General features: G+C 43.2%; 53 protein-coding genes and 1 pseudogene (2 of these 54 running past the window's edge). 28 read left to right on the plus strand and 26 right to left on the minus strand.

Annotated features, from left to right (window positions below; translation table 11 throughout):
- Positions 1 to 730, minus strand: partial view of a sialic acid TRAP transporter substrate-binding protein SiaP gene (locus AC30SF_RS01870; protein ID WP_489607383.1) — the 5' portion only. Its footprint begins 257 nt before the window's first position; only the first 730 of its 987 coding nucleotides appear in the window; its start codon is at positions 728 to 730; its stop codon lies beyond the left edge, outside the window.
- A gap of 246 nt (positions 731 to 976) precedes the next feature.
- Between AC30SF_RS01870 and AC30SF_RS01875 the strand changes: the two genes are divergently transcribed.
- From AC30SF_RS01875 to nagA, 6 genes are all read left to right on the plus strand, one after another.
- On the plus strand, positions 977 to 1,678 hold the full coding sequence (locus AC30SF_RS01875; protein WP_489607384.1) for an N-acetylmannosamine-6-phosphate 2-epimerase: 702 nt from the start codon (positions 977 to 979) through the stop codon (positions 1,676 to 1,678).
- 16 nt (positions 1,679 to 1,694) lie between these two features.
- Positions 1,695 to 2,573, plus strand: coding sequence for an N-acetylmannosamine kinase (locus AC30SF_RS01880; RefSeq protein WP_489608298.1), 879 nt, complete (start codon positions 1,695 to 1,697; stop codon positions 2,571 to 2,573).
- Between the two features lie 8 nt (positions 2,574 to 2,581).
- Positions 2,582 to 3,454, plus strand: coding sequence for a MurR/RpiR family transcriptional regulator (locus AC30SF_RS01885; RefSeq protein WP_209363269.1), 873 nt, complete (start codon positions 2,582 to 2,584; stop codon positions 3,452 to 3,454).
- A 13-nt stretch (positions 3,455 to 3,467) separates the two neighbouring features.
- Positions 3,468 to 4,346 carry an N-acetylneuraminate lyase gene (gene nanA, locus AC30SF_RS01890; protein WP_021615789.1) on the plus strand — a complete coding sequence of 293 codons (879 nt, stop codon included), beginning with the start codon at positions 3,468 to 3,470 and terminating at the stop codon, positions 4,344 to 4,346.
- Positions 4,347 to 4,461: 115 nt separating this feature from the next.
- Positions 4,462 to 5,265, plus strand: a complete 804-nt coding sequence (nagB, locus tag AC30SF_RS01895; RefSeq protein ID WP_021615788.1) for a glucosamine-6-phosphate deaminase — start codon at positions 4,462 to 4,464, stop codon at positions 5,263 to 5,265.
- A gap of 53 nt (positions 5,266 to 5,318) precedes the next feature.
- Complete coding sequence (nagA, locus tag AC30SF_RS01900; protein WP_489607385.1) at positions 5,319 to 6,464, plus strand: N-acetylglucosamine-6-phosphate deacetylase; 1,146 nt, start codon at positions 5,319 to 5,321, stop codon at positions 6,462 to 6,464.
- Between the two features lie 115 nt (positions 6,465 to 6,579).
- On the opposite strand, the gene hemH is transcribed toward nagA, so the two are convergent.
- The 3 genes from hemH to ydiJ are packed head-to-tail and all read right to left on the minus strand — an operon-like array spanning position 6,580 to position 11,153.
- Entirely contained in the window at positions 6,580 to 7,641 is a 1,062-nt protein-coding gene (gene hemH, locus AC30SF_RS01905; protein ID WP_109127985.1) for a ferrochelatase, read from the minus strand.
- On the minus strand, positions 7,634 to 8,056 hold the full coding sequence (locus AC30SF_RS01910) for a hotdog fold thioesterase (protein WP_489607386.1): 423 nt from the start codon (positions 8,054 to 8,056) through the stop codon (positions 7,634 to 7,636). The genes hemH and AC30SF_RS01910 overlap by 8 nt, the downstream gene beginning before the upstream one ends.
- Before the next feature lie 7 nt (positions 8,057 to 8,063).
- Positions 8,064 to 11,153, minus strand: a complete 3,090-nt coding sequence (gene ydiJ / locus AC30SF_RS01915; protein WP_489607387.1) for a D-2-hydroxyglutarate dehydrogenase YdiJ — start codon at positions 11,151 to 11,153, stop codon at positions 8,064 to 8,066.
- Positions 11,154 to 11,575: 422 nt separating this feature from the next.
- On the opposite strand from ydiJ, the gene ompA reads away from it, so the two are divergent.
- The 7 genes from ompA (at position 11,576) to tsf (ending at position 16,985) form a co-directional block, all read left to right on the plus strand.
- Entirely contained in the window at positions 11,576 to 12,628 is a 1,053-nt protein-coding gene (gene ompA / locus AC30SF_RS01920; protein WP_290521199.1) for a porin OmpA, read from the plus strand.
- Positions 12,629 to 12,728: 100 nt separating this feature from the next.
- A complete protein-coding gene (locus tag AC30SF_RS01925; protein ID WP_489607388.1) occupies positions 12,729 to 13,310 on the plus strand; it encodes a LemA family protein in 582 nt (193 codons plus the stop codon).
- Positions 13,311 to 13,331: 21 nt separating this feature from the next.
- Positions 13,332 to 13,781 carry a TPM domain-containing protein gene (locus AC30SF_RS01930; RefSeq protein WP_489607389.1) on the plus strand — a complete coding sequence of 150 codons (450 nt, stop codon included), beginning with the start codon at positions 13,332 to 13,334 and terminating at the stop codon, positions 13,779 to 13,781.
- Positions 13,774 to 14,577 (plus strand): TPM domain-containing protein, encoded by an 804-nt coding sequence (locus tag AC30SF_RS01935; RefSeq protein ID WP_489607390.1) that lies wholly within the window; start codon positions 13,774 to 13,776, stop codon positions 14,575 to 14,577. Before AC30SF_RS01930 ends, AC30SF_RS01935 begins: the two co-directional genes overlap by 8 nt.
- An 81-nt stretch (positions 14,578 to 14,658) precedes the next feature.
- A complete protein-coding gene (gene grxD, locus AC30SF_RS01940) occupies positions 14,659 to 14,988 on the plus strand; it encodes a Grx4 family monothiol glutaredoxin (RefSeq protein ID WP_033002458.1) in 330 nt (109 codons plus the stop codon).
- 284 nt (positions 14,989 to 15,272) lie between these two features.
- Positions 15,273 to 15,995 (plus strand): 30S ribosomal protein S2, encoded by a 723-nt coding sequence (rpsB, locus tag AC30SF_RS01945; RefSeq protein ID WP_048750720.1) that lies wholly within the window; start codon positions 15,273 to 15,275, stop codon positions 15,993 to 15,995.
- 141 nt (positions 15,996 to 16,136) lie between these two features.
- Entirely contained in the window at positions 16,137 to 16,985 is an 849-nt protein-coding gene (tsf, locus tag AC30SF_RS01950; protein ID WP_109128854.1) for a translation elongation factor Ts, read from the plus strand.
- A 173-nt stretch (positions 16,986 to 17,158) separates the two neighbouring features.
- On the opposite strand, the gene AC30SF_RS01955 is transcribed toward tsf, so the two are convergent.
- On the minus strand, positions 17,159 to 17,491 hold the full coding sequence (locus AC30SF_RS01955) for a YegP family protein (protein ID WP_021615773.1): 333 nt from the start codon (positions 17,489 to 17,491) through the stop codon (positions 17,159 to 17,161).
- A gap of 196 nt (positions 17,492 to 17,687) precedes the next feature.
- Here AC30SF_RS01955 and manA point away from each other — a divergent pair, with 196 nt between their 5' ends.
- Together manA and ycaO are read left to right on the plus strand one after the other, a co-directional pair.
- Entirely contained in the window at positions 17,688 to 18,890 is a 1,203-nt protein-coding gene (gene manA, locus AC30SF_RS01960) for a mannose-6-phosphate isomerase, class I (protein WP_489608299.1), read from the plus strand.
- Positions 18,891 to 18,964: 74 nt separating this feature from the next.
- Positions 18,965 to 20,728, plus strand: a complete 1,764-nt coding sequence (gene ycaO, locus AC30SF_RS01965) for a 30S ribosomal protein S12 methylthiotransferase accessory factor YcaO (protein WP_489607391.1) — start codon at positions 18,965 to 18,967, stop codon at positions 20,726 to 20,728.
- A 105-nt stretch (positions 20,729 to 20,833) separates the two neighbouring features.
- Here ycaO and AC30SF_RS01970 read toward each other — a convergent pair whose 3' ends face one another.
- From AC30SF_RS01970 to dnaK, 8 genes are all read right to left on the minus strand, one after another.
- Entirely contained in the window at positions 20,834 to 22,219 is a 1,386-nt protein-coding gene (locus AC30SF_RS01970; protein WP_314401400.1) for a Do family serine endopeptidase, read from the minus strand.
- Positions 22,220 to 22,401: 182 nt separating this feature from the next.
- Positions 22,402 to 23,532, minus strand: a complete 1,131-nt coding sequence (gene nrdB, locus AC30SF_RS01975; protein WP_005700384.1) for a class Ia ribonucleoside-diphosphate reductase subunit beta — start codon at positions 23,530 to 23,532, stop codon at positions 22,402 to 22,404.
- Between the two features lie 155 nt (positions 23,533 to 23,687).
- Positions 23,688 to 24,542, minus strand: a complete 855-nt coding sequence (locus AC30SF_RS01980) for a toll/interleukin-1 receptor domain-containing protein (protein ID WP_489607392.1) — start codon at positions 24,540 to 24,542, stop codon at positions 23,688 to 23,690.
- An 18-nt stretch (positions 24,543 to 24,560) separates the two neighbouring features.
- A complete protein-coding gene (nrdA, locus tag AC30SF_RS01985; RefSeq protein WP_489607393.1) occupies positions 24,561 to 26,831 on the minus strand; it encodes a class 1a ribonucleoside-diphosphate reductase subunit alpha in 2,271 nt (756 codons plus the stop codon).
- Positions 26,832 to 27,126: 295 nt separating this feature from the next.
- On the minus strand, positions 27,127 to 28,251 hold the full coding sequence (dnaJ, locus tag AC30SF_RS01990) for a molecular chaperone DnaJ (RefSeq protein WP_489607394.1): 1,125 nt from the start codon (positions 28,249 to 28,251) through the stop codon (positions 27,127 to 27,129).
- A 270-nt stretch (positions 28,252 to 28,521) separates the two neighbouring features.
- On the minus strand, positions 28,522 to 29,790 hold the full coding sequence (locus AC30SF_RS01995; protein WP_489607395.1) for an O-acetylhomoserine aminocarboxypropyltransferase/cysteine synthase family protein: 1,269 nt from the start codon (positions 29,788 to 29,790) through the stop codon (positions 28,522 to 28,524).
- Between the two features lie 77 nt (positions 29,791 to 29,867).
- Positions 29,868 to 30,266, minus strand: coding sequence for a GyrI-like domain-containing protein (locus AC30SF_RS02000; protein WP_489607396.1), 399 nt, complete (start codon positions 30,264 to 30,266; stop codon positions 29,868 to 29,870).
- Positions 30,267 to 30,386: 120 nt separating this feature from the next.
- A complete protein-coding gene (gene dnaK, locus AC30SF_RS02005) occupies positions 30,387 to 32,288 on the minus strand; it encodes a molecular chaperone DnaK (RefSeq protein WP_489607397.1) in 1,902 nt (633 codons plus the stop codon).
- A 334-nt stretch (positions 32,289 to 32,622) separates the two neighbouring features.
- Between dnaK and AC30SF_RS02010 the strand changes: the two genes are divergently transcribed.
- Positions 32,623 to 34,050 (plus strand): YdgA family protein, encoded by a 1,428-nt coding sequence (locus tag AC30SF_RS02010; RefSeq protein WP_489607398.1) that lies wholly within the window; start codon positions 32,623 to 32,625, stop codon positions 34,048 to 34,050.
- Between the two features lie 94 nt (positions 34,051 to 34,144).
- Here the strand turns inward: AC30SF_RS02010 and AC30SF_RS02015 are convergent, their stop codons facing one another.
- Positions 34,145 to 34,555, minus strand: coding sequence for a copper chaperone PCu(A)C (locus AC30SF_RS02015; RefSeq protein WP_376922372.1), 411 nt, complete (start codon positions 34,553 to 34,555; stop codon positions 34,145 to 34,147).
- 127 nt (positions 34,556 to 34,682) lie between these two features.
- Between AC30SF_RS02015 and hflD the strand changes: the two genes are divergently transcribed.
- Positions 34,683 to 35,294 carry a high frequency lysogenization protein HflD gene (gene hflD, locus AC30SF_RS02020; protein WP_489607399.1) on the plus strand — a complete coding sequence of 204 codons (612 nt, stop codon included), beginning with the start codon at positions 34,683 to 34,685 and terminating at the stop codon, positions 35,292 to 35,294.
- A 27-nt stretch (positions 35,295 to 35,321) separates the two neighbouring features.
- Positions 35,322 to 36,689, plus strand: coding sequence for an adenylosuccinate lyase (gene purB, locus AC30SF_RS02025; RefSeq protein WP_489607400.1), 1,368 nt, complete (start codon positions 35,322 to 35,324; stop codon positions 36,687 to 36,689).
- A 101-nt stretch (positions 36,690 to 36,790) separates the two neighbouring features.
- Here purB and AC30SF_RS02030 read toward each other — a convergent pair.
- Positions 36,791 to 38,454, minus strand: a pseudogene (locus tag AC30SF_RS02030) (bifunctional metallophosphatase/5'-nucleotidase).
- Between the two features lie 304 nt (positions 38,455 to 38,758).
- On the opposite strand from AC30SF_RS02030, the gene yedE reads away from it, so the two are divergent.
- The 8 genes from yedE to hemB all read left to right on the plus strand — a co-directional run bounded on the left by yedE (position 38,759) and on the right by hemB (position 46,058).
- Positions 38,759 to 39,970, plus strand: a complete 1,212-nt coding sequence (gene yedE, locus AC30SF_RS02035) for a selenium metabolism membrane protein YedE/FdhT (RefSeq protein ID WP_489607401.1) — start codon at positions 38,759 to 38,761, stop codon at positions 39,968 to 39,970.
- 51 nt (positions 39,971 to 40,021) lie between these two features.
- Positions 40,022 to 40,291: a sulfurtransferase-like selenium metabolism protein YedF gene (gene yedF, locus AC30SF_RS02040; protein WP_489607402.1), complete on the plus strand. Its 270-nt coding sequence runs from the start codon at positions 40,022 to 40,024 to the stop codon at positions 40,289 to 40,291.
- Positions 40,292 to 40,946: 655 nt separating this feature from the next.
- Positions 40,947 to 42,197 carry a NupC/NupG family nucleoside CNT transporter gene (locus tag AC30SF_RS02045; protein ID WP_209363219.1) on the plus strand — a complete coding sequence of 417 codons (1,251 nt, stop codon included), beginning with the start codon at positions 40,947 to 40,949 and terminating at the stop codon, positions 42,195 to 42,197.
- A 127-nt stretch (positions 42,198 to 42,324) separates the two neighbouring features.
- A complete protein-coding gene (gene deoD, locus AC30SF_RS02050; protein ID WP_290521669.1) occupies positions 42,325 to 43,044 on the plus strand; it encodes a purine-nucleoside phosphorylase in 720 nt (239 codons plus the stop codon).
- Positions 43,045 to 43,335: 291 nt separating this feature from the next.
- Positions 43,336 to 43,566, plus strand: a complete 231-nt coding sequence (gene tatA / locus AC30SF_RS02055) for a Sec-independent protein translocase subunit TatA (protein ID WP_021615751.1) — start codon at positions 43,336 to 43,338, stop codon at positions 43,564 to 43,566.
- A 3-nt stretch (positions 43,567 to 43,569) separates the two neighbouring features.
- A complete protein-coding gene (gene tatB, locus AC30SF_RS02060; RefSeq protein WP_314170176.1) occupies positions 43,570 to 44,223 on the plus strand; it encodes a Sec-independent protein translocase protein TatB in 654 nt (217 codons plus the stop codon).
- A gap of 26 nt (positions 44,224 to 44,249) precedes the next feature.
- Entirely contained in the window at positions 44,250 to 45,017 is a 768-nt protein-coding gene (gene tatC, locus AC30SF_RS02065) for a twin-arginine translocase subunit TatC (RefSeq protein ID WP_489607403.1), read from the plus strand.
- Between the two features lie 18 nt (positions 45,018 to 45,035).
- The gene (gene hemB, locus AC30SF_RS02070; protein ID WP_033002454.1) at positions 45,036 to 46,058 is read left to right on the plus strand and encodes a porphobilinogen synthase; all 1,023 of its coding nucleotides are present in this window, start codon (positions 45,036 to 45,038) and stop codon (positions 46,056 to 46,058) included.
- A gap of 176 nt (positions 46,059 to 46,234) precedes the next feature.
- Here the strand turns inward: hemB and mog are convergent, their stop codons facing one another.
- The 6 genes from mog to ppa form a co-directional block, all read right to left on the minus strand.
- On the minus strand, positions 46,235 to 46,816 hold the full coding sequence (gene mog / locus AC30SF_RS02075; RefSeq protein ID WP_489607404.1) for a molybdopterin adenylyltransferase: 582 nt from the start codon (positions 46,814 to 46,816) through the stop codon (positions 46,235 to 46,237).
- Between the two features lie 94 nt (positions 46,817 to 46,910).
- Positions 46,911 to 47,576 (minus strand): hypothetical protein, encoded by a 666-nt coding sequence (locus tag AC30SF_RS02080; RefSeq protein ID WP_489607405.1) that lies wholly within the window; start codon positions 47,574 to 47,576, stop codon positions 46,911 to 46,913.
- A 297-nt stretch (positions 47,577 to 47,873) separates the two neighbouring features.
- Entirely contained in the window at positions 47,874 to 48,383 is a 510-nt protein-coding gene (gene tadA / locus AC30SF_RS02085; RefSeq protein ID WP_489607406.1) for a tRNA adenosine(34) deaminase TadA, read from the minus strand.
- Between the two features lie 63 nt (positions 48,384 to 48,446).
- Entirely contained in the window at positions 48,447 to 49,298 is an 852-nt protein-coding gene (locus AC30SF_RS02090) for a thymidylate synthase (RefSeq protein WP_489607407.1), read from the minus strand.
- A gap of 16 nt (positions 49,299 to 49,314) precedes the next feature.
- Positions 49,315 to 50,085 (minus strand): M48 family metallopeptidase, encoded by a 771-nt coding sequence (locus tag AC30SF_RS02095; protein WP_295975324.1) that lies wholly within the window; start codon positions 50,083 to 50,085, stop codon positions 49,315 to 49,317.
- A gap of 69 nt (positions 50,086 to 50,154) precedes the next feature.
- Complete coding sequence (ppa, locus tag AC30SF_RS02100) at positions 50,155 to 50,682, minus strand: inorganic diphosphatase (protein WP_006716839.1); 528 nt, start codon at positions 50,680 to 50,682, stop codon at positions 50,155 to 50,157.
- Positions 50,683 to 50,836: 154 nt separating this feature from the next.
- Here ppa and mtr point away from each other — a divergent pair, with 154 nt between their 5' ends.
- Positions 50,837 to 52,081 (plus strand): tryptophan permease, encoded by a 1,245-nt coding sequence (gene mtr, locus AC30SF_RS02105; protein WP_489607408.1) that lies wholly within the window; start codon positions 50,837 to 50,839, stop codon positions 52,079 to 52,081.
- Position 52,082: 1 nt separating this feature from the next.
- Entirely contained in the window at positions 52,083 to 52,835 is a 753-nt protein-coding gene (locus AC30SF_RS02110; RefSeq protein ID WP_489607409.1) for a class I SAM-dependent methyltransferase, read from the plus strand.
- A 96-nt stretch (positions 52,836 to 52,931) separates the two neighbouring features.
- On the opposite strand, the gene leuD is transcribed toward AC30SF_RS02110, so the two are convergent.
- The 5 genes from leuD to leuA all read right to left on the minus strand — a co-directional run.
- On the minus strand, positions 52,932 to 53,534 hold the full coding sequence (leuD, locus tag AC30SF_RS02115) for a 3-isopropylmalate dehydratase small subunit (RefSeq protein WP_021615740.1): 603 nt from the start codon (positions 53,532 to 53,534) through the stop codon (positions 52,932 to 52,934).
- A gap of 10 nt (positions 53,535 to 53,544) precedes the next feature.
- Positions 53,545 to 54,954, minus strand: a complete 1,410-nt coding sequence (leuC, locus tag AC30SF_RS02120) for a 3-isopropylmalate dehydratase large subunit (RefSeq protein ID WP_489607410.1) — start codon at positions 54,952 to 54,954, stop codon at positions 53,545 to 53,547.
- Positions 54,955 to 54,997: 43 nt separating this feature from the next.
- On the minus strand, positions 54,998 to 55,291 hold the full coding sequence (locus AC30SF_RS02125) for a YciI family protein (protein ID WP_049373133.1): 294 nt from the start codon (positions 55,289 to 55,291) through the stop codon (positions 54,998 to 55,000).
- A gap of 78 nt (positions 55,292 to 55,369) precedes the next feature.
- Complete coding sequence (gene leuB / locus AC30SF_RS02130; protein WP_489607411.1) at positions 55,370 to 56,446, minus strand: 3-isopropylmalate dehydrogenase; 1,077 nt, start codon at positions 56,444 to 56,446, stop codon at positions 55,370 to 55,372.
- A 104-nt stretch (positions 56,447 to 56,550) separates the two neighbouring features.
- Positions 56,551 to 57,671: the 3' portion of a 2-isopropylmalate synthase gene (gene leuA, locus AC30SF_RS02135; protein ID WP_489607412.1), read on the minus strand. The gene runs 427 nt beyond the window's last position; 1,121 of the gene's 1,548 nt are visible here — the last part of the coding sequence; the start codon falls outside the window, past its right edge; its stop codon occupies positions 56,551 to 56,553.

The raw sequence follows: 57,671 nt of genomic DNA on the forward strand, positions 1-57,671 counted from the left end.
TTTCGTTACTTACAAGATAAAGTTGGTCATTCAAAATGTGGTTGGTCATTGCCAAGTATTTTTGCACTTCATAGAATTTTTGTGCTTGAACGGTTGCCAATGGGTTTTCTTGACCGTCAACGGAGTTCGTTTGTAATGCTAAATACACTTCGGAGAATGCCATTGGTGTTGGGGATGCACCCACATATTTTGCGTACGCCAAGTTAGTTGCCGCGTTTGGTACGCGTAATTTTAAGCCCTTCATGTCAGCAATGCTGTTGATGGCACGGTTAGAGGTGGTTTGACGAGTACCGTTATAGGCTTGGGACAATAACGTTAAGCCTAATTCTTTATTCATTTTTTGGATTAAGTCTTTACCAAATGCGGTGTCAAATAAGGCTTTTTGTGCCACGCTGTAGTCACTGATGACGTAAGGTAACGCAAATACCGCGGCTTCAGGATAGAACAATTGGAAACGGGCGGATTCCGCAAACGTGAAGTCTAACGCACCGTCTTTGAGTTGTTTTAACATGGCGCGGTCATCACCTAATTGAGAGCTTGGATAAAGCGAAATGTCAATTTTGCCGTTAGACTTTTCTTTCACTTCTTTGGCAAACATTTCAGCGGCTTTGTATTCATTAGATGATGTGCCGGCGTTCATACCGAATTTTAAATCGTACTCTGCGGCGTGAGCAGCGGAAGTGACACCTAGTGCAATGGCGGTGGCGAGAAAAAGTTTAGCGAGTTTCATAAGTTACACTCCTGTCATGGTCAGTTAATTGATGTTAAACACCTGGTTAGATTACAACTTGATTCCATTCTAAAGTAAAAAAATCATTTTCAAATAGATTCTGAAGTTTTATTTCAGAAATGAGAGGTAGATCACATCATTGGAAAAACACTTCAAAAATATATTTCAAAATGAAGTGTTGTTATCATATAATGCGCGATGACAAGAATGACTGCCAAATGCAGCCGCAAATTAAGAGGAGTTTTTATGTCATTCACTCAACACAAATTATCCCACCAAGCGGTTTTTGCCAAAATTCAAAATGGCTTGATTGCGTCCTGCCAACCGGTTGATGATGGCCCGATGGATAAGCCGGAAATCGTTGCCGCGATGGCGCAGGCCTCTGTTATCGGTGGGGCGGCTGGACTGCGTATTGAAGGCGTGGACAACTTGAAAGCAACGCGTCCAACAGTCAATGTGCCGATTATCGGTATTGTAAAACGCGATTTGCCGGATAGCCCGGTGCGTATCACGCCGTTTTTACAAGACATTGAGGATTTAGCCCATGCCGGAGCGGATATCATTGCCGTAGATGGTACCCATCGTCCGCGTCCTGTTGATATTGAAAGTACGGTTAAAAAAATTCATGAAATGGGCTGTCTTGCCATGGCGGATTGCTCCAACTTAGAAGAAGGGCTGTATTGCCAAAAACTCGGCTTTGATATTGTGGGCAGCACCATGTCAGGCTACACAGGTGGGGCTGTACCGGAGGAACCGGACTATCAATTAGTGAAAGATTTAAAAGCCGCCGGCTGCAAAGTGATGGCAGAAGGCCGTTACAACACGCCGGAATTGGCGAGAAAAGCCATTGAAATCGGCGCGGATTTTGTGACTGTCGGTTCAGCCTTAACGCGTTTAGAACATATTGTGAGCTGGTTCTCAAGTGCGGTCAAATCTGCGAATAAATAATCAAGAGGAAAAAATGATGCGTTGCTTAGCCTTAGATATTGGTGGAACGAAAATCGCCTCAGCCATTGTGTCAGGGAACCAAGTGACACAACGTCAACAAATCCATACACCACAAGAAAATGTGGTGGAGGCAATGCATCAAACGCTCGCACAATTACTTTCGGATTATGCGGGGCAATTTGATTATGTTGCGGTTGCCTCCACAGGCATCATCAATAAAGGAATATTGACCGCACTTAATCCGAAAAACTTAGGCGGACTGGCGTATTTCCCTCTAAAACAAAGCCTTTCTCAGCATACGTCCAAGCCGGTGTATTTATTGAATGATGCACAGGCAGCGACTTATGCGGAATATCAACGGCAAGATAAAAAGTCTCTGCAAAACTTTGCATTTATCACTGTCTCGACCGGCGTAGGTGGCGGGTTAATTTTAAACCACCAATTACTCACCGAACCGAACGGCATTGCCGGTCATATTGGGCATACTGTCGCCGACCCCAATGGCCCGGTGTGCGGTTGTGGTCGCATCGGTTGCGTCGAAGCCATTGCCTCAGGACGCGCCATAGAAGCGGTTTCCAAACAATGGGACGATCCTTGCGATCCAAAAGAAGTCTTTGCCCGTTTTAGAAAAACGGATGAAAAAGCCACCGCACTTGTGTCTCGTTCAGCAAAAGCGATTGCCAATTTAGTGGCGGATTTAGTGATTGGTATGGATGTTCAACAGGTGGTGATTGGCGGTAGTGTTGGGTTGGCGGAAGGCTATTTGCCTTTGGTGAAACAGCATTTGGCGCAAATGCCGGAAATTTATCGTTGTCCGCTGGAGGCTGCACAATTAGGGCAAGATGCCGGACTGATCGGCGCAGCGGCATGGGCATTGACGCAATGTCATGATTAGGCATCGTTATGGTTAGAAATGGAAATGTACTCAATTCGATTAGCTCGCTTTATCAAAGCCTGACTAAAACAGAGAAAAAAATTGCCGATGTCATCACGCAATCGCCGAATGTTGTTACGCAATATTCGTTAGCCCAACTTGCTGAACGTTTAGATGTCGGTGAAGCGACGCTGGTGCGTTTTTGTCGCACGTTAGGATTTAAAGGATTTAGCGATTTTAAACTGGCATTTTCTATTGATCTTGCAAAAACGCAAGAAGGTCGGGATGACACCGTGCTGGAAACCCAAATCTTGCCAAGCGATGATTCACAGACAATCGCACATAAGTTGCAATCTGCAATTAATGCCGTGATGGATGAAACCATTAATTTGTTAGATTTTCACCAATTAGAAGTGGTGGTTGAAGCGATCCGCAGTGCGAATAAAGTCTTTCTCTTTGGGGTAGGATCTTCCGGTGTAACGGCAGAAGAAGCCAAGAACAAATTGATGCGTATCGGTATGCAAGTGGATGCCAGCGGCAACAACCACTTTATGTATATGCAGGTGGCATTGCTAAGAAAAAATGATGTTGCCATTGGTATCAGTCATTCCGGCTACTCGCAAGAAACCGCGCATGCGTTAAAAATTGCCAAAGAGAATGGTGCAACCACCGTAGCGTTGACCCACAGTATGCGCTCGCCTTTGACCGAACATGCCGATTTCGTGTTGGTCAACGGCAATAAACAAGGCAAGTTACAAGGAGATTCTATCGGAACTAAAACCGCCCAATTATTCGTTCTTGATTTAATTTATGCGTTGTTGGTGCAAGCGGAGCAAGATAAAGCGATCAAGACAAAAGAGAAAACCCTTAATGTTATTTTAGAACAACGTATTAAATACTAAACAGGAGAAAACAATGCGTGATTTAAAAGGTATTTTCAGTGCATTATTAGTGTCATTTAATGAAGATGGCTCTATTAATGAAAAAGGCTTACGCCAAATTATTCGCCACAATATCGACAAAATGAAAGTCAATGGTTTGTATGTGGGCGGTTCTACCGGTGAAAACTTCATGCTTTCTACCGAAGAGAAAAAACAAATCTTCCGTATTGCAAAAGATGAAGCGAAAGACCAAGTGGCGTTAATCGCACAAGTGGGTAGCGTGAATTTACACGAAGCGGTGGAATTAGGTAAATATGCCACTGAATTAGGCTATGACTGCCTTTCTGCGGTAACACCGTTCTACTACAAATTCAGCTTCCCTGAAATCAAACACTACTACGACACCATCATTGCCGAAACCGGTAACAACATGATCGTTTACTCCATTCCGTTCTTAACCGGCGTAAACATGGGCGTAGAACAATTCGGCGAACTTTACAAAAACCCGAAAGTGCTTGGCGTGAAATTTACCGCAGGTGACTTCTACTTATTAGAACGTTTACAAAAAGCGTATCCAAACCACTTAATTTGGGCGGGCTTCGATGAAATGATGTTGCCGGCGGTGGCTTTAGGTGTGGATGGTGCTATCGGTAGTACATTCAACGTGAACGGTGTTCGTGCAAGACAAATTTTTGACTTGACCAAACAAGGCAAACTGGCTGAAGCACGTGAAATTCAACATGTGACCAATGATTTAATCGAAGGTATCTTAGCGAATGGTTTGTATTTAACCATCAAAGAATTGTTGAAATTGGAAGGTGTGGATGCCGGTTATTGTCGTGAACCAATGACGGCAAAAGCGACCGAAGCACAATTAGCCAAAGCAAAAGAATTAAAAGCGAAATATCTCTAATTTAATGGAAAAAGAGACCGCACTTTTGCTTGTCTAAAATTGCAAACTTCGTAGGGATGGGCTTGATGCCTGTCCCTACATATAGAGAGCGCGGTCACAATAAAGGAAGTTTATTATGCGCCTCATCCCTCTACATAACGAACAACAAGTTAGCCGTTGGGCAGCACGTCATATCGTTGACAGAATCAATCGTTTTAATCCCACCGAAGAACGCCCGTTTGTATTGGGTTTACCTACCGGCGGAACACCACTTAAAACTTACCAAGAGCTGATCCGCTTAAACCAAGCCGGTGAAGTGAGTTTTAAACATGTGGTCACATTCAACATGGATGAATATGTGGGCCTTCCGAAAGAACATCCGGAAAGCTATCACAGCTTCATGCACAACAATTTTTTCAACCACATTGATATTCAGCCGCAAAACATCAATATTTTGGATGGCAATACGGACGATCATGATGAAGAATGTCGTCGTTATGAAGAAAAAATCAAATCTTACGGCAAAATTCATTTATTTATGGGCGGCGTTGGCGTAGATGGGCATATTGCCTTTAACGAACCGGCTTCTTCGTTGAGCTCCCGCACCCGTATTAAAACCTTAACACCGGATACGATTATCGCCAATTCCCGCTTTTTTGATAATGATGTCAATAAAGTGCCGAAATATGCCTTAACCATTGGTGTCGGCACCTTGTTAGATGCAGAAGAAGTGATGATTTTAGCCACCGGTCATGGGAAAGCGTTAGCCGTACAAGCCGCGGTTGAAGGTGCAGTAAACCACATGTGGACAGTGAGTGCATTGCAATTACACCGCCATTTTGTGTTGGTGTGTGATGAGCCGGCGTTGCAAGAGTTGAAAGTAAAAACCGTGAAATATTTCACCGACTTGGAAAGTCACGCTATTCACAGCGTGTTGTAATGTTTAGCGCAAAAGTGCGGTGAATTTTAAGATTATTTTTTTAAGGTGCGATAATGAAATATGCATTAATTAATTGTGTTATTTACACAAAATACGAAATCCTACGGGATTATGCCGTGGTGATTAACGGTGAAACCATTGAAGCCGTGATTCCACAAAGCGAATTGGAAAGTGGCATTAAAACCCTTGATTTACAAGGACATAACCTCACCGCCGGTTTTATTGACTTGCAATTAAACGGTTGTGGTGGCGTGATGTTCAACGACCAAACTAGCGTGGAAACCTTAGAAATCATGCAAGCGACCAACCTGAAATCCGGCTGTACCAGCTTCTTGCCAACCTTTATTACCGCACCGGATGAAGGCATTAAAAGTGCGGTGAAAATTATGCGTGAATATTTGAATAAGCATAAAAACCAAGCACTGGGTTTGCATATTGAAGGACCGTATTTGAGCGTAGAGAAAAAAGGCGTACACCGTCCGGAATATATCCGTGAAATTTCACCAGAAATGAAAGATTTCTTGTGTGAAAACGCTGATGTGATCACCAAACTCACCATCGCCGCAGAAAACCCGACCATCAACTACACGCCTGATTTTGTGAAAAGTGGCATCGTGGTTTCAGTTGGTCACTCTAATGCTACCTATGACGTGGCAAAAGCGGCTTTCCGTAAAGGCGCAACTTTCGCAACGCACTTACACAATGCCATGTCGCCGGTCAGTTCCGGTCGCGCCATGGGCGTGGTGGGAGCTGTGTTGGATTCTGATGTTTATACCGGCATTATCGTGGACGGCGTACACGTGGATTTTGGCAATGTGCGTTTGGATAAAAAAGTGAAAGGCGACAAACTTTGTATCGTCACCGACTCCTTAGCAGCTGCCGGTGCAGGCCCTGAACTAGAAACCTTCACCTTCGTGGGTAAAACCATTTATGTGAAAGAAGGACGTTGCTATGACGGTAACGGCACGATCGCAGGGGCTTCCATCACCATGATGGAATCCATTAAAAATGCGGTGGAATATGTCGAAATTCCACTTGCCGAAGCGATTCGTATGAGTAACCTTTATCCGGCACGCGCTATCGGTGTCGATGATCGTTTGGGTTCCGTTGAAGCCGGCAAAGTCGCTAACCTTGCTGTCTTCTCGAATGATTACCACGTCGTTGGTACTGTCGTGAATGGTGAGTGGAAAGCGAATTAATCATAGCAAGAATCATAGTAAGGTGCGTTTATTTGCACCTTATAAAACAAAAGTGCGGTGGATTTTCCAAGTGTTTTAACACCTCAAAAATCCACCGCACTTTTTTATTTTTCTTTTAATGACAACGGCTACTAAGGTTGTTTGACGTTGGCACCGTAATGGTTGGAATAATGGCAATGTTTGGTGAAGCGCAGTTGTTGCATTTCATTTTCGCCATTTGATTGATCACTAATCTGCCTAAAGTTTCGATATGTGCAGGGGATGCGTTCAGTGCCGGAATGTATTGATAACTTTCACCGCCGTTAGAGATGAAATAGTCTTTATTTTCCTCAGCAATTTCTTCCAGGGTTTCTAAACAATCCACGGCAAATCCCGGGCAAATCACCGCCACTTTCTTAATGCCCTGTGCTGCAGCATTAGACAAAAACTCATCGGTATAAGGTTGTAACCATTCTTCTTTACCAAAACGGGATTGGAAGGTTAAACCCCATTGTTTTTCATTTAACCCCAAACCTTGTGCCACCGCGGCTGCGGTTTGTTGGCAGTGAGTACGGTAGTAATCGCCGGTGTTTTCATAGCGCAACGGAATGCCGTGAAAGGAAAACAGTAAAAACTCATCTGCCTTTAACCGTGCTTTGCAAGAATCAATGAGGGCGGAAATATAATGTTGGTTGAGCGGATAGGAATGAATAAAATCAAAGGGCACAATGCCTCGTTGCTGTTTTAATGCTTCAGCAAAAGAGTCGAACACGGCGCCTGTTGTACTACTGCTGTATTGTGGATAGAGTGGGAGTACGATGATGTGTTCCACTTTTTTATCCATTAATTTTTGCACCGCACTTGGCATGGACGGATTGCCATAAGTCATACCGATTTCGATTTCCACATCTAGTTGCTGTTGTCGGAAGAAGTCGATTAAGCCTTGTTTTTGTTGTTCGGTGAACACCATTAACGGAGAACCTTGTTCGGTCCAAATAGAACGATAGTCTTTTGCGACTCGTTTAGAACGCAACGGCAAAATAATGGCTTTAAGTAACGGATACCATTTACAACGCGGCAAATCGACCACGCGGGGATCCGTTAAAAATTGCCATAAATAACGGGAAATATCCTTAGGACTTGGTGAGTCTGGCGTACCTAAATTGGCAAGAATGACGCCGATTTTTAAATTAGTCATGTGTGATAATAGAAAGAGTTAAACGTGAAACGCAGCACAGTTTATCTTGTGCATCTCGAATGTCAATTTGCCAAACCTGTACATTTTTACCTAAACGAATCGGGCTTGATTTAGCGCAAACATAGCCTTGTTTCACCGGGCGTAAATGGCTCGCATTGATCTCTAAACCAACGACAGCTTGATTGGCTTCTACACAGCAAAAACCGGCAGTGGAAGCAACGGTTTCCGCAAGTGCCGCAGAAATGCCGCCGTGTAAAAATCCCATGGGTTGAGTAGTGCGGTGATCCACCGGCATACGGGCTTCCAGCCAATCATCGCCCTGTGCGGTAAATTCAATGCCTAAATGTGCCAAGGCACAGTGCTGGCAGAAGTCATTTAGTTGTTGTAGCGTGAGGTGTTTTTTCCAAATGCTCATGGTGTTGCTATTTCAATAAAGTTAATAAGGCTTGTACAGGGTGTTTCGGCTGATAATGGGCGAAACGCTTCACTTGGCTACGACAGGAATACCCGGTGGCTAAGCAGAAGTTCAGATCTTTATTTTGCAGCTTTTTCTCCCATGAGGCTTCATAAATGGCTTTCGACATTTCAATATGCTGGGTTTCGTGCCCGAAAGTGCCTGCCATGCCGCAACAGCCGACACTTTCAACCTGCAACTGCTGGTCGAAGGCGGCAAAAATGTGTTGCCATTCTTTGCTACTGTTTGGCATCGCTGTCATTTCCGTACAATGCGGGAATAAATACCATTGATGCGGCTCAAAAGTGCGGTCGGTTTTTTCGGTGTTTTGCGCGAATAGCAAGGTGCCGTTATCCAGCTGTTGTTTCAGCCATTCGTGTGCTGTGAGTACATGGAAATCACCGCGTTCGGCACCGAGAATTTCTTGATATTCATCTCGATAAGACAACACAATGGCGGGATCCACACCGACCAAAGGCATTCCCAGTTTTGCTATACGATTAAGGAAGTCCGCCTGATTTTTTGCGGTTTTTGCAAAACGGGTTAAAAAGCCCTTAATGTGTTGTGCTTTGCCGTTCGGTTTAAATGGCAATACCACCGGCTTAAAGCCAAGTTTTTGGGTTAACGCCACAAAATCGGCAACGACTTTGGCATCATAATAAGAAGTGAAAGGATCTTGTACGATAAGCAAAACACCTTGTTTTTCTACCGCACTTAAGCGTTCTAATTGCTCTAATGACGCGTTTTGATGACCAAGTTGAATGAGTTGTTGTTGCAGATTGGGTGTCGAGAGCAAGGGTAAATCCGTCATGCCTAAACATTTTTCTGCCACTTTTTGACTAAGTTTAGTTGCTGTAAAATAATTGAAGAGTTTCGCTTGTTTTGCCATTAGCGGCGCAACGTATTCCACATTGGACACTACATAATCTTTGATAGGGCGCAGATAACGCTGGTGGTAAAAATGGAAGAATTTGGCGCGGAAGCTCGGCACGTCGATTTTAATCGGGCATTGGCTAGCGCAGGCTTTACACGCCAGACAAGTGTCCATTGCCGCTTTCACTTCATGAGAAAAATCGTATTCGCCACGGCGTTTTTGGTAGCTGTTTTGGATTTTATGCACAATATCCGTGAGTTTTACCGTGGACTGTTTGAAATCCAATTGCGCCGGGGTAACTTGCTCGTTCGCTAATAAACGCAACCATTCACGCACCATGGCGGCACGGCCTTTCGGTGAAAAAACGCGATTTTTACTCACTTTCATAGACGGGCACATGGTGCTGTGGACATCAAAGTTAAAGCATAGCCCGTTACCGTTACAATTCATGGCTCCGATAAATTCTTCTTTCATTTGAACGGGAATTTGGCGATCGAGGTCGGCTCGCATTGGCGATAAAATCGAATAAAGCTCTTGTTCGCTGTTTAACGGCGTGCAGATTTTTCCTGGATTGAGGCGATTTTGTGGGTCAAATAAGAATTTGATGTACCGTAATTCACGCCATAATTCGGGTGTAAAGAATTTTTCGCCGTATTGCGAGCGCATTCCTTTACCATGTTCGCCCCAAATTAAACCGCCGTATTTGCGAGTGAGTTCCGCCACCTCATCGGAAATCTGTTTGAATAATTTAACTTGCTCTAAATCGCATAAATCTAATGCAGGACGAACGTGTAACACGCCTGCATCCACATGGCCGAACATGCCGTATTGCAGATGATGGCTATCTAATAAAGCGCGAAACTCGGTAATGTAATCCGCTAAATTTTCCGGCGGTACACAAGTGTCTTCCACAAAAGGAATGGGTTTTGCCGCGCCTTTTGCATTGCCAAGTAGTCCTACGGCTTTTTTCCTCATGGCATAAATACGTTCAATGGACGGCAAATGATCGCAAACTTGATAGCCGATAATATGATCTTTTCCCTCGGCAATTTTTTGATCCAATTGTGCACATAACTGCGCCACTTGTTTTTCAATTAATGCCTGATTATTGCCGGCATATTCCACTATATTTAAGCCAAGAATCGGATGTTGTGCGTCTTCTGTTAACAGTTCTTTGACGGAGTGCCAAATAATGTCTTGTTTTGCCAAATTCAGCACTTTGGAATCCACGGTTTCTACGGAAAGTGCATTGGCTTTGACCATAAAAGGCGCGTTGCGCAATGCCGCATCAAAAGAATTGTATTTAATGTTAATTAATGTGCGATGTTGTGGCAGCGGCATTAAATCCAACGTGGCTTCGCAAATAAAAGCAAGTGAGCCTTCAGAACCTGTCAAAATGCGGGTTAAATTGAATTCGCTTAAATCATCGTTAAACACATTTTTTAAATCGTAACCGGTCAGAAAACGGTTCAATTGGGGTAAATCATTCAGAATTTGTGCGCGGTTGTCTTTGCAACGTTGAAAAATCTCTTGATGGATTTTTTTCACGTTGGCAGAGAGAGAGCTTTCTTCTGTATAGCGAAAAACGTCGTCAGATTTGACCGCACTTGTCTCTAAAATTTCGCCATTGATGAGTACGGCGCGTAAACCGAGCACGTGGTCGGAGGTTTTTCCGTATTGTAAAGATCCTTGCCCTGACGCATCTGTATTGATCATTCCGCCTAAAGTGGCGCGGTTACTGGTGGAGAGTTCCGGCGAGAAAAATAAACCGTGCGGCTTTAGAAATTGATTAAGCTGATCTTTCACCACGCCGGCTTGCACGCGTACCCAACGTTCTTTTACGTTGAGTTCTAAAATCTTTGTCATGTGGCGGGAGAGATCAACAATAATATTGTTATTGATGGATTGCCCGTTCGTACCGGTGCCGCCACCACGTGGTGTAAACGTCAGCGAAAGGTATTTTTCCTGTTGTGCGAGTTTTGTTAGGCGTACCACATCGGCAACGCTTTTCGGAAATAAAATCGCTTGCGGAAGTTGTTGGTAAACGCTGTTGTCGGTGGCGAGGCTGAGACGATCAGCATAGTTTGAGGCAATGTCTCCTTCAAAATGTTGCAATCGTAGCGCATCTAAATAATCACTGACTAATGGAGAAAGTTGAGGGATATTGGTTAAGCGGGGTAGCATGTTGCACCACTCTTCAGTTAAGGTTAAAGACGTAAAAAGTTGTGAGAGTGTAACATATAAGCGAGGAGACTCGGCACGATATTTATCAGATAAAATTAGAAAAGTGATTAAAAATTGTCAGCAAAAAACGCTTTTTTGTTCAAAAAATAAGCAAAAGAATGGTCGGTGATTTGATTTTCCATTTTTTAGGTAGGATAATACGCGCACTTTTGGACAGTCCTCCACATAGGATATGAATTTGCCAAAAGACAGGGTAGAGCAAATTTGCTCTATTGATGTAATATCTTTGCCTTGAGATGACTTTTTAGATCGAACAGGTTAAGATAGCAGGTAACACAATTCCTTTGTGTTGGTTTTCAGCTACATCAGCTGATACTTGTTTTAATTTAAAATAGATGACTACATTTAAGAGGATCATCAAAATGAAAAAAACTGCAATCGCATTAGCTATCGCTGGTTTAGCAGCAGCAACTGTAGCACAAGCTGCACCACAAGCTAACACTTTCTATACTGGCGCAAAAGCCGGTTGGACTTCTTCTCACAACGGTTTCACTCAATGGCGTAACCAAGGTAAAGATGTTAACCGTCACTCTGTAAACTACGGTGTGTTCGGTGGCTATCAAATTACTGATAATTTAGCTGCAGAGCTTGGTTATGAGTATTTTGGTGGTTCTAAAGTAAAAGACAATGAGTCCACATCTAAACATACTGCACACGGTACTACTTTAGCGCTTAAAGCAAGCTATCCTGTGTTAGCCGACTTAGACGTTTATGGTCGTGTTGGGGCTGCATTAATTCGTAGTGACTATAAAGAAACTTTCAACGATGGTCATAAAGAGAAAGCTCACAACTTCAAAGTATCTCCGGTTTTAGCAGCAGGTGTTGAATACGCAATTCTTCCAGAATTAGCAGCACGTTTAGAATATCAATGGACTGCTCGTGTAGGTAACTATGGTAAAGCTCAAGTGAAAAATGGACCGGCACCACGTGAACGTGACACAGAGTTCTCTCCAAACATGGGTACTGTTGCTTTAGGCTTATCTTACCGTTTCGGTCAAGGTCAAGCTCCTATGCCGGCACCTGAAGCGAAAGTGGTAAACAAAACTTTCAACTTGAACTCTGATGTGACTTTCGCATTCGGCAAAGCTGACTTAAAACCACAAGCTCGTGGCGTATTAGACGGCATCTATGGCGAAATCGCACAAGTTAACAATGCGAACGTTAAAGTTGCAGGTTACACAGACCGTATCGGTTCTGATGCTTACAACCAAAAATTATCTCAAAAACGTGCTGAAAGCGTTGCTAATTACTTAGTATCTAAAGGCGTTTCTCAACACGCTATTTCTGCAACCGGTTATGGTAAAGCAAACCCAGTTACCGGTAACAAATGTGACGCAGTTAAAGGCCGTAAAGCGCTTATCGCTTGCTTAGCTGATGACCGTCGTGTAGAAATCGCAGTTAGCGGTTCTAAATAATTGACTTTTTGTTAATTATTTTTAAATAGATAAAAAAGACCTAAACCTATGTTTAGGTCTTTTGTTTTTTAGCTAAGTTTAATGATTGTAAGGGAAAAACATGAAAAAATGGCTTGTTCTGATTATTGTTGCCGTTGTTGCGGCGATGACCTTAATTCCAAGTTATAACGGCTTGGTTGCCGCGGAAGAGCAAATTAATTCGGTGTGGGCAAATGTTGAATCGACTTATCAACGTCGTTCTGATTTGATTCCAAATTTAGTGAATACTGTGAAAGGTCAGGCAAACTTTGAAAAAGAAACCTTGACCAGTGTTGTTGAAGCGCGTGCGAAAGCCACGCAAACCAAAATCGATCCGTCTAATTTAACGGAAGAGCAATTAACCCAATTCCAACAAAACCAAAATGCGGTGGGTTCTGCGTTGTCCCGCTTATTGGTCAGCGTAGAGAATTATCCTGAATTGCGTGCGAACGAAGGCTTTATGAACTTACAAGCGCAATTAGAAGGCACCGAAAATCGCATTAACGTGGCGCGTAATAAATTCAATGAGGCAGCGCGTGAATACAACCAAAAAATTCGTACTTTCCCAACCAAAGTAGTGGCGATGATTTTTGGTTTCAAAGAAAAACCTTACTTCAAATCTGTTGCGGGTGCTGAAAATGCGCCGACAGTGAATTTTAATTAAACGGACAACAAGGTGGCGACTATGCCATTATTTGCAAAAATTCCGATAGATAAAAAACAGCTTGAGGCGGCAATTGCCCGCCTTGAGCAACAGACTTCCGCTGAATTTCGGATTTTTATCGAACGAAAAATACCGTCAAAACCGACCGCACTTTCTGCTTATGAGCGTGCATTGGGTGTTTTTTCACAACTAGAAATGCACCAAACAGCAGCGCGTAATGGCGTATTGATTTATATTGCCTATGATGATCGTCAATGTGCGATTATTGGGGACATTGGTATTCATCAGTATGTGGGGGATGACTTTTGGCAAACAGAATGTGTCCGTATGATTACGCATTTTAAACAAAAGCACTATACGGAAGGCATTCTGGTTTCAATGGAGCAAATCGGTGAGCAGTTGATTCGGTATTTTCCGGTTCAACCGGACGATCAAAATGAACTGGATAACGAGGTGATCATTCATGATTAAGCGCGTATTGGGTTTATTGAGCTTAAAAAGTGCGGTCATTTTTCTCGGTGTTTTTATGGCAGCGACAGTTTCTGCTGTTACCTTTCCTGATTCCCCGAAACCTTTCCGTTATGTGAACGACTACACGAAAACGTTATCAGCAAAAGAGTTGGACGCATTAGAAGCGAAGTTGGCAGCCTATGGCAAAGAAACCAGTTCGCAAATTGCGGTGGTGATTGTGCCGACGACCGGTGAATATGAGGTTTCTCAATATGCCTTTGAATTAGGCGATAAATGGGGAATCGGGCGGAAAAATCTGAATAACGGTGTGTTGTTACTCATTGCCAAAGACGATCGCAAATTATTTATTGCGGTGGGACAGGGCTTGCAAGGCGTGTTGACCGATGCCCTTGCATCACAAATTATTCGTAACCAAATTCGCCCTTATTTCCGTAACGAGCAGTATGCCCAAGGTATTGATAACGGCTTGGATTATATTATTGCTGCCACCAAAGGCGAATTTGCGGCAAAAGTGGAAGAGGAAAAGGATTTCGGGGATGTTGTGCCCTTTATCATGCTCGCGCTGTTTATTTTGATTGTGGTGATAGCGGAGGTTAACAGTCGTCGCGCTTACGTCAGTCCAACGAATAACCATGTCTTGAATGAAATATTGCGCCAATCCATGTCAGATCGTCGCCGTCATGGCAGAGGCGGTGGCGGTTTCGGTGGCTTTGGTGGGGGCGGTTTTGGCGGTGGCTCCGGTGGAGGTTTCGGCGGAGGCGGTTTTGATGGCGGTGGGGCTGGCGGTAGCTGGTAATACCCTTTTGGATTTATTGGTCGGGCACATTGTTTGTGATACAATGCGCGCGTTTTCTCTTCAATGCATATAAGGAACATTATGGAAACGTTAGATAAAATCAAAAAACAGATTAGCGAAAATCCGATTCTGATTTACATGAAAGGCTCGCCAAAATTCCCTTCTTGCGGTTTCTCTGCGCGTGCGGTGGAAGCCTTAATTAACTGTGGCGTGCCATTCGGTTATGTGGATATTTTGCAACATCCGGATATTCGTGCCGAGTTACCGGCTTACGCCAATTGGCCGACATTCCCACAATTATGGGTAGAAGGCGAACTTGTTGGCGGTTGTGATATCGTATTGGAAATGTATCAACAAGGTGAACTCAAAACCTTATTAGAAGAAGTCGCTGCAAGACATCCACAAGCGTAAAATGTTTTCTAAAAAAAACCGCACTTTGGTTTTCTCAAGTGCGGTTTTTTTGTGAGTTAATTCCTTGTAAATTGTTTTAATAAAACGATGAAAAATCGAAATCTACTGGAAACCAATCGCACTTTATGATATAAAGCACGGCGTTATTTTGCTGTTTAAAAGTAACGTTTATTTTTTAATCAATTTACTAAAACACACACATATCAGAAAGGCTAAATCGGGGTGCCAAACGGTCGATTGGCTGGATATGTGGAGGCTAAACCCCAAACAAAAGGAAAATTATTATGGCACAAGTTTCTATGCGCGATATGCTTCAAGCAGGCGTTCACTTCGGTCACCAAACTCGTTACTGGAATCCAAAAATGAAACCATTCATTTTCGGACCACGCAACGGCGTTCATATCATCAACCTTGAAAAAACCGTTCCAATGTTCAACGCAGCATTAGCTGAGTTAACCCGCATTGCGAGCAACAACGGTAAAGTATTATTCGTTGGTACTAAACGCGCAGCGACCGATGCCGTGCAAGCTGCCGCATTAGACTGTCAACAATACTATGTAAACCACCGTTGGTTAGGCGGTATGTTGACCAACTGGAAAACAGTTCGTCAATCCATCAAACGTTTAAAAGATTTAGAAACGCAATCTCAAGACGGCACTTTCGACAAATTAACCAAAAAAGAAGCGTTAATGCGTACCCGTGAGATGGAAAAACTTGAATTAAGCCTTGGCGGTATCAAAGAGATGGGTGGTCTTCCGGATGCATTATTCGTTATCGGTGCAGACCACGAACATATCGCAGTGAAAGAAGCAAACAACTTGGGTATTCCGGTATTTGCTATCGTTGATACTAACTCTAGCCCGGACGGCGTAGATTTCGTTATCCCGGGTAACGATGACGCAGCACGTGCAATTCAACTTTATCTTTCTTCTGCTGTTGCAGCGATCAAAGAAGGTCGTGGTAACGAAGCAGCGGTTGCTGAAGAATTAGCGCAAGCCGCAGAATAATTCAAGCGATTGCGATAAGGCGTAAGCCCTTATTAATCAGACGATTAATTAATGAGCAGGGGGCTAAATAGCTCCCTGTATTTTTTAGAGCTAAAAGTGCGGTCTTTTTCCACCGCACTTTAACCGACAGAGGATTTTAAAATGGCTGAAATCACAGCATCATTAGTAAAAGAACTGCGTGAACGTACCGGCGCAGGCATGATGGAATGTAAAAAAGCATTAGTTGAAGCAAACGGCGACATCGAATTAGCCATCGACAACATGCGTAAATCCGGTCAAGCAAAAGCGGCGAAAAAAGCAGGCCGTGTTGCAGCTGAAGGTGTTATCCTTGCTCGCGTACAAAATGGTTTCGGTGTATTAGTTGAAATGAACTGTGAAACTGACTTCGTCGCAAAAGATGCCGGTTTCTTAGGTTTAGCCAACGAAGTGGCAGACTACGCAGCAGCACACAAAGGTGCAACTATCGAACAACTTCAAGCCCAATTTGAAGAAAAACGTGCAGCATTAGTGGCGAAAATCGGTGAAAACATGACCATCCGTCGTGTTGCTTACATCGAAGGCGATGTTGTCGGCTCTTACTTACACGGCGCGAAAATTGGTGTATTAGTGGCAGGTAAAGGCGCAGATGATGAATTGTTAAAACACATTGCAATGCACGTTGCAGCAAGCCGTCCAGACTACGTTAACCCAAGTGATGTTCCGGCTGATGTGGTTGAACATGAGCGTAACATCCAAGTGGATATCGCAATGCAATCCGGTAAACCACGTGAAATCGCAGAAAAAATGGTTGAAGGCCGCATGAAGAAATTCACTGGCGAAGTTTCTTTAACCGGTCAACCATTCGTGATGGATCCATCTAAATCCGTTGGCGATTTGTTAAAAGAAAAAGGTGCTGAAATCTCTAACTTCATCCGCTTAGAAGTGGGCGAAGGTATCGAGAAAGTAGAAACCGACTTTGCAGCAGAAGTTGCTGCTATGTCTAAAGCGTAATAGATAATTTAAGTCAAAAATCGCAATAACTCATCTGCGCCTAAACGTGGGATAAAACACCGACAAATTTAGGCGCAGATTTTTTATGAAAACGCTCTAACTCCTTCCACCTTTTACAAAGCCTAAAGATCGGCATCGAAAATGCCGATAAGCGGAGAGTAAGAAAAAGCAGGTTAAATTTCTTTGATCACTTCAGTAGATGCATTATTCATCACCGATTCCATGCCTTTTTGCGCGGCAGCCTGTGATGAATAATATTGACTACGACCGATTTCTTGGTGATTCGCCGCTTTCAACACAAAATACGGTTGATCACTTTTTGTCATGCGAAACTCAAAATTTTTCTCATCTACGCCATTTTTTTGGACGGAAGCAATACCGTTTTGTGCAGCGGCTTTCGTTTTGTAAAGTTCACTGGTTAAGATCACTTGTCCGTTAGTAGCGATTAAATTGAACATAAATTGACCGTCTTTGGCTGTTTTTAATTCATAATGTCCTTGTGCCATGTTTACACCTCTTGTTAAGTTAATGTGTTTCGTTATCTAAAATTTCATAAAATAAACGCGATAATCGTGATTAAAAAGAAATTTTAGATAGGGCTAAATGTATAAAAAAAGCCTGTATATCGCAACAGCTAAGCGGAAGAATATGCTAAAATGTCGCCTTTATTTTAGGCAAATCAACGCTAAACGAGAATACATGATGGCAGGCATTTATCCCCTGAACGGGAGTCTTCAATATTACGCGTGGGGTGGTAACCAATATCTTCCAGACTTCTTGCATATTACAAAAACGCAAGCGCATTATGCCGAATATTGGCTCGGCGCACACCCTTCTTCGCCATCACAGTTAATCACCGACAATCGCGAACTGTCGTTACTGGATTTTTTACAACAAAATCCCACCGCACTTGGCCGCCAAAGCCGTCAATTATTGGGTAACAATTTGCCTTATTTACTGAAAATTTTAGACGTTGCCAATCCCCTTTCCATCCAGTTACACCCAACCAAAGAACAAGCAGAAATCGGCTTTGCGCAAGAAAATGCGGCAGGCATTGCGTTAAACGATCCCAAACGCACTTATAAAGATGATAACCATAAGCCGGAAATGATGATTGCTTTGTCCAATTTTTGGCTTTTACATGGTTTTAAATGCAAAGCCGACATTCTTGATACGCTACGCCAACGCCCATCACTTGCGGAACTGGCAACAAAATTGGCCTCACAGAGTTTAGCGGATTTTTATGCGGATATTATGTTGGCAAAACAGGAACAGCTGGCACAATGGCTGTTGCCGATCATTGATGCGCAACAAAAGGCTTATGAGCAAAACCAGCTTGCCATGCAAAATCCGGATTACTGGGTGCTCTACACATTACATGCCATGAAGATTTCCCGAGACCGGTTAGATGCCGGCTTAATGAGTTTCTACTTGTTTAATCTGGTTAATTTGCAGGTCGGCGAAGGGATTTTCCAAGCCGCCGGCGTGCCGCACGCTTATTTACGCGGACAAAATATTGAACTGATGGCCTGTTCCGACAATGTCATTCGTGGCGGTTTAACGCCGAAACACGTTGATATCGAACAATTGCTGAAAATCATTGATTGTAGCGAAATCGTCCCTCAAATCATCGCGCCGGCACCTCAAAATCAGGTTTACACCTACCCGACGCCCATTGCCGATTTTGCTTTGAGCAATATGCCTTATGCTAAAAACACCGAGATTTCCGACCGCACTTTAAACGGCACGATTCTCTTAGTCATGGCAGGCGAAATCACCTTGGAAACCACACAACAAAAACTCACGTTGAAACAAGGACAAGCGGCGTTCATTGAAGCAGATACAGACTATCGCGTGAATGGCATGCAAGAAGGCTATGCCGTGCTGGCCGGATTACCGATTTAACATCGTTTTCATGAAAGAAATACTTAACAACGATTTTTATGATCTCTGATTACATCACAAAAATAGGAACAACAATGACTCAACAAACGTTTATTCCCGGCAAAGATGCCGCTCTTGAGGAAAGTATTGAAAAATTCCAGCAAAAACTGACCGCACTTGGCTTTAATATTGAAGAAGCCTCGTGGTTAAACCCGGTGCCGAACGTGTGGTCGGTACACATCCGTGATAAAGACTGCCCACAGTGTTTCTCTAACGGCAAAGGCGCCAGTAAGAAAGCCGCGTTAGCGTCAGCACTCGGCGAATATTTTGAACGTCTTTCCACTAACTATTTCTGGACGGATTTCTATTTAGGACAAGACATTGCCAATGGCGATTTTGTGCACTATCCGAACGAAAAATGGTTTCCGATTGAAGACGAGGCGTTGTTGCCACAAGGCATTTTAGACGATCGTTTATTCGAACATTTCGATCCAAATCAGGAGCTGACACCAGAACTTTTGGTAGATTTGCAATCAGGCAACTATGAGCGTGGCATTGTTGCTTTGCCTTATGTGCGTCAATCAGACCAGCAAACGGTTTATATTCCACAAAGTATCATTTCTAATCTCTACGTCTCCAACGGGATGTCCGCCGGCAACAGCCAATTTGAAGCGCGCGTACAGGGATTATCGGAAGTGTTTGAGCGCTATGTGAAAAATAAAATCATCGCAGAAGCCATTAGTTTGCCATTAATTCCGCAAGAGGTGATGGCACGTTATCCATCGATTCAAGCCGCGATTGACAAGCTGGAACAGGAAGGCTTCCCGATTTTGGCATATGATGCTTCTCTTGGTGGTAAATACCCGGTGATTTGCGTCATTTTGCTTAACCCAACCAACGGCACTTGCTTTGCCTCTTTCGGGGCACATCCAAAATTCCAAGTGGCATTAGAGCGCACCGTGACTGAACTGCTGCAAGGTCGTAGCTTAAAAGATTTGGATGTTTTTTCTCCGCCATCCTTCAACAATGACGATGTTGCCGAACACGCCAATTTGGAAACCCATTTTATTGATTCCAGCGGTTTAATTTCATGGGATTTATTCAAAGATACACCGGATTATGAGTTCGCCGATTGGAATTTCTCCGGCAAAGATACCCATGAAGAATACAACAATCTGATGGCGATTTTCCGTGCAGAAAAGAAAGACGTTTACATCATGGACTACAACCACTTAGGTGTTTATGCCTGTCGCATTATCGTGCCGGGCATGTCCGATATTTATCCGGCAGACGACTTAATTTACGCCAACAGCAACATGGGCATGGACTGGCGCGAAATCTTGTTAGATTTACCGCACTTCCACCACGACCCAGAAACCTACCAAGAATTATTGGATGAACTGGATGAGCAAGGCATTGACGATGCTACCCGCGTACGCGAATTTATCGGCATCGTGGCACTGAAAGCCAGTGGTTGGACAACCTTACGCATTGGTGAATTAAAATCCATGCTTTATCTTGCCTTGGGCGACTTGGAAATGGCTCTAGATTGGGCGAACTGGACCTATAACATGAACAGTTCCGTGTTCACGGCAGAACGTGCCAACTATTATCGCTGCTTAATCAATAGCCTTGAATTGTTTATGGATAGCCAACGTGATCCACAGCAATATCGCATGGTGTTCGAAAAAATGTATGGCAAAGACGCCGTGGCATTTGCGTGGGGCGCGATTCAAGGTGGCAATCCGTTCTATAACCTGCCTGCCAGTGATGAAACTCTTGCAAACTTTAGCGAACATCAAAAATTATTGGCGGCTTATGCGAAATTGCAGAAGGCAAAACGTGAAAATTGGCAGTAAAGTGCGGTGGGAAAATCCCGTGGATTTTAAACGTTGGCTTTGCTAAGGTTTTTTAATGCGATTTTAAAGGGCGAAGAGATTCGCCCTTTATTTATGGAAATGAGATTATTGAACCAGTAAATAGAAGTTACTGTCACCGCGAATAATATTTAAGGCGATGGCCGATGGCTTACTCTCTAAAATTTTGCGTAACTGACCTAAGTTTTCAACTTTCTGACGGTTAATCCCAATGATCACATCACCGGATTTCAATCCGCGTTGTTCCGCAAGGGAATTTGGTTTGATTTTGGTGATAGCAACACCTTTCATACCTTTTTCGTCATAGTTGTTTAATTCCGCACCGTCTAACGCCGGTAATAATCCATTGGCGCGTGTTTGCGTTTGGTCATCTGATTGAAGCGTCACTTTGGTGTTATTTGATTTACCGTCACGCAAATAAGTTAAATCAATTTCTTTGCCTGCACCAGATGTGGCGATTTTGGCACGCATTTCAGCAAAGCTGGAAATGGCTTGACCATTTATCGCGGTAATCACATCACCGGCTTTGAGGCCGGCTTTATCGGCAGCAGAACCCGGCATCACTTCACTAATAAAAGCGCCTTTCTTCGCTTCAATATCAAACGCTTGCGCTAAATCTGCATTTAATTCGCCGCCCTTAATGCCGAGCATACCACGGCGCACTTCACCAAATTCAATAATTTGTTGTACTAAATTATTGGCCATATTGCTTGGAATCGCAAAGGCAATACCGGCATTACCGCCGCTTGGGGAAAGAATGGCGGTGTTGATGCCGATTAATTCACCGTTTAAGTTAATTAGCGGACCACCGGAGTTACCACGATTAACCGCTGCATCGGTTTGAATGTAGTTTTCATAGGTGCCACTATCGGATCCCATGGAACGACCCAATGCGGATACAATACCGGAAGTCACGGTTTGACCTAAACCGAACGGGTTACCGATAGCCACGGTGAAATCGCCTACACGTAATTTGTCGGAATCCGCGAGTTTAAGTGCGGTCAGATTTTTAGGTTTTTCCACTTGAATGAGTGCCACATCAGACATTTCATCGGCACCAATGACTTTGGCTTTGAATTCACGACCGTCATGGAGCTGAACAGTAATTTTATCTGCATCTTTAATCACGTGATTATTGGTTAACACATAACCTTTTTCGGCATTAATAATCGCGCCTGAGCCAAGGCCCTTAAAGTTGCGTGGTGCGCGATCACGATCGAACATATCCGGACCAAAAAAGAATTTAAATTCTTCCGGAATGTCGTCATCCATTTGAGCAGCATTGCTTTTTTGTTTGCCTTCCACAGAAATGGACACCACCGAAGGCAACACTTTTTCTAACATGGGCGCCAAACTTGGCATAACTTGACCGGCAGATATTTCTGTTGGGGTTTCTGCCACGCTCATCATCGGGGCAGTTAATACGCTTAATCCGAGTGCAATACTAGTTAAAACAAAATTGCGTTTTTTCATTTAATTTTCTCCAATTAAAAACAAGTAACACGAAATCTCATCGAGTTTCGGTAATGCTTATGACAAATAAATGGCTTGAATGTTCTGCAATTTTGGGAGCGAATAAATAAAAAAGTGCGGTGGAATTTATCGGCATTTAAAAACACTCGAAAAATCCACCGCACTTTTAGCGACATCAAAGATTATAGATCGAAATCGTCGAAATCTTTTGTATCCACTTTGGAGTCAATTTGACCCACAAGATAAGAACTTACTTCCACTTCTTGTGGCGCCACTTGCACGTTGTCGGAAACCAACCAGGCGTTGATCCAAGGAATCGGGTTAGAACGCGCTTGGAACGGCAATGGCAAACCAACCGCCTGCATACGGATATTGGTGATGTATTCCACGTATTGCACCAAAATGTCTCTGTTCAAACCGATCATGGAACCGTCTTTGAACAAATAATCCGCCCAGTCTTTTTCTTGTTCTGCTGCCGCTAAGAATAAATCGTAAGCTTCTTGTTTACATTCTTCTGCAATTTCAGCCATTTCAGGATCGTCTTGACCTGCTGCCATGATGTTTAAAATGTGCTGCGTACCGGTTAAGTGCAACGCTTCATCACGAGCGATGAATTTAATGATTTTCGCATTACCTTCCATTAATTGACGCTCTGCAAAGGCAAAAGAACACGCGAAAGACACATAGAAACGAATGGCTTCAAGCGCGTTCACGCTCATTAAGCAAAGGTAAAGTTGTTTTTTCAAATTACGCAATGTGACGACACATTCTTTGCCATCCACGGTGTAAGTGCCTTCGCCGTACAGGCTGTAAAGTTGGCTGTCGCGGATTAAATCATCGTAGTAAGAAGAAATATCGCGCGCGCGTTTGATGATTTCTTCGTTAGTCACGATGTCGTCAAACACGATAGACGGATCGTTCACAATATTACGAATAATGTGGGTGTAAGAACGGGAGTGGATGGTTTCTGAGAACGTCCAAGTTTCAATCCAAGTTTCTAATTCGGGAATCGACACCAATGGCAACAACGCCACGTTCGGGCTGCGACCTTGAATGGAATCCAACAAGGTTTGATATTTTAAGTTGCTGATGAAAATGTGCTTTTCATGTTCAGGCAACGCCGCATAGTCGATACGGTCTTGCGACACATCCACTTCTTCCGGACGCCAGAAGAAGGAAAGTTGTTTTTCAATGAGCTTTTCAAAGGTCTCATATTTTTGTTGGTCGTAACGGGCAACGTTAACGTTTTGACCGAAGAACATCGGTTCTTTTAATTGGTCGTTTTTGTTTTGTGAGAAAGTGGTGTATGCCATTTTTTTGTCCTTTAATCTTATGAGTAAAGTGCGGTCAGTTTTTAAAATGTTTTTTCATGCAGGCGCAAGCGTCTTCACTTGTGCCTTTAGTTTATTTACTTAGCACAAGCGTGGACGCTTGCGCTATCAGGGAGTATGCCATTTTATACTCCAGCCTATTTATATCTTATTTCACCCACTTGAAGAGGAAGTGCGTCTATTATATGTCCTAAGGCAGACAAATCACTATTAACATTTTTCCAAACATAATGTCTTAAAAGTTGTGGAATGTTATGACTAGCATTATTAAAAACTAATGTAATAATCTTAAAGTTAGGATCTTCCATAGCTCTGTTTTTAGCATAATCAATCTCATCTGATAGGTATTGCTCATCTTCATAATTATCTGTAATAAAAAATATTGCAGCGCAAGATTCTTGCATGCCCTTTAAGAGGGATCTATTTAATTTATCTCCGGCTTTAAGCTGTTCTTCATCTAGCCATGGGGAAAAACCTAGTTTTTGAAGAATATCCTTAAACTCTCTTACATTGGATTTATCTTTACTTTTGTGGCTGAGAAATATTTTCATTGGTAATAATCCTATATATTGTTTATGTGTTTCACAAATTATTTTTATTTCGGTAGATAAGTTGCTTAAATCCCTACATAAAATAAATATGCCATCATCAAGACTTAAATTAAGATTGGAATAAAAATATTTTCTGACTTGTTCAATATTATTAGAGGTTATTTCGTTAAAACCTATGTCATTTGGCGATAGTTGATCATAGCTGAATAAGGAAACACTAGAAAATGGCGAGTTTTTATATAAAAAAACAACATATTTACTACCTAAATCAATAGACTGGGAGTTACTAATTCCATTTATTATTGGCCATCTTCGAGAATGGTTTGGATAATTTTCATTAATGAACTGTTTATATACATCAAGAATTACATCATTCCATTGAATATCTTCTTTATTTTTGTAGTGAAAAGTTGCATTTTCTAGATAGTTATTAATATTCATTGGTAGTTTTCCTATAGATTAAATTTTACAAGCCCCACCTGCACAGCCATCATCTAAATCTTCTTGGCTGTCTTCGGCACCGTCACGGGTGTTTTGATAGTAGAGGGTTTTTAAGCCGTATTTGTAAGCGGTTAAGAGATCTTTTAACAACACTTTCATCGGTACTTTGCCGTCTTCAAAACGTTTCGGATCATAGTTGGTGTTGGCGGAGATCGCTTGGTCTACGAATTTTTGCATGATGCCGACCAAGTGCAAGTAGCCATCGTTGCCCGGGATGTCCCAAAGCAATTCGTAGTTTTCACCGAGGTTTTCATAATCCGGCACCACTTGTTTCAAAATACCGTCTTTGGAGGCTTTGACGCTCACGTGGCCGCGTGGCGGTTCGATACCGTTGGTGGCGTTGGAAATCTGAGAGGAAGTTTCCGACGGCATGAGGGCGGTGAGGGTAGAGTTGCGCAAGCCGAATTCTTTAATGTCACGGCGTAGGCTTTCCCAGTCGTAATGCAACGGCTCAGAGGTTAAGCTATCGATGTCTTTTTTGTACGTGTCGATCGGTAAAATACCTTGTGCGTAAGTGGTTTCGTGGAAATATTCACACGCGCCTTGTTCTTTCGCCAAGTTCATGGAGGCTTTCAATAAGTAATATTGAATGGCTTCAAAAGTGCGGTGGGTTAAATCGTTGGCGCTGCCGTCAGAATAACGCACACCGTGTTTCGCCAAGTAGTACGCGTAGTTAATGACGCCGATACCTAAAGAACGACGGGCTAGGGAACTGCGTTTTGCCGCTGCCACTGGATAATCTTGGTAATCCAATAAAGCGTCTAATGCACGCACGGCAAGATCAGCCAAATTGTCGAGCTCGTCTAAGTTGTCTAATTTGCCCAAGTTAAAGGCGGAAAGGGTACAGAGAGCGATTTCGCCTTGTTCATCATTAATGTTATTTAGTGGTTTGGTTGGTAAGGCGATTTCCAAGCATAGGTTTGATTGACGCACCGGTGCCACTTTTGGATCAAACGGTGAGTGGGTGTTGCAGTGATCCACGTTGTGAATGTAAATACGACCGGTGGAAGCCCGTTCTTGCATTAATAAAGAGAACAATTCCACGGCTTTTACGGTACGTTTACGAATGGACGGATCCTGTTCGTATTGGACGTAAAGTTCTTCAAACTTGTCTTGATCCGCAAAGAACGCTTCATAAAGTCCCGGCACGTCGGACGGGCTGAACAGGGTAATGTCGCCGCCTTTGATTAAGCGTTGATACATTAATTTATTGAGCTGTACGCCGTAGTCCATGTGACGCACGCGGTTGTCTTCCACGCCACGGTTGTTTTTCAATACTAACAGGCTTTCTACTTCTAAGTGCCAAATCGGGTAATACACGGTTGCCGCACCGCCACGCACGCCGCCTTGGGAGCAGGATTTCACGGCAGTTTGGAAATATTTATAGAACGGAATACAACCGGTATGGAACGCTTCGCCACCACGAATTGGGCTACCTAGCGCACGAATCGCACCGGCATTCACACCGATACCGGCACGTTGAGAAACGTATTTCACGATAGCAGAGGCGGTGGCGTTAATGGAATCTAAGCTGTCGCCACATTCAATCAACACACAAGAGCTGAATTGACGGGTTGGGGTACGTACGCCTGCCATGATTGGGGTTGGCAAGGAAATTTTGAAGGTAGAAGTTGCATCGTAGAAACGGCGGATATAATCCAAGCGAGTTTCTTGCGGGTATTTGGAGAACAGGCTTGCTGCGACTAATAAATAGAGGAATTGGGCGGATTCGTAGATCTCACCTGTCACGCGGTTTTGAACGAGATATTTGCCTTCTAATTGTTTTACTGCCGCATAAGAGAAGGTCATATCACGCCAATGGTCGATAAAACCGTCCATTTCATCCCATTCTTCGCGGGTGTAATCATCCAACAAGGCATGATCGTATTTGCCCATACGTACGAGTTTTTTCACATGATCGTATAAACGCGGCGGATCGAAATGGCCGTAAGCCTTTTTACGCAAATGGAACACCGCAAGGCGTGCGGCAAGGTATTGATAATCCGGAGAATCTTTGCTGATTAAGTCTGCAGCTGCTTTGATAATGGTTTCGTGAATATCAGAGGTACGAATACCTTCATAAAACTGAATGTGAGAACGCAATTCCACTTGTGAGACTGACACATTCTCCAGTCCTTCTGCCGCCCATGTAATTACGCGGTGGATTTTATCGAGGTTAATCGGCTCCAGTGTGCCGTCACGTTTGGTGACCATTAATGCTTTATTCATGAAAGACGCTACTCCTTAGATATAGACCTAAAACACAATATATAGTTATAAGTCAAAAAATTTGGCACAAGGTAATGTGTTAAGATAAAGAATTCAAGCGATATATTTTTTTATCACTTAGTTGACATTAAATAACTGATTATTAATTAAAGGAAATTTCGTATGTACAGAAAATTTGCTTGATTAAAATGTATAAATTGGCGCCAAAATTGCATGAGAGAGGAAAAAGATCAAAAAAGTGCGGTGAAAAAATACCTTAAATTTTCACCGCACTTTGCAAGGAAGTTTGTTGGCGTTACTTCGTTAAATCATCAAAGAAGCGTTTTACACCATCGAGGAAGCTAGAGGATTTCGGACGCTGTTTCGTTTGCCCTTCTAAGCTTTCTTCAAGTTTGCGTAGCAATTCTTTTTGTTCTTCGTTGAGTTTCACCGGTGTTTCTACCACAATTCGACAGATTAAATCGCCTGCATAACCGCTACGGGAGGAGGTAACACCTTTGCCACGCATACGGAATAATTTACCTGTTTGGGTCTCTTCCGGGATTTTTAACTTAACGCGTCCATCCAATGTTGGCACTTCAATTTCGCCACCAAGAGCCGCCATGGTGAAACTAATCGGCACTTCACAATAAAGGTTGTTGCCATCACGTTCAAAAATATGATGTTCTTTAACATGGATTACAACATATAAATCACCTGCCGGTGCGCCGTTTTCACCTGCTGCGCCTTCGCCTGATAAGCGTAATTGATTTCCTGTATCCACGCCTGCCGGAATTTTTACGGAAAGGTTTTTCGGTTTATTCACTCTGCCGTCACCGTGGCAAACTTTACACGGTTTCTCAATTTTCTTACCGTTGCCATGACAGGTTGGACAAACGGTTTCGGTCATAAAGAACCCTTGTTGGCGACGTAGGCGACCGGAACCATGACATTGTGGACAGGTTTCTACTTTTGAACCGGCTTCTGCGCCTGAGCCGTGGCAGCTATCACAAGGCGCAAGGGTATAAATTTTAATGTCTTTGGTCGTGCCTTTGACGGCCTCTTCAAGCGTGATTTCTAGGTCATAACGTAAATCATCGCCACGCACGACACGTTGGCGACCACGTCCACCGCCACCAAAAATGTCACCGAACATGTCGCCAAAAATATCACCGAAATCCGCACCGCTAAAGCCCCCGCCGGCACCGAAACCTTGTTCAAAGGCGGCATGGCCGTATTGATCATAGTTGGCCCGTTTTTGCTTATCGCTGAGGACTTCATAGGCCTCTTGGATTTCTTTAAATTTTTCTTCTTTCGCTTTATCCCCTTTAGTTCTGTCCGGGTGATATTGCATGGCGAGCTTTTTATAGGCACGCTTAATTTCTTTTTCATCAGCGGATTTAGAAACGCCGAGAAGTTCGTAGTAGTCTTGTTTTGCCATAATGTTTCAATTTTCCGTTTAAAATATCAAATGCTACTTTTATGATTATGTATTGTATTATATGAACAATAGTTCTAAACACCAAAATGATGTCAAAGGCAGAAATATCAAGAGCCAACACATGAATTTATTAGGGCATGGCTTGGCTTATTTTCGTTTGTTGACAGCCAAACGAAAGCCAACAACCCCAAATGAGCCGTCTATATTTCTGTTACGATATGATTTTGTCGTTGTTCAAAGAGGCAGGCCGATTGCCTGCCTTAAATGCCATTATTTTGCTACGTTGAAGGCTTGTTCTAAATCCGCCAAAATATCTTGAACACTTTCAATACCACAAGAAAGGCGAATTAATCCTGCGGAAATCCCTGCTTTTTCTAATTCGACTTCACTTAATTGGCGATGCGTTGAGGTCGCAGGATGTAACGCACAAGTACGAATATCCGCCACATGCACTTCACGCGAGGTCATTTGTAAAGCATTTAACCATTTTGCCGCGGCTTCTTTACCGCCTTTTATTTCAAAAGAAATGACGCCACACAAACCGTTTGGTAAGTATTTTTGTTTAAGTGCGTAATCCGTGGAACTGATTAACCCCGGATAGCTTACTTTTGCTACTTGTGGGTGTTTTTCCAAAAACTCGGCGGCCGTTTGTGCATTTTCATAATGACGTTGCATACGCAGCGAAAGGGTTTCCATACCTACATTGAGCAGGAAACTGTTTTGCGGTGCAGGCGTTGCACCTAAATCACGCATTAATTGCACGCGCGCTTTGACAATATAAGCGGCAGGACCAAAGGTTTCCGTATAAACTAACCCGTGATACGTTTGGTCCGGCGTGCTTAATTGCGGATATTTGCCGTTATTCCAATTAAAGTTACCACCATCCGTAATAGATCCTCCAAGTGCGATGGCATGACCATCTAAATATTTGGAGGTGCTATGAATAACCACGTTTGCGCCAAATTCGATTGGGCGGCAAAAATAAGGCGTGGCAAAGGTGTTGTCGATTAGTAACGGTGCCTGTGCAGCTTGGGCTAAGGCAGCAAATTTTTCAATATCTAGCACTCGTAACGCCGGGTTTGCAATGGTTTCGGCAAAAACAGCTTTGGTATTTGGACGAATGGCTTTTTTGAGTTCTTCGAGTGGCAGATCTTGATCCACAAAACTGACTTCAATCCCCATTTTTTTGAACGTATGTGCAAATAAATTGTAAGTGCCGCCATAGACACAAGAGGAAGAAATAAAGTGATCGCCGGCTTCTAAAATATTCAGCATGGCATAAAAAACCGCAGATTGACCTGATGCGGTGCACATTGTCGCCACACCGCCTTCAAGTGCGGTAATTTTTTCTTCTGCGGCATTCGTGGTTGGATTTGCCAGGCGAGTATAGAAATAGCCTGCCGCTTGCAAATCAAATAATTTACCGATTTCTTCCGCAGAGTCGTAAGTGTAAGTCGTGCTTTGTACGATGGGTTGAACACGTGGCTCTCCATTTTTAGGGCTATAGCCGGCATGGAGGCATTTTGTTGCAAATTCCATTATTTTTTCCTTGGGTTATGTTTGGTTTTGGGAAGTAAAGTGCGGTCATTTTTTATAAAATTTTACGCACTTTGGGCTTAGCAATGTGGTGCAATGGCGATATAAATTTCTACCAAACCATCAGGATGGTATTTTTCAAAATCCACCGAATAAGCCCGTTTAAGTAAACCTTGTTGTTCTTTTTTCCAGATCAGTTGCCATGTTTGATAAATTTCATCGACTTTACAACGAAAAACTTCGTAGAAACTCAAATCTTCAATTTCAATCACCGGGATATCATTCTCTAATGCTGCTTCACTTGCAATCGCAAAATCATAGTCTGCTTGGTAATTCGCAGCATAATTAAAATAAATGCCATAACAATAGTGACCTTGTGGCAGTTTATCGAAATTGTTTTGCCAAAGGGTTGGGATGATCTTATTTGCTATGTCGTTATTTAAGCGTTGTTGTACGATTGGGTAGAGTTTTAGCGCCATTTATCCTCCTGGTTTATTTTTCCTGACTTCACTTTTTTAAATAAAGTCAGGAAAAATTGTGGTTGATGAATACACCAAAAGGGCGTATTGCTACGCCCTTCTATTTTAGTGAGAGTGAAATTACTTATTATCTTTCACTTCTTCAAACTCAGCATCGACAACATCATCGTTTGGTTTGCCGCCGCTTTGCGTTTGTTGTGGCTCACCTTGCGGTTGTGCTGTTTGTGCAAGTTTTTGTGCAACTTCGGCAAGGGCTTGAAGTTTGGCTTCAATCACTGCTTTGTCTTCACCTTTCGCTGCAGCTTCTAAGTCGCTTAATGCACTTTCTATAGCAGCACGATCTGCGGCAGGTACATTGTCACCGGCTTCACTTAATTGTTTGCGGGTGCTGTGTACAAGGTGATCTGCTTGGTTGCGAGCTTGTACTAATTCTTCAAATTTACGGTCAGACTCTGCATTCGCTTCGGCATCGCGTACCATTTGTTGAATTTCTTCATCACTTAAACCGGAAGATGCTTTAATGGTGATTTGTTGTTCTTTGCCTGTGCCTTTGTCTTTCGCAGAAACATGGATGATACCGTCTGCGTCGATGTCGAAGGTCACTTCAATTTGTGGCATACCACGTGGTGCCGGGTTGATGCCTTCAAGGTTAAATTGACCTAAAGATTTATTGGCAGAAGCCTGTTTACGTTCACCTTGTAACACGTGAATGGTTACCGCACTTTGGTTATCTTCCGCCGTTGAGAATACTTGCGATTTTTTGGTTGGAATCGTCGTGTTTTTCTCAATTAAAGTGGTCATCACACCACCCATGGTTTCGATACCCAATGATAATGGGGTAACGTCTAACAACAATACGTCTTTCACATCACCGGCTAACACACCGCCTTGTACCGCTGCACCAATCGCAACAGCTTCATCCGGGTTCACGTCTTTACGTGGTGCTTTGCCGAAGAATTCTTCCACTTTTTGTTGAACAAGTGGCATACGGGTTTGACCGCCCACGAGAATAACATCATCAATTTGAGACGCTGTTAATCCGGCATCGTTTAATGCAACTTTTACCGGCTCAAGGGATTTCGCCACTAAATCTTCCACTAAGGATTCTAATTTCGCACGAGTCAACTTGATGTTTAAGTGTTTAGGACCGGTTGCGTCCGCCGTGATGTAAGGAAGATTTACATCGGTTTGTTGTGCGGAAGAAAGCTCAATTTTTGCTTTTTCACCGGCTTCTTTTAAACGTTGCATTGCAAGTGGATCTTTGCGTAAGTCAATGCCTTGTTCTTTTTGGAATTCATCGACCAAGTAGTTGATCACACGGTTATCGAAGTCTTCACCCCCTAAGTGAGTATCACCGTTGGTTGCTAATACTTCAAAGGTTTTTTCGCCACTCACTTCATCAATTTCGATGATGGATAAGTCGAATGTACCGCCCCCTAAGTCGTAAACTGCGATGGTTTTGTTACCTTGACCTTTATCTAAGCCGTAAGCTAGTGCGGCTGCAGTAGGCTCGTTGATGATACGTTTAACTTCTAAGCCTGCGATACGACCCGCATCTTTGGTTGCTTGACGTTGCGCATCGTTAAAGTAGGCAGGCACGGTGATAACCGCTTCAGTAACCGGTTCGCCCAAGAAATCTTCGGCGGTTTTTTTCATTTTTTTCAACACTTCGGCAGAAATTTGCGGAGGTGCTAATTTGTCGCCTTTCACTTCAACCCATGCATCGCCATTATCGGCTTTTGTAATAGTAAATGGCATGATGTCGATATCACGTTTTACTTCAGCATCTTCAAAACGACGGCCGATTAAACGTTTGATGGCAAATAAGGTGTTTTTCGGGTTAGTCACCGCTTGGCGTTTTGCCGGTTGACCGACTAACGTTTCGTTATCATTTGTATAAGCAATAATTGACGGGGTGGTGCGATCGCCTTCTGCATTTTCAATTACGCGTGGTTTATCGCCATCCATCACAGCAACACAAGAGTTTGTTGTACCTAAGTCAATACCAATAATTTTTCCCATTTGTTTTCTCCTAATGAAATTTTAAATTCGGTGTAACGATTTACGGATTATAAAATGTGGATTGAATTTTGCATTTCAAGGCATTTCTTTAAAAATTTTTTCAATGCCTGCAAAGTGCGGTTCAAAAATCAGATGGATTTTTCTCGCTAGCATTACCAAAGCGTATTGTGAGAAAGGCATCTTGGCAGTTCAATCCTGATTCGTTTTGTAAAATGAGGATAAAAATAAGAGATTCAAGAGGAGAATAAAAATTTCGTGGTCTTTTTTCTAAAAAACTAAATTTATGCTAGATTAGCCGAATCATTTTACTTTGATTAATTTAAGGATAGAGGATATGAAAAAATCAACGTTAGCGGCCAGCGTGATTGTGGCATTAGGTGCGGTTTGGTTAGGTGGCGCATGGTATACAGGGAAAGTCGCCGAAGAAGAGTATGTCCATCAATTTGAGTTGCTCAACCAAAACATACAGCAATCGTTTTCTGTGAAAGGATTGTCCGTTGAAGTTAGCCAGGTTGCCATTGAACGTGGTTTATTGAGCTCAAAAACCCGATATGACATTGTGGTGAAAGACCCGAATAAGCCTGAATCTGTCTTTACTTTGCCGTTTGAAGGCACATTATATCACGGTCCGTTACCGCTGAATCAATTATCTCAGTTGAATCTTGTACCAACGATGTTTACCTCCGTTGATAATCTTGTTCAAAACGACACCACAATCTCATGGTTTAAGGCAGCCAAAGGGGAAAATCCTTTATCCATTAATACAACAATGAATTACCAACGCCAAGGTGCAACCAAAATGCATTTTTCGCCTGTGGATATTTCAGATGAAAAAGACACATGGCACCTGGGTAAAACGAATTTAACGCTTGATTTTACGCCACAGGGCATTCGTCAAGCTGATATGACGGCTGACAAGTTGGTTTATCAGGAAGCAGATCAGAAAAAACGCATTCAGTTTAATGACATTAAAGCCATGGCTGAATATCAACCAATCAAAGAGTGGGATCTTCTCTCTACCGGACAACAATGGATTGCTGCCGGTGAGACAAATATCGAAGAAACCGATGAGCAAGGTAAAACCAATCTGCTCACGGTGAAAAACTGGAAAATCGATTTGAATACGGTCAGAAAAGAGGCGTTTCTTGATTTGGCAATGAACCTGAAACTGGAGGGGACACAGTTAAATCAAATTCATTTTGGTGATCTGAATTTGAATACGGCATTCAATCACCTTGATGGCGAGACATTAAACCAAGTGTTACATGTAAAATTCGCTCAAACTGAAGATGCACCATTAACTGATGCGGAGATTGCACTCCTTCGAAAATTCTTTGATAAACAACCACAATTCGCTTTTCATCCGATGCTAACAACGCAAGCGGGAAAACTGGCTGCGGATATTGATGTGGCGGTGGCAACGTCGGATCTTGCCACATTATCCCGAGGAAAAATCTTTAACTTATTCCATCACTTTATTTTTAAAGTGAGTGCCGATAAGTCCGCATTAGTTGAGGTGGCAAGTGCAGCGGAACAAATCTCTGCGAAGGTAGAAAAAGCACAAGCGGATCGCACTGCTGAGATGAAAGTCAATGACAGTCTAAAAAACCCTATTCAACAAGGCATTTTGGTGGATGAGGGAAAACACATAAAATTGGATCTTGTGCTTGAAAATGGCGAACTCAAACTTAACGGAAAAGTCATTCCGGAAGAACAAGTGGCGTCTATCCTATTTTTAGCCGCAATGTCGATGGGATATTAATCGGCATTTTGACCCATCAAGATCTTAGCGCCTGTGCGGCTTTCTTATTTTCTGTAACAAGCCGCACGCTATCCGCAGATCAGGAAAACGATGATTAATGGTGAATAATGGCGGCATCTGTAGCCACTTTTTCACCATTATCAAACATCAAGGTCAATGGAAAACGTTCTCCAGCGCGCAACGCCTTGGCAGAATCAAACACCATAATATGCAAGCCACCCGGTTTTAATTGCACGTTGCCGTTAGCGGGAATTGCAATGCCATCGGTGGTAATCATTTTGCCATTTTGTGTACCGTGCAAGACCAAATTTGCCGATTCACTGCTTTGCACCATCGCCAGATTCACTGCTTCGTTGCCATCATTATGCAGTTCCATAAAAATCGCGGTGGGTTCACCGGCTTGTTGAGTGGCAAAAATGATTGGGTTTGTCACGATAACTTTTGCCAATGCGCCAAGAGGTAAAAGTGCGGTCATAAAAAATAATGTTTTGTAAATGCGCTGCATGGTTTTCTCCTTTTTCATCTTTTTTGAGTTTATCGACCTTGCCGATTGCCTTTCCACTATAGCAGAAAAATGCTATATTACCGCCCACTTTTTCGTATTCTTTTTATTCAATTCTCATTAAACCTCAATGGCTAATTATTACGACAGTACACTCGCCCTTGCCGGCGTCTGCCAAGCAGCGAAACTCGTGCAACAACTGGCATTAAATGGTGAAGCGGATGCAGACGCATTAGAAACCAGTCTGAACAGTTTATTAAAAACCGCGCCAAACACCACACTCGATGTGTTTGGCGGTGAACTAAATAACCTGAAATTGGGGTTAACCACACTTTGCGAACAGCTTAACGGCAGCGAGCCGGAACTAGCGCGTTATTGGCTCAGTCTGTTGGCATTAGCGGCAAAACTTAACAAAACCCCAGAAGCCAAACAAGAATTGGCACGCCGCATTCAATATTTACCCACACAGCTGGAACATTACCACTTACTCGACGAACAGATGCTGTCGAATTTTGCCGGCATTTATGTGGACGTTATCAGCCCGTTAGGTCGCCGAATTCAAGTCACCGGCGTTACTCAATATTTACAGCATTTAGGCACACAAAATCGCATTCGTGCCGCGTTATTAGCCGGCATCCGTTCCGCTATTTTGTGGCAACAAGTGGGCGGCACCAAATGGCAACTGCTGTTTTTCCGTGGCAAAATTGCTGCCACGGCGCAACACATTCTCTCTTCTCTTTAACTTCTCTAAATAATGGAGCTTTCATCTATGCAACTTAGCGCGCTAACCGCACTTTCCCCGATTGATGGTCGTTATCAAGACAAAACCGCCCGTTTACGTCATATTTTCAGCGAATTCGGTTTATTAAAATTCCGCGTTACGGTGGAAGTTCGTTGGTTACAAAAATTGGCAGCGACCGCGCAAATCTCTGAAGTTCCTTCTTTGTCAAAAGAAGCAAACGATTACCTTAACCAAATTGTCGCTAATTTTGCTATTGAAGATGCCGAGCGCATTAAAGAAATTGAAAAAACGACCAACCACGATGTGAAAGCGGTCGAATATTTCCTTAAAGAAAAAAGCGCAGCCTTACCTGAATTGGCGGTAATCAGCGAATTTATTCACTTCGCCTGCACCTCCGAAGACATCAACAATCTTTCCCATGCCTTAATGTTAAATACCGCGCGTGAAGAAGTGTTATTACCGGAGTGGCAAAATTTAATCGAAAAAATCACCGCACTTGCCGAGCAATATAAAACCATTCCATTGCTTTCCCGCACGCACGGACAACCGGCATCGCCAACTACCGTAGGCAAAGAAATGGCCAACGTGGTGTATCGTTTAAGACGCCAATACAAACAATTACAACACATTGATATTCTGGGTAAAATCAACGGCGCTGTGGGCAACTATAATGCCCATTTATCCGCTTACCCGAATATTGATTGGCATACCTTCAGCAAAGAATTTGTCACTTCTTTGGGCATTACATGGAATCCGTACACCACTCAAATCGAACCGCATGATTACATCGCCGAATTATTCGATTGCGTAGCGCGTTTTAACACTATCGTGATCGATTTCGACCGCGACCTGTGGGGTTACATCGCATTAAATCATTTCAAACAACGCACCATCGCCGGTGAAATCGGTTCTTCTACCATGCCACACAAAGTCAACCCAATCGACTTCGAAAACTCCGAAGGAAACCTTGGTTTGGCAAATGCCGTGATGGCACACTTAGGCAGTAAGTTGCCGATTTCCCGTTGGCAGCGCGATTTAACGGATTCCACCGTGTTGCGCAACCTTGGCGTGGGTTTAGGCTACTGCTTAATCGCCTATGCAGCGACACAAAAAGGCATCAGCAAATTAGAAGTGAATGAAACCCATTTGCGCGAAGAATTGGATCAAAACTGGGAAGTGCTCGCCGAGCCAATTCAAACCGTGATGCGTCGTTACGGCATTGAAAAACCGTACGAAAAACTGAAAGAACTCACCCGCGGCAAACGCGTCGATGCCAAAGCGATGTTTGATTTTATTGAGAAATTAGACATTCCGGCAGAAGAAAAAGCACGCTTGCAACAACTCACGCCGGCAAGCTATATCGGCGCGGCAGTACAGTTGGTGGAAAAACTGTAATTGATTAATAACGTTAAAAAAACGCAAAAAATAAGCGTTCCCAAGATAAATGATTAAATTCAATTTCATGGGAACGCTTTTTTACGCAAATGTTGAGAATCTTATTCTAATCCAATGATTTCCCAACGTTGATGTGAAAGTCCATCGATCTTGCCTTTTTTCACGTTTTGGATGTAATCAATCATCATGTTTTGAATGGTGCCTTTTTCACGTCCCATCGCCACTTTAGACTCCCATAAAACAGGAATTTGCTGACCTTCCCAAATACCGCCTTTACCATTTAATTGACCAAAACGATAAGAGTTCATACCGACTTTGAGTTTCATATCATCGGTAATCGCGCGTCCATCTGCCAAGGTCAAGTCCACGATTTTATTGCCGCTTTGATTGCGTAAATCAATTTTATATTTCACTCCGCCGAAGATATCGAAGGTGACATATTTAGATTTACTGCGTTTTTCATCATAACGATAATTCGTATCGCCCGGCTGAATCGTATTGAAATAATCTGCCGACCATTCCATATACTCTTTTAACTGCTTGCCTGTGAGTTCATAGACAGTGACATCACCACCGGCATAACGATAGTTATAAATCACGTCTTTTTTCTTAATTCACCTTTAGGCAAGCGCACGGTTTCATAGTCAAAGGCAAAACTCACTACATCAGCACCGCTATAGTGACGTTCAACATCGGTGATAAAAGAAGAAAGACCGGTATCTTTAGAGAAAGCAATGGAGACACCATGATTTTTTCCTTGTGGCACCATATCATGTTCGGTATGCCCGATGACCACATTATTCAAACGGCGTAATTCTTCATGATAAGGACGATAAATTTTCTCAATTTCAGGATCGGCCTCCAACGCTTTCACCGGAACGGTTTTGGCTTCTTTCTTCAATAGCTTAACCTCTTTTTTATCGTTGATATCAAAGGTTAAATCCACTTCGGAAACCACGGTGCCGTAACGGTGTGGTTCTGTGATTAGGGTATCTTTGATGGTTTCACTCGGTACGTTTTTGTGCATGTGACCGGCAATAACGACATCAATGCCATCCACGGCATTAATCACATCACGCATACCGGTATCAGGGATGTTGTTTTCATTATCAATGCCCATGTGACTCACTGCGATAATGATATCCGCACCTTTCGCTTTTAAAGCCGCCACTTGTGCTTTTGCTTCTTCGCTTGGCGAAGTGAATTTCATGTCTTTTAAGTTACCGGTATCTTCCTCAAACTTGGCCGACATTGGGGTGGTTAAACCAATAATCCCCAATTTCACGCCGTCTTTTTCGATAATTGTTGCCGGTGCAAGATAGCGTTTATCATTCTTTTTATAATAAAAATTCGCGGTTAATTTTTTTGCCTTAATGTCTTTTAAAATTTCATCAAGCGCTTTCATACCAAAATTAAACTCATGATTTCCCAACACAAAAACATCATATTTCATTGCGTTTAATACTTTTGGTACAGGATGATCTTTATAGTATTTTTTCGTTTTAGCGAAAACATCAACTTGGTTGTCTTGAATGGTATCCCCAACATCAACTAACACCACATTTTTGTGTTGTTTACGAACGTCGTTCACATAAGTGGCAATTTGTGCATAAGAACCGGATTTGTCAGCAACATCCGCCCCATAACTCCAAGGCACAATACGGCCATGCACATCGGAGGTTCCAAGAATTTTAATATTGACTTCTTGTGCCACCGCAGTACTCAATGCTGAAAGTGCAAATAATGAACAAATGACTTTTTTCATAGGATTTCCTTTGTTGTAATAAATGTGCGACGAATTATATCCATTTACATAGCGCAAGCAATATGGATTCAGCTGAATCATTGAGAAGATTAAAAGTAAGGTAACGTACCTAAAAATGTTAAAAAAACAAGCGAACGATTGCCTTTCATGATTTTATTCATTAAACTAACGCCCGCAAATCTAATTTGTAATTTCATTTATATCGCAAGTTTGTGTATAGGAAATGACAAAGCCCTTCTTTTGAGCCTTTTCTCATTGTTATACCTTCCTTGTAATACTTTCATTCACCTTAATAGGATAAAAAATGAACGAAGTTTTACAACAGTTCAAACAACAATATTTGATTAAATATTGGAATCCCGTTATCGCCGTTATCGCCGCCGGTTTAATCTCGGCCTATTATTTCGGCATTACCGGTACGTATTGGGCAGTCACCGGCGAATTTACCCGTTGGGGCGGCCATGCACTACAAACCTTGGGCATCGATGTGTCCGATTGGAGTTACTACAAAATCATCGGCATGCAAGGCACGATTTTTACTCGTGTTGATGGCGTGATGATCTTAGGCATGTTTGCCGGTTGTATCTCCGCAGCCTTGTGGGCAAACAACGTGAAATGGCGTAACCAGCCACACAAACGCCGTATCGTGCAAGCCTTAATCGGCGGAGCCATTGCCGGCTTCGGCGCACGTTTAGCCATGGGCTGTAACCTTGCCTCATTATTTACCGGCATTCCACAATTTTCCGTACACGCTTGGTTTTTCACCATTGCCACAGCACTTGGCACTTACGCCGGCGTAAAAGTCACTTTATTGCCAATATTCCGCGTGAAACTGGAATTGAAAAAAGGCGCCGCGAAATTACAAGAAAGTGATCCGAAAAGAGCACAACGCCGTTTTTGGATCGGCATGGTAGTTTTCTTCGCTTACCTCATCGCCTCTCTTTATGTAATGACCCAATCCATCAAACTCGGTTTTGCCATGTTGTGTGGTTTAGCATTCGGTTTACTTATCGAACGTGCGCAAATCTGCTTCACTTCCGCGTTTCGTGATCTCTGGGTAACCGGTCGCGCTTACATGGCAAAAGCCATTATTTTCGGCATTCTTGCCGGCACTATTGGTGTCTTCAGCTACATTCAATTAGGCGTTCCGGCAAAAATCATGTGGGCAGGTCCGAATGCGATTATCGGCGGTTTATTATTCGGTTTCGGCATCGTGTTAGCCGGCGGTTGTGAAACCGGTTGGATGTACCGCGCGATGGAAGGTCAAGTACACTTTATGTGGGTGGGTATCGGCAACGTTATCGGTTCTACCTATCTCGCCTACGCTTGGGATGATTTGGCACCGGCATTGGCGCTTGACTACGAAAAACTGAACTTACTGAAAGAATTTGGTCCGGTCGGCGGATTATTAGTGAACTACGGTTTATTGATTCTCTGCTTAATTGCTGCCGTCTGGTGGGAAAAACGCTTCCTTGCCAAAGCAAAAGCCAAAATCGCCGCTTTCGCACAGGCGTAAAAGTGCGGTTTGATTTAACGTTATTTTTATTTCACAGAAGGAAAACACATTATGGCATTTACCGTTGTGCACAAATTAGATAAAGATCCAAAAGACATCGTGCCGGATTACACCATCGACACCGTGGGCGAACCTTGCCCATACCCGGCTATCGTCATGCTGGAAAGCATGTCTGAGCTCAAAGAAGGGGAAGTGTTGGAATTGTTAAGCGACTGCGCACAATCCATCAACAACATTCCGGTGGATACCAAAAACCACGGTTATACCTTATTAAGCATAGAACAAGATGGCACCAAATTACGCTATTTGATTCAGCGTTAAGCATTAAAAAATCCTCGCTATATAATGAACAAGGCTGACAACCGAAACTCAACATATAGGAGGATTATTTACCCCCTCGTAGCGTGCAACTTGTTGCACGAATGATGAACCCCGATGCGTAATTCACAATATCGTGCGTACCGTGTTCTTGATGCACGCGCAAACCACGCACGGAGCGTTATTTACCCCTTTCGGACATTCACAATTTCGTGCAACAAGTTGCACGCTACGATTCTAAACATTAAAAAAATCCCTAAATCCTCAGGATTTTTTTATAGCCAGCCAAATGGCTTAAGTGATAAGTAGAAAACATCCCTACGATATAATGAACAAGGCTGACAACCGAAATTTAACATATAAGAGGATCATTTACCCCTTGTAGCGTGCAACTTGTTGCACGAATGATTTACCTCGATGCGTAATTCACGATTTTGTGCGTAGCGTTCAACTTGTTGCACGACCAAACCACGCATGGAACGTTATTTAACCCTTTTGGGCATTCACAATTTCGTGCAACACGTTGCACGCTACGATGCTAAGCATTAAAAAATCTCGAAATCCTCGGGATTTTTTTATTCTTGAAAAAATCACTCCCTCTTCGCCACAAAAACAAGTAGAATACGCCAAATTTTTATTTACATCCTTTGAGGTATCTATGGACATTTTAATCAGCATTATCGGTATTTTTGTGCTGTTAGGGATTGCTGTTTTATTCTCTAACAATCGCAAAGCGATCAATTTACGTACTGTGTTTGGCGCACTGGCCATTCAAATCGCTATCGGTGCTTTCGTGCTTTATGTGCCGGCCGGCCGTCACGCATTACAAGCGGCATCCGATTTTATCGGTAAAGTTATCGGTTTTGGTAATGAAGGGATTAGCTTTGTTTTTGGTGGATTGACTGACCCAAGCCAAAGTTTCGGTTTTATCTTCGCCATTAAAGTATTGCCGGTAATTATTTTCTTCTCCGCACTCATTTCCTTACTTTATTACATCGGTGTGATGCAATGGGTCATCAAACTTATCGGTGGTGGGTTACAAAAATTATTAGGTACCTCAAAAGCGGAATCCATGTCAGCTGCCGCCAATATTTTCGTGGGGCAAACGGAAGCGCCGTTAATTGTTAAGCCATTTATCGGTCGTATGACCCAATCTGAATTATTCGCTGTGATGGTAGGTGGCGTGGCTTCTATCGCCGGTTCTGTGATGGCAGGTTATGCCGGAATGGGCGTGCCGTTAACTTACTTAATCGCCGCTTCTTTTATGGCCGCGCCGGGTGGTTTATTATTCGCGAAAATCATGTTTCCACAAACGGAAAAAACTGATGATATGTTAAAAGAGGACGCAGATGTGGAAAAACCGTCCAACGCGATTGAAGCCTTAGCAAATGGTGCGCGTGACGGTATGCACTTGGCACTGAATGTAGGCGCGATGTTAATTGCGTTTGTGTCTGTGATTGCCTTAATCAACTGGATTTTAAGTAGCTTGGGTGGCATTGTTGGTGAACCAAACTTAACTTTACAAGTGATTTTAGGTTGGATTTTCAAACCATTGGCATACTTAATCGGGATTTCTTGGGAAGAATCTGCCATTGCCGGCCAAATGATTGGTTTAAAATTAGCGGTGAACGAATTTGTGGGTTATTTAGAATTTGCTAAATATTTACAACCGGATTCTGCTGTGGTGTTAAGTGATAAAACCAAAGCAATTATTACCTTCGCACTTTGTGGTTTCGCTAACTTCAGCTCCATTGCAATCTTAATCGGCGGTTTAGGCGGTATGGCACCAAATCGTCGCGGTGATGTTGCGCGTTTAGGTTTAAAAGCGGTGCTTGCCGGTTCATTATCTAACTTAATGAGTGCAACGATTGCCGGATTATTTATCGGTTTGAGTGGTGCTGTGCTATAAAGTGCGGTATGATTTCACCATGTTTTTTTATGATGACACCACGACCCGTTCGTGGTGTTGTCGTTTATAGGCAACGAAAACGTTTGCGCTAATTTTAGTTCACCATGTCAATAAAGAGGAAAAGACTATGACTCCACATATTAACGCGCCAGCCGGTGCATTTGCCGATGCCGTATTAATGCCGGGCGATCCGCTTCGTGCGAAGTATATCGCAGAAACTTTCTTAGAAAACGTGCAAGAAGTGACCAACGTTCGCAATATGTTGGGCTTTACCGGCACCTATAAAGGTCGCCGCATTTCTGTGATGGCACATGGTATGGGGATCCCTTCCTGTTCCATTTACGCGAAAGAACTTATTACGGAATACGGTGTGAAAAAACTGATTCGTGTCGGCTCTTGTGGTGCCGTCCGTATGGATGTCAAAGTGCGTGATGTGGTTATCGGTCTTGGTGCGTGTACCGATTCCAAAGTCAATCGTATTCGTTTTAAAGACAACGATTTTGCAGCGATTGCCGATTTCGGTTTAACGCAAGCGGCGGTACAGGCAGCGAAGGAATTAGATGTTAAGGTTCGTGTCGGTAATTTATTTTCTGCGGATTTATTCTATACTCCGGATGTCGCCATGTTTGACGTGATGGAAAAATACGGCATTCTAGGCGTAGAAATGGAAGCCGCCGGTATTTATGGCGTGGCAGCGGAATACGGTGCGCGTGCATTGACTATCTGCACCGTATCCGACCATATTCGTACTCATGAACAAACCAGTGCGGAAGAGCGTCAGTTGACGTTTAATGAAATGATCAAAGTGGCGTTAGAAACCGTGTTAATTGACGATAAGGCTAACTAGTCAATTCCTTGAATGCTGCCTAATTTGCGTCATTCGGCAGCATTCTTTTGAGTGTGTTATCGCGGTATAAAATGAGAGCGACAGTTTGACTTCAAGGGAGTTATTTAAGGCTTAGAAGGAAGCGAGTTGCTATACGATGCTAAGTTAAAATGCAAAGAAGCAAGGTAAGCAACGTCAATAAATACGAAAATAATCCGGCTTGGCTATTGTTCAACACGGGTAAAACGAGTATAGTTCTGCACGTTTTTAATAGATAAATTTCATCTCTTAACGCATATCAATGAGGTTTTTATGGGTGGCATTAGCATTTGGCAATTGGCTATTTTGGTTTTAATCATTGTATTGTTATTCGGTACGAAGAAATTGCGTACGTTAGGTACGGATTTGGGCGAGTCTGTAAAAGGCTTTAAAAAAGCCATGAATGAAGAAGCCAAACCGGCTGATGCAAGTTTCGATAAAGTGGAACAAAAGCAAAAGGCACAACCGGAACAAGAAAAAAGCAAAGAAAAAGAACAGGCATAATCCGTGTTTGATATTGGTTTTTCTGAGGTTGTCTTAGTTTGTATTGTGGGCTTAGTGGTACTAGGCCCACAACGTTTACCGGTAGCCATTCGCACGGTCATGTCTTGGGTGCGAACTGTTCGTGGCTTGGCGGCGAATGTACAAAATGAACTAAAACAAGAATTAAAATTGCAAGAGTTGCAAGACAGCATTAAGAAAGCGGAAAGCTTGAATCTTAAGGCGCTGTCTCCCGAATTGGGCAAAACCGTTGAGGAATTAAAAGCCTCTGCGGATAAGTTGCGTGCCGATTTGGAACAAAAAGCAGCACAAAGTAATACTACGTTGCAAGATCAAATCAAGGAAATGAAAAGTGCGGTAGAAAATTCGGATGAAAATGACAATATTCATCCCGGTTCAAATGATCGCAACCCAATGGCTAACTATGACATTCTTGATGTTGAAGATTTTTCCGAACAAAATACAGAAGCCTTAGCCGTTGCAGAAATGTCGCGGAATTCGACCGCACTTTCTCCGGCAGAACAGGCGGAGCAAGAAGAAATTGAGCTAGATGACAAACTGGCTTATTACATCAATCAATATGATCCGGATAATCCTTTGCCGGCCAATTCAGAAAATGCCCATTCGGAGAAAACCGAACAATCCTCAAATAAAAGCTAGGGCGCAACCCTCAATTAGGATAATTTATGACCAGCGTTGACGATACTCAACCCCTCATCACTCATCTGGTAGAACTGCGCAACCGTTTATTACGCAGCATTATTTTCGTTGCTGTGGTATTTGTGGCGTTAGTTTATTTTTCCAACGAAATTTATAACTTTGTGGCAGCACCGTTAACAGCGAACTTGCCAAACGGTTCCAGCATGATTGCCACCAACATCGCCACGCCGTTTTTCACCCCAATTAAACTGACCGGCGTTGTTGCCATTTTTATTTCCGTGCCATTTTTGCTCTATCAAATTTGGGCATTTGTAGCACCGGCGTTATATCAACATGAAAAACGCCTGATTTATCCACTATTATTTTCCAGCACGCTGTTGTTTTATCTAGGCGTAGCTTTTGCTTACTATGTGGTATTCCCGTTAGTGTTCAGCTTTTTAACTAAAACGGCACCGGAAGGGGTGGCTATCGCGACCGACATCAGTAGCTACTTAGATTTTGTACTGACGTTATTCTTAGCTTTCGGTGTTTGCTTTGAAGTGCCGGTGGCGATTATTCTATTATGCTGGACTGGTGTTACCACACCGGAAGATTTAAAAGTCAAGCGCCCTTATATTATTGTCGGTGCGTTCTTTATCGGCATGCTTTTAACTCCGCCGGATGTATTCTCACAAACCTTGCTTGCTATTCCAATGTGTTTGTTATTTGAAGTGGGTGTATTCTTTGCGCGATTTTATCGTCCGCGTGAAGAAGACGAGGCCACTCAAGATGAAAACAACACAGCTAATCACTAATTCAATTCGGGAGATAATATGACACAACAAATTTTTACTGGTTTTCCAACTCGCCGTTTACGCCGCATGCGTAAACAGGATTTTAGCCGCCGCTTAATGGCTGAACATAAACTGACTGTTGATGATCTGATTTATCCCGTATTTATTATTGAAGGCGAAAATCATCGTGAAGCGGTGCCTTCCATGCCAAACGTAGAACGTTTAACCATAGACCAACTGTTAATTGAAGCGGGTTTATTGGTGAAATACGGCGTACCGGTGATTGCGCTGTTTCCTGTGGTGGAACAGGCGAAAAAATCCTTAATGGCGGAAGAAGCCTATAACCCGAACGGCTTGGTGCAACGCGCAGTGAAGGCACTCAAAGCCGCCTATCCTGACCTTGGCGTATTAACTGATGTGGCGCTTGACCCTTACACCCTACACGGACAAGACGGTATCATCGATGAAGAAGGCTACGTACTGAACGACATCACTACCGATATATTAATCAAACAAGCGCTGTCCCACGCAGAAGCCGGTGCAGACGTGGTCGCACCAAGCGACATGATGGATGGTCGCATCGGCAGAATCCGCAACGCCTTGGAAGAAAAAGGCTTTATTAACACCCTCATCATGGCTTACTCCGCTAAATATGCTTCCAACTATTACGGCCCGTTCCGTGATGCTGTGGGATCTTCAGGCAATTTAAAAGGCGGCGATAAAAAGACCTACCAATTAGATCCGGCTAACAGCGATGAAGGTTTACAAGAAGTAGCATTAGACTTGGAAGAAGGCGCCGATATGGTGATGGTAAAACCGGGTATGCCATATTTAGATTTAGTCTATCGCGTAAAACAACAATTCGGCGTACCAACCTTTGCCTACCAAGTGTCAGGTGAATATGCCATGCACATGGCGGCGATTCAAAACGGCTGGTTGAAAGAAAAAGAATGTATTATGGAATCTTTGCTTTGTTTCAAACGTGCAGGCGCTGACGGCATTTTGACTTACTTCGCCAAACAAGTGGCAGAATGGTTGTATTTAGAAGGGAAGAATAAATAACACATTGTCTTGTGTTTTCATCTCCTATCCATTATTGCCATGCGTATCCGGTATGCATATGGCAATTTCTCATTAACAAGAAGCCATCTGAAAAGTGCGGTCGTTTTTTCGTGCGTTTTCAGATGGCTTTTTTAATAATGAAGCCTGTATTTTAGCGTAATATCGCCGCCGTAGTATTATTCACGGCGTGCTGATTTTGGTCTAAAACTGGTGATAATCGCAGGGTTGGTGTCGATGTAGATGCCATTGATCAATTGCAGGCAATAAGGCACCGCACTAAAAATCCCTTGCACAATGACCTTACCCTCGCTGTCTTTAACGCCTTCTAAGGTTTCTTTGATGGCTTTCGGTTGCCCTGGTAAATTAAGAATAAGGCTATCTTTGCGAATCACACCCACTTGACGGGATAAAATGGCGGTTGGAACAAAATGCAAACTGACTTGGCGCATTTGTTCACCAAAGCCGGGCATTTCTCGATCGGCAATGGCTAATGTCGCATCCGGTGTGACATCCCGTTTTGCCGGACCGGTTCCGCCAGTGGTTAACACAAGGTGGCAATGTTGTTCATCCACCAATTCACATAACACTCGTTCGATTTCAGCTTGTTCATCCGGAATCAATCGTTCAACAACGCTAAAAGGATCCACTAAAGCCTGCTCCAACCAATGTTTTAATTCGGGAATGCCTTGGTCGGCATAAACGCCTTGAGAGGCTCTATCTGAAACGGAGACTAAACCGATTTTTAACTGCGTGTCCATAATTACTCCTTGTTATAAAAAATAATGCCGTATCATCATTTAAGGCGACAATACGGCATGAACTATTCGTGTTTCTCTCTTTTCTGTGGATACACTATTTCATCTTTTCTTTTAACTCTTCCAAAAGTTCCTGATGAATTTCTTCTTGCACCTCTTCAGGAATTGTTTTTTGGCCGCGATTTAATTTGATTCTAATGATAAGCGTAAGCACTAAACTGGCCACTAACACCCAAGGTGCCCAATAAAGCACGCTGCTGAATGACGAAAAGAGTGCATATAAAATTGCAACTTCACCTAACAAAAATGCGCGATCGACTTTATCCAATGGCCCATCATAAGGCTCATCGCCTTCCGCACTTTGTTTAGGAAATACATTCAAATCAAGTAGGATTGAAAGCAAAATCACCACACCGATTTGTAGCGGATCAAAAGGCGCAACAAACATAAAAGGAATGTATGCCGCTGTCATGGCAACAACATAGATGATTTTGGTTAAATATCGACTGCAACGAGACGTATGCTCAAAATCATAGATAAGAATATCGGCGAGATTATTCAGCAAGACAAGGTTAATAAATAGCCCAATTGGAATTAACCAAAAGAGCGATTGTCCGCCTAAAAGCACCGTGATGCCAATGACAATAGAGAGGATGCTAGAGAATACCGTAATATAGCTGGCTTTAATGCCCAAACGATCACACTGTGCGGCAATCGGATATAAAAAATGTTGGAATTTATATTTGAGGTTATTAATACTCATAATGTTTCCTTTAGAACGCATATAAATGGATATTGACTAAGACGGAAATCATGCCAACAAAATAATGAAGGCGATAACTTGCCCAGTTTATCAAAATAAAAGGAAAAATGCCGTAATTTTCTGCGACAAAATTGACCTTATTACTTCATTGTTTTTAACGCATTTATATTAAAGCAAGGCTAATCTTCTTATTTTCATGTAAGGCGATGGATCTTTCAAAGATATTTTCACCACGCGTCACTTAATTAAAGATCAACTATTATTGGTTTTAAACGATGATGAATTTTCACTAAGATTTTATCGATGACATACTGTTGCTAATTTCGCTTCTTTTTGTTGCGCACGGCGTTTTTGAAAAAACGCACTGAGTTTTTCACTGCATTCCTGTTGCAACACGCCAGCGGTGATTTCGATGGCATGGTTCATTTTGTAATCATCAAAGAAATGAAAACGGGAACCCACTGCCCCGGTTTTATAGTCAGCCGCACCAAACACCAAGCGCTTAATACGGCTGTGCAAAATCGCCCCGGCGCACATGGTGCAAGGCTCAAGGGTGACGTATAAGGTTGTGTTCAACAAGCGGTAATTTTGTAAGCGCTGGCCGCCTTGGCGTAGAGCAACAATTTCGGCGTGCGCCGTAGGATCAGAATCAATGATCGATAAATTCCATCCCTCGCCAATAATTTCCCCCTCCTCGCTCACTAACACAGCGCCCACGGGAATTTCACCCAAGGCTTCTGCTTTGTCTGCCAACATTAAGGCGTGGCGCATAAATTGTTCATCCAGTTGCTGTTGAGATTCAGTCATGAGGCTATTCAGATAAAAAGTGCGGTGGATTTCAAAAACGTTTCTAAAACCGACCGCACTTTGTTAGACGGAAAACGGATATTTAATCGGCTCGTGGCATTGATAACCCGTGACTTTGAAATCATCCATGGTGACCCAGGTTTCCAAGTCTTCTAAAGATTTAATGTCCGGATTAATTTCCAACTGCGGTGACGGGAAGGGCTCACGTTTTAATTGCACATCACGCATGAGTGCCAACTGGTCTTCATAAATGTGCGCATTCACAATGTGATGAAACGCCTGCCCTGCTTTTTTACCGGTAATTTGTGCCATTAACGCCAAGAAGGTAAATACTTGGATTTGGTTGAAATTCAAACCAAGCGGCACATCGCAAGAGCGTTGATAACTGGTGAGATATAACGTATCACCCAGCAAGGAAAACGTATGTGTGTGCATGCAAGGACGCAAACAACCCAAATCAAATTCACCCGGATTATAGAACGTCAAAATTTCGCCGCGATCATCAATGCCCTTGCTGAGGTTATTGACGATTTTGCGTAACTGATCGAGATGTTCCCCATTTGGTTTGCGCCAGCGTCTGCCCTGCACACCATACACGCGCCCCATATCATCGGTGCCTTTACGGTGCGGATTATTGAGCCAAGCCTGATTTTCGTTGGCATTGGCATCCCAGGTTTTGGTACCCAGTTTGCGGAAGTCGGCGGCATTGTCATAACCGCGAATATAGCCTAGAAATTCGGCAATCGCGGCTTTCCAATAACTTTTACGGGTGGTAATCAACGGAAATTGGTTGTTTGCCACATCGTAAGTCAAACCGGCGTTAATCACCGTTAAGCAACGTTTGCCGGTACGTTCGTTTTCGACCCAAACGCCTTCGTTAACAATGCGTTGGCACAAATCTAAATAAGCTTTCATAACAACACTATGTCGATTACCCTTTATTTTGTTTATACAGCGCTAAGGCTTGCGGCATTAGGCGTAATAAGTTCGCTTGGCGATCTTTATCACTTGGGTGTGTTGAACTTAATTTGTCTAAAATGCCTTGTGAGCCTGTTGAGGCTTTTTGCATTTTATCCCATAAGCCCGGCGCTGCTTCCGGGTTATAGCCGGATTTCGCCATTAAGAATAGCCCTACTTCGTCAGCTTCGGTTTCTGCACTGCGAGAATAAGGTTTATCCAAGCCCCAGTCTTTTGCTAAGCCTACAACGATGGAGCTACTGTCAGAACCGATTTGTGTTGCTAATGCCGTTTGGGCAACGTTGGCAATCACATTGGTAAATTGGCTAAGGTTAGTTTTCTTTTTACCATGTTCTTTTAAGGCGTGCGCCATTTCATGCCCCATCACAGTTGCGATTTCATCATCTGTGAGGTTTAAAGTTTCCACTAAGCCGGTATAAAACGCCATTTTGCCGCCCGGCATCGCCCAAGCATTAAGTTCTTTCGATTTAATCACTTCGATTTGCCAGTCAAAGGCTTGTCCGGTTTGGTTTTCGCGATTTGCATACGGCACCATTTTGTTGAAAATTTTGTGTACGCGTTTCGCTGTTTTGGAGTTGCTGTCAATTTGATTTTGGGATTTGGCTTCGTTAATCATATCACGATAGCCCATCGCAGCTTGTTGGTTAATTGAGGCAGAATCTGCACAAGCTGTTAAAATACCGACGATAGAGACGAGTGTTAATGTTTTAGCAAATTTGAACATAAATTTTCCCTCATAGATTTGTGTGTAAAAAAGACCGCACCTTAAAAGCGCGGTCTGTTTAGAATTTTATTATTTTTTTGCACGTTCAAATGAATCAAGGATTTCTTTACGCGCTGCGTCAACGCCTTCCCATCCTTCAACTTTTACCCACTTACCGGCTTCTAACGCTTTGTAGCTTTCGAAGAAGTGTTTGATTTGTGCTTTTAATAATTCCGGTAAATCGCCCACGTCTTTGATGTGGTCGTATTCTTTGCTTAATTTCGTGTGCGGTACCGCAACCACTTTCGCATCGCCACCGGCTTCATCGGTCATTTTCAACACGCCTACCGGACGGCAACGAATCACAGAGCCGGGTTGTAACGGATACGGTGTTGGCACTAATACGTCAACCGGGTCGCCGTCAGAAGATAAGGTGTTGTTCACATAACCGTAGTTTGCCGGATAGAACATCGCGGTTGCCATGAAACGGTCTACAAATAATGTGCCGGTTTCTTTGTCTACTTCATATTTGATTGGATCAGAGTTTGCAGGGATTTCAATAACAACATAGATGTCATCTGGTAATTCTTTACCTGCCGGTACGCTTTCTAAGCCCATTTGTTATTCCTTCTTGTGAGTTAAATAAACGTCGCAATTATAGCGGTAATCGACTTCATTTGTCGAGTTGAGGGAAAATGACATGATAAAATTCGGTTGTCTTTTGTTATTGTACTATTATAATAGTCCAAAATTTTTGAGAGAGGATTTTATAATGACAACACAAAAACGCCCTTCCTTACTTGGTGGCGCGATGATTATCGCAGGTACGGCAATTGGTGCCGGTATGCTTGCCAACCCAACATCCACTGCCGGTGTTTGGTTTTTCGGTTCAATTGCGATTCTGATTTACACTTGGTTTTGTATGACCACGTCGGGCTTAATGATTTTAGAAGCCAATTTACATTATCCGACCGGCGCCAGTTTCGATACCATTGTGACCGATTTATTAGGCAAAGGCTGGAATGTGATTAATGGCTTGTCCGTCGCCTTTGTACTTTACATTCTTACTTATGCTTACATCACTTCCGGCGGCAGCATTACGGAAAGTTTCCTGAATCAGTTAGGTGAAAACGTGGAAGTGGGACGCACTGCAGGTTCCTTGATTTTCTGTTTTGTATTGGCAGCGTTTGTATGGTTTTCCACCAAAGCGGTTGACCGTTTTAGTACGGTGTTAATCGCCGGGATGATAATTTCTTTCTTCCTTTCCACCTCCGGCTTGTTGAGTTCGGTGAAAGCCGATGTGTTGCTTAACACGGTGGCACAGGGCGAACAACAATATTTACCTTATATTTTGACCGCACTTCCGGTGTGTTTGGTGTCGTTCGGTTTCCACGGCAACGTCCCGAGTTTGGTGAAATACTATGATCGTGACGGCAACCGCGTGATGAAATCTATTTTCCTAGGTACCGGTTTGGCGTTGATTATTTATATTTTGTGGCAGCTTGCCGTTCAAGGTAACTTACCGCGTTCTGAATTTGCACCGGTGATTGCCAAAGGCGGTGATGTGGCGGCCTTATTAGAAGCCCTGAATAAATACATCCAAACGGATTACATTGGTATTATTTTGAATTTCTTTGCCTACATGGCCATCGCCAGTTCTTTCCTTGGTGTCACCTTAGGCTTATTCGATTACATCGCTGACTTGTGTAAATTTGACGACAGTCGCTTAGGACGCACGAAAACGACATTAGTCACTTTCCTGCCGCCGTTATTGCTGAGTTTGCAATTCCCGTTCGGCTTCGTTATCGCCATTGGTTACGCGGGGCTAGCTGCGACGATTTGGGCTGCCATCGTGCCGGCGTTGTTGGCAAAAGCCAGCCGCAAAAAATTCCCGAATGCCACCTATCGTGTACACGGAGGCAACTTCATGGTGTATTTCGTGATTTTGTTCGGATTATTGAATATCTTCGCACAAGTGGCATTACAGTTCGGTTGGATTGCCGACTTCAAAGGATAATATGCAAGATAAGCAAAGCGTGTATGACAAGGACGGTTTTTTCGACCTGTACCAGAAACTGCGCAGTAACCCGAACAGTTTAAATGAAATCGTTGAAAAGCCCACCATGTTGGGCTTAGTCGGCGGCGTGTCAGGCAAGCGTATTTTAGATTTAGGCTGTGGTTGCGGAGAACACCTCAAGCTCTATTTAGAACGGGGCGCCGCATTTGTTGTCGGCATCGATTTATCTCAAACTATGTTGCAACAGGCAGCAAAAAATCTTGCAGAATTTCGACCGCACTTTTTACTGGAGCAAGTCCCCATGGAACGTTTAGATCAGTTAAATGAGGGCGATTTTGATTTAATCACCAGTTCCTTTGCTTTTCATTATGTGCAGGATTTTTCTGCTTTGTTAGCAAAAATTCATGCCAAACTGAAACCAAACGGACAATTGGTTTTCTCTCAAGAACATCCTATTGTGACTTGTTACCAAGGTGGCGAACGTTGGGAAAAAGACGCGCAAAAACGCCAACTCGCCTATCGTCTGAATTTCTATCGGGATGAAGGCGAACGCCAACGCAATTGGTTTAAGCAACCTTTCACTACCTATCACCGCACCACGGCAACCATCATTAACAATTTGATTTCCGCCGGTTTTCACATTGAGCAAATAGCGGAACCCATGCTTGCAGACCAACCGCAATGGCAGGATGAATTTAAAGATTTACAACATCGCCCGGTGTTGTTGTTTGTTAAGGCGAGAAAAAACACATAAAGTGCGGTCGATTTTTGACGTGTTTTTGAGAAAAGAAGGCGGACAAGTGGTCCGCCTTTTAGCGCAGAAAATATCTGCTTTCCGAGTGATAAAAAGTTAGCGCAAGAATGCCGGAATTTTGCTTTCGTATTCTGCGATTTTGTCTTCGTGTTGAAGGGTTAAACCGATATTATCCAAGCCGTTTAACAAACAATGACGGCGGAATTCATCCAGTTCAAAGGTATAAACTTTGTCGCCCACAGTAACGGTCATCGCTTCCAAATCCACATGGATTTGTTTACCCTCATTTGCCCAAACCCATTGGAAGATTTCTTCTACTTCCTCTTCGCTTAAACGAATCGGTAACATGTGGTTGTTCAAGCTGTTGTTATAGAAAATATCCGCAAAACTGGGTGCGATCATCACTTTGAAACCGTAATCGGCAAGCGCCCAAGGGGCGTGTTCACGCGAAGAACCACAGCCGAGGTTTTTACGTGCTAATAAAATCGTTGCGCCTTGATATTGTGGGTAATTCAGCACAAATTCCGGATTCGGCTTGGTGCCTTCTACATCCAAATAACGCCATTCGTGGAATAAGTGTTTGCCGAAACCTACGCGGGTAATGGCTTGTAAAAATTGTTTTGGAATAATCGCATCTGTGTCCACATTCGCGGCATCCAATGGCACTACTAAGCCTGAAAGTTGTTTGAATCCTGCCATTTTCTGCTCCTTAATTTAATGTCACGTCACGAATATCAACGAATTTACCGAACATTCCCGCTGCGGCAGCCATGGCTGGACTCACCAAGTGAGTGCGACCGTTACGGCCTTGGCGACCTTCAAAGTTACGGTTTGAAGTGGAAGCACAACGTTCCCATTCACCTAAACGGTCATCGTTCATCCCTAAACACATGGAACAACCCGGATTGCGCCATTCTGCGCCCGCTTCGGTAAAGATTTTATCCAAGCCTTCTTTTTCCGCTTGTTCTTTGACTAAACCGGAACCCGGCACCACTAAAATACGTTTTACATTATCGGCTTTTTTGCGGCCTTTCATCACCGCCGCAGCGGCGCGTAAATCTTCGATACGGGCATTCGTGCAAGAGCCAATAAATACTTGATCCACCGGAATATCTTTTAAATTGGTGTTAGCTTCTAAGCCAATATAATTCAAGGCTTTTTCAGCAGAAGCACGCGTTACCGGATCAGTCATTTCCATTGGATTCGGCACTAATTGATCGATACCGATCACTTGTCCCGGGTTTGTGCCCCAAGTGACTTGTGGTGCGATATCTTTGGCATCTAAGGTTAGCACCGCATCAAATTTCGCATCGTCGTCAGATTTTAAGGTTTTCCAATAAGCGACTGCATCATCCCAATCTTTACCTTTCGGTGCATGTGGGCGGCTTTTTAAATAGTCGAAAGTGATTTCATCCGGTGCGATTAAACCGGCTTTGGCACCCATTTCAATTGCCATGTTGCATACTGTCATTCTGCCTTCCATAGAAAGGTCACGAATAGCCTCGCCACAAAATTCCACCACATGGCCTGTGCCGCCCGCCATGGTTGTTTTACCGATAATGGCAAGAATAATATCTTTTGCGGTAATGCCCGGTGCCACTTTGCCACGCACTTCAATTTTCATGCTTTTTGCACGGGCTTGCTTTAAGGTTTGGGTGGCTAATACGTGTTCTACTTCTGAGGTGCCGATACCAAATGCCAAAGCACCGAATGCACCGTGGGTGGCGGTATGGGAGTCACCACAAACGATTGTCATGCCCGGCAAAGTTAAGCCTTGTTCAGGCCCCATGACATGCACGATACCTTGTTCTCTTGTGGTCATATCGAACAATTTGATCCCCGTTGCTTTGGTATTTTTATCAAGCTCTAACACCTGAATTTTCGCTTGACCTTCAAGCTTATTAATATCGCGTACTTGGGTAGAAATACTGTGATCCATGGTGCCGAAAGTTTTACTTACTTGACGCACTTGACGGTCTGCCACACGTAGCCCATCAAAAGCTTGTGGACTGGTTACTTCATGGATTAAATGACGGTTAATATACAAAATCGGCGTTTCGCCTTCAGCTTCGTATACCACGTGGGCATCGAATAATTTTTCGTAAAGAGTTTTTGCCATAATTTTTCTCAATTCGTTAGGGGCTTTGTTAGAGTAGTAAGTTTTAAATTGTCTGTTGGTATTTTTCTAATCCATTCGCAACTTTAGATGGATAGAACTCTATCACTTGATAATCTGCTATTTGGTGTTGGTGAAATGGATCTTGTTCAATAATTTGATTTACTTCATCAAGATCTTTTGCATTCATAATAATGATCCCACCAGTTCTAGGTTCTTTACGCCCAGACATTAGAAACTTACCTTGTTGATAAAACTTATCTAAAAATGTTCTGTGTTCAGCTAGAAATTCTTCAATTTTCTCTAAAGGTTGAATATAGGTTAATGAAACAATAAACATATAATCTCCTTTTTTCTAGGGACGCTTACTCGCCTTTATTAAATTTGTTGATGGTGGGCAAAAATGCCCACCCTACGATTAGATTGCTTCAGCAATCAATGTACCCATTTCCGCCGTTAAAACAGGGGCAGAGTCATCGGCTAAATCACCGGTACGGTGACCATTGGCTAAGACTTTTTGTACCGCATTTTCAATGGCATCTGCTGCTTCGTTTAAGTTAAAGCTGTAACGCAACATCATCGCGGCAGAAAGAATTTGTGCGATTGGGTTGGCAATGCCTTTGCCTGCGATATCCGGTGCAGAACCGCCAGCCGGTTCATATAAGCCGAAACCTTCTTCATTTAAGCTAGCAGATGGCAACATCCCCATAGAACCTGTGATCATCGCCGCTTCATCAGAAATAATATCACCGAAAATGTTAGAGCAGAGGAGCACATCGAAAGACTCAGGTGCTTTGATGAGTTGCATGGTCGCGTTGTCGATATAAATGTGATCTAAGGTGACTTCAGGGTACTCTTTCGCCACTTCGGTCACGGTTTCACGCCATAAAATTGACGCTTGTAATACGTTGGCTTTATCCACAGAAGTCACATGTTTACGACGTTTCATTGCCGCATCAAAAGCTGCACGTGCAATGCGTTCGATTTCATATTTGTAATAAACTTCCGTATCGAATGCTTTGGTTTGTGCGCCTTCGCCTTCACGACCTTTTGGTTGACCAAAATAAATCCCGCCTGTTAATTCACGAATCACCACCATATCAAACCCTTTCGCTGCGATGTCTGCACGTAATGGACAGAATTTTTCCAAGCCTTTATAAAGGGTTGCAGGACGAAGATTGCAGAATAATTTGAAATGTTTACGCAATGGTAATAATGCACCACGTTCCGGTTGTTGATCCGGCGGTAAATTTGTCCATTTTGGACCGCCTACGGAACCGAATAAAATCGCATCGGCCTCTTCACAGCCTTTTAAGGTTTCGGCTGGTAATGGGCAACCGCAGTTATCAATTGCGGCACCGCCGACATAAAACTCTTTGAAGTTAAGTTTAAAACCGAATTTTTCTTGGACTTTGTTTAATACTTTAATGGCTTCCGCCATGACTTCCGGGCCGATACCGTCACCCGGTAGAACTGCGATGTTGTATGATTGCATATTGAATTATCCTTTATTTGTTATTTAGTTGTAGGGACAGGCTTTATGCCTGTCCGATTACTCGTTAATATTGGACAGGCATAAAGCCTGTCCCTACGAAGGGATTAATGATTTTTGTGATTCTTAATATCCGCCACCTTATGCGCGCGATAAATTGCATTAATCGCATGCACTAACGCCAACGCAGAAGATTCAACGATATCTGTCGCTAAACCCACACCATGGAATTTACGGCCTTCGTGTTCAACTACGATATCCACCTGACCTAACGCTTCAGCACCTTCGCCTTTGGCGGTTAAGTTATAGTGAGACATTTTGATCTCTAAACCGGTTAAATTTAAGATGGCGTTATAAACCGCATCGACCGGGCCGTTACCGCCGATTGACGAAGTGCTTAATTTCTCACCGTCTAACTGTAATTGAACAAAGGCAGTCGCCGGATATTCTTTGGTGGAATGCGCAGAAAGTTTATCTAACACCAAACGATCTTCATCGCCTTGTTGCATATCAATGAACGCCAAGGCTTCCAAGTCATAATCGAACACTTGGCCTTTTTTGTCCGCCAATTTCAAGAAAGATTCATACAATTTATCCAAGTCGTAATCTTGCTCAGTGTAGCCCATGTCGGTCATGTGGCCTTTCACCGCGGCACGGCCGGAACGCGCGGTTAAGTTCAATTTCTCTTTCTTCAAACCGATAGTTTCCGGAGACATGATTTCGTAGGTGTTTTTGTTTTTCAACATACCGTCTTGGTGAATACCGGACGAATGCGCAAAGGCGTTTGAGCCGACAATGGCTTTGTTCGGTTGAATAGGCATATTGCAAAGCTGGCTGACCATTTGGCTGACACGATGAATTTCTTGCGTGTTGATGCGTGTATCCACACCCATAAATTCTTGACGAACTTTCATCGCCATCACCACTTCTTCCAATGCGGTGTTGCCTGCGCGCTCGCCGATGCCGTTGATAGTACATTCAATTTGGCGTGCACCGTTTTGTACGGCGGTTAAAGAGTTGGCGGTCGCCATACCTAAATCGTTGTGGCAGTGCACGGAAATCACGGCTTTATCGATGTTTGGTACGCGGTTACGCACTTGAGCAATGATATTGCCGTATTCATTTGGTAAGCAGAAACCAACGGTATCTGGAATGTTTACAGTGGTTGCACCCGCATTAATTGCGGCTTCAACAATACGACAGATATTATCAATACCTGTACGGCCGG

It is taken from the genome of Aggregatibacter valvarum (assembly GCF_980468985.1).

Bases quoted from the DNA above. Each gene is read 5' to 3' on its own strand.
- nagB (WP_021615788.1), top strand. From the start codon at position 4,462: ATGCGCCTCATCCCTCTACATAACGAACAACAAGTTAGCCGTTGGGCA.
- leuC (WP_489607410.1), bottom strand. From the start codon at position 54,954: ATGGCAAAAACTCTTTACGAAAAATTATTCGATGCCCACGTGGTATAC.
- AC30SF_RS02110 (WP_489607409.1), top strand. From the start codon at position 52,083: ATGCAAGATAAGCAAAGCGTGTATGACAAGGACGGTTTTTTCGACCTG.
- AC30SF_RS02045 (WP_209363219.1), top strand. From the start codon at position 40,947: ATGGACATTTTAATCAGCATTATCGGTATTTTTGTGCTGTTAGGGATT.
- manA (WP_489608299.1), top strand. From the start codon at position 17,688: ATGGCAGGCATTTATCCCCTGAACGGGAGTCTTCAATATTACGCGTGG.
- AC30SF_RS01885 (WP_209363269.1), top strand. From the start codon at position 2,582: ATGGTTAGAAATGGAAATGTACTCAATTCGATTAGCTCGCTTTATCAA.
- tadA (WP_489607406.1), bottom strand. From the start codon at position 48,383: ATGACTGAATCTCAACAGCAACTGGATGAACAATTTATGCGCCACGCC.
- AC30SF_RS01980 (WP_489607392.1), bottom strand. From the start codon at position 24,542: ATGAATATTAATAACTATCTAGAAAATGCAACTTTTCACTACAAAAAT.
- tsf (WP_109128854.1), top strand. From the start codon at position 16,137: ATGGCTGAAATCACAGCATCATTAGTAAAAGAACTGCGTGAACGTACC.
- AC30SF_RS02015 (WP_376922372.1), bottom strand. From the start codon at position 34,555: ATGCAGCGCATTTACAAAACATTATTTTTTATGACCGCACTTTTACCT.
- hemH (WP_109127985.1), bottom strand. From the start codon at position 7,641: ATGACTAATTTAAAAATCGGCGTCATTCTTGCCAATTTAGGTACGCCA.
- AC30SF_RS01935 (WP_489607390.1), top strand. From the start codon at position 13,774: ATGATTAAGCGCGTATTGGGTTTATTGAGCTTAAAAAGTGCGGTCATT.
- AC30SF_RS02090 (WP_489607407.1), bottom strand. From the start codon at position 49,298: ATGAAAGCTTATTTAGATTTGTGCCAACGCATTGTTAACGAAGGCGTT.
- leuD (WP_021615740.1), bottom strand. From the start codon at position 53,534: ATGGCAGGATTCAAACAACTTTCAGGCTTAGTAGTGCCATTGGATGCC.
- nrdA (WP_489607393.1), bottom strand. From the start codon at position 26,831: ATGAATAAAGCATTAATGGTCACCAAACGTGACGGCACACTGGAGCCG.
- ppa (WP_006716839.1), bottom strand. From the start codon at position 50,682: ATGGGCTTAGAAAGCGTACCGGCAGGTAAAGAATTACCAGATGACATC.
- ydiJ (WP_489607387.1), bottom strand. From the start codon at position 11,153: ATGCTACCCCGCTTAACCAATATCCCTCAACTTTCTCCATTAGTCAGT.
- dnaK (WP_489607397.1), bottom strand. From the start codon at position 32,288: ATGGGAAAAATTATTGGTATTGACTTAGGTACAACAAACTCTTGTGTT.
- AC30SF_RS02000 (WP_489607396.1), bottom strand. From the start codon at position 30,266: ATGGCGCTAAAACTCTACCCAATCGTACAACAACGCTTAAATAACGAC.
- AC30SF_RS02080 (WP_489607405.1), bottom strand. From the start codon at position 47,576: ATGAGTATTAATAACCTCAAATATAAATTCCAACATTTTTTATATCCG.
- leuB (WP_489607411.1), bottom strand. From the start codon at position 56,446: ATGCAATCATACAACATCGCAGTTCTACCGGGTGACGGTATCGGCCCG.
- AC30SF_RS01955 (WP_021615773.1), bottom strand. From the start codon at position 17,491: ATGGCACAAGGACATTATGAATTAAAAACAGCCAAAGACGGTCAATTT.
- AC30SF_RS01910 (WP_489607386.1), bottom strand. From the start codon at position 8,056: ATGAGCATTTGGAAAAAACACCTCACGCTACAACAACTAAATGACTTC.
- nagA (WP_489607385.1), top strand. From the start codon at position 5,319: ATGAAATATGCATTAATTAATTGTGTTATTTACACAAAATACGAAATC.
- AC30SF_RS01925 (WP_489607388.1), top strand. From the start codon at position 12,729: ATGAAAAAATGGCTTGTTCTGATTATTGTTGCCGTTGTTGCGGCGATG.
- ycaO (WP_489607391.1), top strand. From the start codon at position 18,965: ATGACTCAACAAACGTTTATTCCCGGCAAAGATGCCGCTCTTGAGGAA.
- purB (WP_489607400.1), top strand. From the start codon at position 35,322: ATGCAACTTAGCGCGCTAACCGCACTTTCCCCGATTGATGGTCGTTAT.
- rpsB (WP_048750720.1), top strand. From the start codon at position 15,273: ATGGCACAAGTTTCTATGCGCGATATGCTTCAAGCAGGCGTTCACTTC.
- AC30SF_RS01930 (WP_489607389.1), top strand. From the start codon at position 13,332: ATGCCATTATTTGCAAAAATTCCGATAGATAAAAAACAGCTTGAGGCG.
- hemB (WP_033002454.1), top strand. From the start codon at position 45,036: ATGACACAACAAATTTTTACTGGTTTTCCAACTCGCCGTTTACGCCGC.
- mog (WP_489607404.1), bottom strand. From the start codon at position 46,816: ATGGACACGCAGTTAAAAATCGGTTTAGTCTCCGTTTCAGATAGAGCC.
- AC30SF_RS01875 (WP_489607384.1), top strand. From the start codon at position 977: ATGTCATTCACTCAACACAAATTATCCCACCAAGCGGTTTTTGCCAAA.
- nanA (WP_021615789.1), top strand. From the start codon at position 3,468: ATGCGTGATTTAAAAGGTATTTTCAGTGCATTATTAGTGTCATTTAAT.
- AC30SF_RS02095 (WP_295975324.1), bottom strand. From the start codon at position 50,085: ATGTTCAAATTTGCTAAAACATTAACACTCGTCTCTATCGTCGGTATT.
- grxD (WP_033002458.1), top strand. From the start codon at position 14,659: ATGGAAACGTTAGATAAAATCAAAAAACAGATTAGCGAAAATCCGATT.
- yedF (WP_489607402.1), top strand. From the start codon at position 40,022: ATGGCATTTACCGTTGTGCACAAATTAGATAAAGATCCAAAAGACATC.
- nrdB (WP_005700384.1), bottom strand. From the start codon at position 23,532: ATGGCATACACCACTTTCTCACAAAACAAAAACGACCAATTAAAAGAA.
- AC30SF_RS01970 (WP_314401400.1), bottom strand. From the start codon at position 22,219: ATGAAAAAACGCAATTTTGTTTTAACTAGTATTGCACTCGGATTAAGC.
- AC30SF_RS01880 (WP_489608298.1), top strand. From the start codon at position 1,695: ATGCGTTGCTTAGCCTTAGATATTGGTGGAACGAAAATCGCCTCAGCC.
- hflD (WP_489607399.1), top strand. From the start codon at position 34,683: ATGGCTAATTATTACGACAGTACACTCGCCCTTGCCGGCGTCTGCCAA.
- tatC (WP_489607403.1), top strand. From the start codon at position 44,250: ATGACCAGCGTTGACGATACTCAACCCCTCATCACTCATCTGGTAGAA.
- deoD (WP_290521669.1), top strand. From the start codon at position 42,325: ATGACTCCACATATTAACGCGCCAGCCGGTGCATTTGCCGATGCCGTA.
- dnaJ (WP_489607394.1), bottom strand. From the start codon at position 28,251: ATGGCAAAACAAGACTACTACGAACTTCTCGGCGTTTCTAAATCCGCT.
- yedE (WP_489607401.1), top strand. From the start codon at position 38,759: ATGAACGAAGTTTTACAACAGTTCAAACAACAATATTTGATTAAATAT.
- AC30SF_RS02125 (WP_049373133.1), bottom strand. From the start codon at position 55,291: ATGTTTATTGTTTCATTAACCTATATTCAACCTTTAGAGAAAATTGAA.
- mtr (WP_489607408.1), top strand. From the start codon at position 50,837: ATGACAACACAAAAACGCCCTTCCTTACTTGGTGGCGCGATGATTATC.
- tatA (WP_021615751.1), top strand. From the start codon at position 43,336: ATGGGTGGCATTAGCATTTGGCAATTGGCTATTTTGGTTTTAATCATT.
- ompA (WP_290521199.1), top strand. From the start codon at position 11,576: ATGAAAAAAACTGCAATCGCATTAGCTATCGCTGGTTTAGCAGCAGCA.
- AC30SF_RS02010 (WP_489607398.1), top strand. From the start codon at position 32,623: ATGAAAAAATCAACGTTAGCGGCCAGCGTGATTGTGGCATTAGGTGCG.
- AC30SF_RS01995 (WP_489607395.1), bottom strand. From the start codon at position 29,790: ATGGAATTTGCAACAAAATGCCTCCATGCCGGCTATAGCCCTAAAAAT.